Raw genomic sequence first — 49871 nt, forward strand, 5'->3', positions numbered from 1 at the left:
TTTGGCGACATGCCCGGGGTCCCGGGTGTTGGTTTTAGGTGGCTACACTCTCAATCCTGAAGAGCCCCCAAAGCTCTCCAGTCGGAGATAGTAGGCGCCTTACTCATTGAGGAGGTGGAGTGAGTGCTGTCGGGAAAATTCAACTATGATGTAATGGTTAGGTGGATTCCTAATGCTGTTAGACCGGATTTATCTAATACCTCACGGGAAAAGATCCGATATTTGAACCAACTATCGAGTCACGGGCGAACGGCCCGTACGCCATTCTTGTGACACAGACATCCTGGAGCAGATTTGCCATACATTCGACATAAGACGAACCTCGTATATGTCCTCAACTCTTCCGTAACACTTGAGTGTCATGCTTTGGAAGGGTACGAGATTTCGCAACTTGATAACGCATCCGTACGATTTTTCTTTGCCCGCGAAGATATTGACCAGTGGCGTCTAAAGAGCTATCTTCGGTCGCTCGACAAAGGTTGCTACGGATTTGTAGCGCACCAGGACTCAGCATGGGCTGCTACGCACTGGATAGCTCCACCGGGTTCCGGTTTTCCCACGCATCTGCCGGCAAACATATCTCGAGATAAGTTTTGGTGCTTCAATGAACACACCCGTGTGGAGCACCGCAGAAGAGGGCTCTGGTCAGCATTGAAGAACGTTGGGATAAGTTACGTCCGCGACCAATTCAGTGATGAAGTGTCAGTTTTTAGCGACACAGATTTATCGAACGTTGCTTCAAGACGCGCACATGAAACATTCGGGTTCAAACCCATGGGCTTAGTACACACGCAATCTTTTCGTATTCCGAAGGTTTCAACAATCACGCACGGAAAATGGGATCGTGCTGCCAAGCACCCGGTAACCAATAAAGGTACGAACGGGAATGCTTCATGAACTCCCAGATAGCGCAAACATACTCTATCTTCGAGCAGCCGTGGTGGCTGGACGCAACGGCGCCAGGTCAATGGGATGCAATTGAAGTCGACGAAGGCGGGAAGACAATTGCACGCCTACCGTTCATACTGAAGAAAAAATATGGTTTGCGCATCATTGGTCAGCCCCAACTGACCCAAACGCTCGGGCCGTGGATTGAACAGGCTTCCTCTGACCATTCACGAAGTTTGAAACGACGGCGAGACCTCACCCAGAAACTCATCTCTAAACTCCCCAAATATGACATTTTTAGCCAAAGTTTTCACCCATCGATAACAGATTGGTTGCCATTTCACTGGGAGAACTTTTCCCAAACTACTAAATATACTTATGTACTGAAGGATCTTCGAAATCCGACTGAGCTACTAGAAAGGATGAGTCAATCATCTAGATACAGTATTAAACGTGCAGCGAAACTCATTTCGGTCGTAGAAAGTGATGGAATTGAGGAGGTGGCTCGGCTTGCGGAGAAAACGTTTAGACGACAAGGATTAGACATGCCCTATTCTTTCGATCTTCTGAATAGAATTGATGAAGCGGCAAAGGCCTATGGGCAACGACGGGCCCTGCTAGGGATCGATTCGGATGGTCGGATACACTCGGCGGCTTATTTAGTAGGGGATCACAGACGAGCATATTTACTTGTTTCCGGGGCAGATCCCGAACTACGACAAAGCGGAAGCGGTAATTTAGTTCATTGGGCAGCGATTGAGGCTGCAGCGGAATTTACTAAAGTCTTTGACTTCGAGGGTTCCATGATTAGACCCGTTGAATCCTTCTACCGCGGATTCGGAGCAATGCAGACCCCATACCATGCAATCTCGAAGCAGGGCAAATTTGTCACGCTCGCTGCCAGTTTGAGTCAGCTACTTCATAAGTGAAACGCTGTCTCCACGTCCGTCGTTTAATTAGAAATCGACAATTTCGCGGATTTCTAACGCTATCAGGCGCGTCAATTTTTTCGCAGATAATAACGCTTCTCGCGTTACCGGTGTTGTCAAGATTGTACTCGCCAGCCGACTTTGGCGTATTGTCCTTAGTGCTTGCTGTCTCGGCAGTGATCTCTCCAGCAGTCGCACTGCGTTTTGATAGTGCCATCCTATTGCCGGTTTCGCGTCGTCAAACTCGAGCGATGGTTAGCTTGTCAATTTTCTCGGCATTCACCGTATCGATCCTATGGGCAGGTTTTTCCGAATTAATAAGTGACCTGGTTTTCCAAGCCGACAATACTCCTCATCTGGCCTTTTGGGTTTTCATGACGAGTTTCCCCACAGGATTATTCGCTATATTCTCACAACTTGCCATTCGAGAACATCGCTATCGCGATATTTCCGTGCGCTCAATTTATCAGTCGACTGCTACAGGTGCTTCGCAAGCGGCTTTCGGCACGCTTTCTTGGGGAAGTTCTGGTCTGCTCTTCGGCTCATTACTTGGTCGTCTCGCTGGCCTAATCACCCTAATTATCGGTGGACGACGGATGATAGCTAGACATCGATGGAGGGACGTGTGCCATGTATGGTGCGAATATTGGCGATTCCCAATCATTTTCGCTCCGTCTTCTCTTTTGAACTCACTGGGTTTGCAACTCCCCCTAATCGTACTTACCGCCGTTTACGGATTTGAATTTGCGGGTCAATTAGGAATGGCAGAGCGGATCGTCGCTATACCTGTTACCGTGATCGGTACAGCAGTAGGTCAAATTTTCATGGCTGAACTAGCCGAGCTCCGGCGTTCTAATAGTCGCGCCTACCTTATGTTGTTCTTACGTCTGACGACAGGCCTTTCAGTCGTGGCTGTGCTTGGGCTCGGGGCTCTGACTCTCGTTGCAGACCAGCTGATAACAACCATACTCGGCGCTGCGTGGGTTGAGTCCGTACCCTTGGTGCAAATCCTCGCTCTTACCGGTGCCGTTCGACTTATTGCTACTCCTCTATCGGGAGCGATTATACTTTTTCAGCGCGCACGAGCGAATATAGTTATCGATGCGGTCCGCATAGTGCTAATGTCGATTGCAATCACCTCGACAGTGTTATACGCACCGCGGCCGGAAATCGCGTTATGGCTTATCTATGGATCGCTCGGCTGTATCTATCTCATCACGTGGATCTATGTATTTTCACTATTGAAAAGTGAATCACAGTCCTAAAGATTATGACGGAATTCGATAACTGAGCCGGTCAAGTTCCTGAGACACTATGTTTGGATTTTTCTAAATATCCTCAAGCTGCGAAAGCCTGAGAAATGCTCTACTCATACACGCCCGGGACAGCCTGAGGGATCAAGCCTCCATTGGCCGCATGAGGCCATTCCCTGTTGCAACGAGCTTCGATGTATTCCATCACCGCGGTCCGGGCCGCCAAGCGGCTGGTGAAGGCCCGATGGTGGAACATTTCGTTCTATAACGTTGAGAATTCCGATTCGGATACGGCATTATCCCAACGTCCCAGTGCGGCCCATGGACTGCCGCACCTCGTGTGCACCTCACCAGGAGCGAAAGACGTCCGAGTTGTACCGCGTCCTGCGATTCAAGTTTGTCGATATCTTGTTAACCCAGATTTTTCTCACGGCTCCGACGACTACCGAAATCCAGTACCAAAGGATTCCTGGTGGCCGTCCCCGGTTCTGCCCAGGCGACAGAGCGAGTGAACCACCGACGCGTAATACCAGGCTCCACGTACCTGGGCTTAAAAGGGCTCTTCGATTTTTGGCGTGGTGACGCCAAAATAAGTAAGGCTCGTAGTCCTCTGCGAAGATGGATGTCGACTAAAACAAATTCATCTGCAAGGAACTACGAGCCGTGATCAAGGATACCGTTGGAATCGATGCTGCGTCGATTCTGTTGAACCTCACCGACTAGCGTGTCATCACCGTGACCCAGGAATCTGCCCGATGGCAGGTACTTGTTGAGCCCATCACGACTGAAGCTGCCTGTCCTTCGTGCGGGGTGCTGACCACCCGAATCCAAGCTAGGCCGGTGCACCGGGTCAAGGATCTGCCCGCCGGTGGGGACGACCTGCAGGTGTTGGTACGTGCAGAATAGCGCTTGTAGGTACTCCTGTTCTTTCAACTGGGTGTGAAATCTCGTCACTTCGTAGACACTGACGCTCAGCACTTCGTGGACAGTGGATCTCAATACTTTGTACACAGTTACCAACTGCCAACCGACCTGAGCGGTTGGTAACCGTATATCACCTAGTGATGCTCGAAGAACGTCGGCGACTGCTCCTCACGAGCCTGGATGACGGCACGGTACTGCTCAGCTTTCTTCTCCCATTGACGAGTCGCCAGAGTCATCTGAATACCCCTGATTGAATACGAGGAAACGAACTTGCCCTCAACTTTCAAGGCCACCATCGGCAGCGGGAACGACATGACAACTTCACTCGTCTCAGGGTCCGACAACAAGAATTCTGTGTCCGTAATCGTCCTGACGAACTGGCAGCGAGCGAACGAAGTGGGCAACGAAATGTGGAACCCTTGATAGAACGTTCTGCGGTTTTCCCTAGTGACTTCCACAAGCATCTGATTAGATTCCAACAGGGGCACTGGAGCCAATGCATCATGAGTTCTCTTCATGATTTCCCCCGACTTCGACACGACCACGTCCAACCTGCTGGCCGTAGGCCGGGCCAAGCGACGTTTACTGAGATATTCGGCGGCTTTCGCTTCCAACACTGATCAGTGAATCGGTTCGGTGGGCGGCGTGTGCTTCAGCAGTTCCCAGGCAGCCTGTGGGGTCGCTTGGTTCAAGGATTGATGCGGACGCTGTTTGTTGTAATGTTCCCTATAGCGTTTCAGTAGCCTCTGCATATCGGCCAGATCCTGTGGCTTATTCGCCGTCAAGAAACGTTGCAACGTCCGGTGTGACCGTTCGTTCTTCCCCTGTGTCGTAGGCCGTCCCGGAAGCCCAGTGATCGGCATGCTTCCCTTGGATGCGAGAAAGATTTCTACTGAGCCGAATCTCCCGCTACGCAGCTGGTTGAACGCTTTGGAATTATCACTGAGCACCTCTTGCGGTGTACCGTACTCAGCGATGACGTGCACGAGGACTTCTTGAGCGTCCTGGCTGTTTTCGTGGCGTTGGAACGCTGGGGAGCCAACATCGAATCTGCTGGCATCATCGATGAGCTGGTACACGGTGATGAGCTGGTTCTTGGCGGTTCGGTATTCAAAAGCATCAAGTTGCCACTGGGCCATGGCCGTTGACCGTGCGAAGGGGACATAGGAAGATTGGGGTCGTTTGCGAGGGTTGCGGTCCACGTGACCGACGCTGGCCAGTAAGCGGCCTATCGTAGCAATAGACGGAATCTTGCCGCCTGGGAAAGTGTCTTCGTTAATCGTTGCTTCATAATGAATGGTTTTGGGACCGTAGTCCCACCCATCCTTTTTGAGTTTCTGGCGGATCTTCACCAGCTCGTTGATCACTTCTGGGCCGTATTTCCTGGCTGGTTCTCTTGGTGCTCTGGATTGCGGGTGGAGAGCCGCAGCCGATTCGTTGGTTGCTCTGTGCCGAAGTCGATAGAAAATACTTTGGGAGATTTTCTGAGTCTTGCAGAATTCGGTGATGCTCAGGGCATCTGGTTGCGTGGGGTCGAAGTTGATGATCATTGATCGCACGCGTGGCGGAAGGGCACTTGTCATGTTTCGACAGTGCCAGAAAGCGGGCTTGATTTGTCCACGAACTGTTGAGACATGGTGTCCACGAAGTCATGAGTTGGGTCTGCTGAAGGTTTGGTTGACACCAAGGTTTATGCTGCCAGAGCGACAGACTCGATCATTCTAGCCTCAAACTGAACCGGGGTCAGTTTCCCCAAACGTCGTTGCTTGCGCTTGCGGTGATACTTCCCCTCCAGCCAGGTCATGATCGCCAATCTCAGCTCCTGACGGGTCGTCCACCAGCGCCGGTCCAGCACAGAGCCTGTCAGAGTGTTTGTGTAAGCCCGTAGTCACGTCCGTTATTCAGGGCTTCGTAACACTCACTTCAAATACGGCTCGATGCGCTCCGGATAGGCCATGGCCAGCTGCTGCAACGCCTGCTTCCAGCCATTCGTCCCGGCCCCTTCCACCAGATGCGACCCGGCGCCGGCCCGTGGGGTGCGGCCCTTCTTCTGCGCATCCTTGAACCGCTCCCTGGCCCGCTTGTCCTCGATATTGCAGATCGCCAGCCACAGCATCTTCACCGCCGCCGCATCGGACGGGAAGTGCCCCCGGGATTTGGTGACCTTGCGCAGCTGGTAGTTCATCGACTCAATCGCATTCGTCGTGTAAATGACCTTGCGCAGCTCGGGGCCGAACTCCAGGAACGGGGTGAAGCGTTCCCACACGTTGCGCCACGTGGCCACCGCCGACGGATACTTCTGCCCCAGCGCACTGGCCTCGAAATCATCCAACGCCTTCGCGGCTGATTCGATGCTCGGTGCCGTGTAAATGCTCTTCAACTGGGCGCTGACCGCTTTGCGGTCACCGTAGGAGACGAACCGGTTCGCCGCCCGGATCAGGTGCACCACACAGGTCTGCACGGTCGCCCGCGCCCACGTTGCCTCAATCGCCTCCGGGAAACCAGTCAGCCCGTCACAACAGGCAATCAGGACATCCTTGACTCCGCGGTTAGCCAACTGCGCGCAGACCTGGGCCCAGAATTTCGCACCCTCGTTCTCCGTGACCCACAGGCCCAGCACATGCTTGACGCCTTCCACCGTCACGCCGATCGCCATATGCGCGGCCTTGTTCCGCACCTGGTGCCCGTCACGGACCTTGACCACCAGCGCATCCAGATAGAGGATCGGATAGAACTCTTCCAACGGGCGTTCCTGCCAGGCGGCAACCTCGTCGAGCACTTCGTCGGTGATCTTGGAGATCGTGTCGTGGGACAGCTGGGTGCCGACCGTGGTTTCCAGATGATAGGCAATATCCCGCACCGTCATGCCGCCGGCGTAGAGGGAGATGATCATTTCATCCAGGCCGCCGGTGCGGCGCGAGCCCTTGGGCACCAGCGTCGGGGCGAAGGTACCGGCCCGGTCCCTGGGGATCTGCAGGTCAATATCCCCGGCCACCGTGGACACGGTCTTCGGATAGGAACCGTTGCGGGAGTTCGGCAGGAACCGGCCGTGGGCCTCGCCTTGCTCGTAGCCCAGATGGCTGCTCAGCTCGGATTTCAGGCCGCGTTCCAGCCCGGCACGGATGATCTGCTGAATGAATCCGTCTTTGCCGTCGAGCTGGATTTCTCCGCGGTCGATGAAGCCCATGAGCTCGTCGAACGCGCCGGAGTCCTTCACGGCGTCCATGGAGCCGAGGGCAGCGATCTTCTCGGCGATGTCGGAGGCATTTTCCATGCTCTGTTCGGCCTGGTCTTTCTGGATGGTCATATCGTGTTTTTCCTAGTCTCTTTCTATCAATTGACTAGGGGTCTTACACAATCCATCTGACAGGCTCAGGCTCGTTTTAGAGTCAATCCGACAGGCTTTTGCCGTAATTAGGAGCTATCGAGCTTAGTACGGCATAAAACCCTTGCTTTGCTGCCTCTTCAATTCCTAACGACAAATTGCCGAGCCCAAACGCACCACAGAATTCTCCGCCTTCGTAGCCGCCTTCTTTAACCATTGTCAATGTGGGGAGATATCCGTAGACATCGTCCATGCATCCCACACACATGGTGAGTCTTCCCGAAGTAAGTTCACGCACATACGAAGAATACTCTGACACCGCTTCAGCACTTACCCCAACAATTGTCAAAGCGGTACCGAAGCGCCAGGCTTGAAAAATGACAGGCGTTAGTTGCCCTTCGGAAAATTTTTCTCCGGATATAGACTTACGAGATACGACAATATCCGCTACGTCAACCTGATCCAGAGTTTGCTGAAGTTGCAGTACAAGATGGACCAATGATTCCGTCCATTCGTCATAAGCACTGAAGCTCATGGTCGCGAACCCGTACCGAACGCCCGCGTTTCTCAATCTGCTTATTAGTCCTAGCTTAGTAACCGAGCCATTCGGTCTAGTGTCACCTGAAAATCCCTGCAGAAAAAGAACTGCTGTTGCACCCTCCTTCCTAAGTCCTCTTCGAACCGCTCCGATAAAGTGCGCCGAGTTTTTTCGGGGCGTCGGATGTGACACAGGATGGCATGAGTAGTTCCAAATATAAGAAACCACGCGATCATCCGGGTCAACTAAAGATCCGAGGATCAGAGATTCATCGCGGGAACCCATGGGGTTAGGGCTCAACGAAATGTGACGTCCCCGCACCTTGCGGCCCAAGTGGAATAGCTGCGTTCGACGTCGGTTGACTGAATGATCGGCCTCTCCGCTAGCTAATTTAAAACGCACGTCAACCGCTTTAATTGGATCAAGTACATCGGTTACTGCGCGTGCCAGAACGCTTGAAAGTGCATTCATGTAGTCTGGATTCGGTTCACCAAGATCTGGTTTAGAGGCATCCGTCATAGGTGCTGCGTGGGTATGCGAAGCTGCGACTAAAATACGATCCGAAGGTAGCTCAGATACTTTTTCAATAATGGAGCGCACATATTTGCCTGGATAAAGTAAATCAAGAGTGACAATCAATAACGGTTCCTCTTCGGCCCCTACCCAGAGGGCTAATAGGTTCGCTTCGAGCGTCTCCTGAGCCCCGTCAAGGTCTATTTCTTCAGCCGCAATCCCGCATCCTTGGTCGACTCTGCCTAACGGCGTAATGTCAACCGTAATGGAATTCGCTCGGATTTTTGAATTATTTACAAATAATTTCTCAGTAATTTCCATGTACGGAAGATATCCTATTCTAAAGGTATGCGATCTCGTTCAAGAATTTGAGGCGTCGAGATTCGATAGAAACACCCGAAATATGGTCACATGTCGCGGGCGATAGATTCTTTCCGTGCGCTGCCCTGATGAATTGACGTATAAGATTGGGATCGATGTTACTCGCAGGAAGCTCTCCTTCTCCAGCAAGCTGGAGAACCAAGGGATCAGCTAACGGGCTTACCCCTTCGTCCCAGAAAGGCAGTATAGTGGGCAACCCGATGCCGACGTAATCGCGAACCTTTAGCGGAGTTGCCGTTCTCAGACCCTTTCGTTCAAGACCGAGTGAGGCCATGCCGACGGTCCAGCTCGCGAGCTCGGCGTAATATTCTTGTTCGCTCGCGGCAGCGACCACCTTGACAGTCCCGCCAACTTGTGACTGTACTTCATGGACCAGATCAGGCGGACAGACCGCAACCCATATGGCTGCATCTTGGAGCACTTGGGCGAGCGTAGCGTATCTATCAAGTGCCGTCCATGCATTAGGGGCGCCTACTGCAATCCCAACTTTCGGTTTGCCGTCTGGAATAGATGCGCGCCTCTCGACCCAACTGCCATTGCCAAAAACTGCCCTCCGTCCAGCGAGGATATCGTACTCTGGTGCTTCAGCCAGTTCGTTTACGACAAACGTGGCTCCATTAGGCACGCGCAGTTCCGCATTGCGATACATTTTCATGTAAGTCTGTCGCATCTTCGATTCGCGGGCAGTCTCGCGTATGTCGTTTGCATGAATGTCCAAAACCACGGGAGCTATAGAGTTAAGTTTCATAAGTAGCCCAGGAACAGGGCTCAACCAACGAACATAAATTACTGACGGGCCAAAATTTTCGACAGCTGAAGTAAGCCGGCTACGATCTCTGAAGTCAACTATTGCATTACTGATTGCTCCTCGTCTGGAACGTCCACCGTCACCAATAACAAATTGCTCTACCGAAGCGCCAAGCCGGTTCCATTCGGCGACTCTACGAGCGGTATGAATGTTTACAGAATGGTACTGTTCGTCATAAGGCGTGACGTACGCGATCCGGAGCATTCGAGAGTCGTCCTGCATTCCTAATACCTACCTCTTCCATGGGGATCCTTGTGCTTCTTGACCCGTTTAAGACTTCCGTCCGAATATTCGTCTAAAATTCGCCGAACGTTTTCTTTGTCGTTCTTCAGCGACTGCGTACTTGTTGCGAGTGCAAGTGCCATCCAAAAGACCAACGAGGTTGCCAGCGCTCCGGATACACTTGCAACAGCGACCGCCAATAGGACGAAAGCCTGGCCTCGCTCAGCCGAAGTGCGCCAGGCCAGCACCATCACAACAATAAGAACAATAGCGAGGACTAAACCGAACTCCGACCAAATCTCGAGCAAGATATTGTGCGGATCATCTGGCAACCCAACTGTTGCTCCATACGTTCCTTCGAAGTAGCGGCCCGGTCCCGCGCCCAATAATCCGTCGCTCGTGATCGTCGTCCATGCACCACCCCATGCATCGATTCGACTGCCTGCGTTGCGATCTGCATCTTCCACTCGGAACCAGCCAGCGAAATCTATTTTAAGTTTCATCATGATTAACGTTCCGACCGCAAGCATTAATAAAAGTGCCACGATTCTCGGAATTCGTGACCGGTGATCCGTTTGCGTCCGCGTTATTAGTAGGTAGAGAAACGCAACGGTAAGTCCCAGCAACGGCCCCCGTGACCCCGTAGCGACTACCCCTCCAGCTAGTACTATGAAAATGAGCCACATCGAGCGACTCCATGCGGTGCGGAATATTTGGAACGCGGTAACTACCGCCGCTATGGCTGCATATTGGCCTAAAACTATAGGATTTATACCGAAAGCGACTTCACTTGCATGTATTGTGCCACCAGAAAGTACACGCATTATCTCAGCGATGGCAAGTACTATACCACCGGGTAAAAGACCCCAAGCAAATCCTTGCTTCCATTGGATAGTGTGACCTATAAAACCGACAAATGCGGCGGAAAGAACTGAAGCAAGTAAACGAATACCTTCGCCGCGAAGTTCAGAAGGATCCAAAAGTTCGCGGGCATTCACCATAACAGCCAAGATAACGCCGGCTATTAGCGGTGCCGGGACACTAAATCTTTGCCGCGACCGGACGGCAACCATCATTGCTATAAGCATCAATCCAGCGGTAAGAGCGGGTAAACCAATACCTTCCGGAAGAAGCACACCGTATACTGGAAACATAGTCCAGAAAGCTGTTGCCAGAAAACCCAAGTTTCTGCGTAGCGTAAAAGCGAGGACAGCGAATAAAAGTGCACTTATGGTGAGCGTAAACGTCATTTCACGGACACCTTTTCAATTTAGGGTCCGACAAAAGTCCTTCACGCTCAATAGCGCATGTACGCAATGCTCTCAGCCTCCATTTTTTACACCAATCATGGCATAGAATTCGTTGGTGTACCGTTGAAGCGACCAGAAGGATTCCCCTTCCGCACGACTCGAAAATGCATGGCAAATTGGTGGGATGGAATCGAGCACATCTACTAATCCGTCGGCTACCAGAGCGGTTTCCGGGATAGTAATCAACTTACCTCTTGCCCCTTTATCAAATACTTCCTGAACGCCGCCGACATTTGTTGCGACTATCGGCGTTCCCAGAGCGGCAGCTTCCATGAGAGTCACCGGTAAACCCTCAAAATAGCTGGGATGAACAAGTGCATCGGCAACAGCAGTCCATCTCCAAGCATCCACGACGCGCCCCACAAATCGGACTCGCTCAGACAAGCCCAACCTTTCGACAAGACGCATCAATTCTCCCGCCTCGGGGCCTTCCCCTATAAGTGCCAAGGTAACGTCGTAAAGTCTAGGATCCAACAGGGCTTGGATGGCGTATTTTTGCCCCTTTAGCGGTATTAGACTTCCCACTGTAACGATCAGTTTATGTCCTGCTGGAATATCTTTGCTCAAGCGAAACTCCTGCGGGGCATTGGGGTTTTGTTGTACCCATGCGCGCATACGACCAACGTCGGCACCTGCGAGGAGCGTTCGTACGTGAGAAAAATGGGAGACCGTAGGTGCCATGGCTACATCGTTGCTAACCGCGATTGCTAAATCAGCATTTCGGTCTAGCCAACGTCCCATCTGAAGATAAATTTTACGATAGCGAGTACTGTGAACGACCTCAATCAGGGGACCATTATGATTCCTTGACATCGAACGCCGTGCCTTTTCTAAGTACGTCGTAACAGGAGAATGGTAAATCGTTGTGCAGCCTCTTCCTAATGCTTCGAGCACGCGGTTAAGATGGATCATTCCGCGAAGCGGGTCCCGAGGGCGAATTTCTATAACCGGAATTCCTAGCGCTCTCAATTTCTCCGAGTAGAATGAAGCTTCAGCAAGTGTGTTCACGACAAGAGTATTCTCAAAACCAGCAGGATTGGTTTCGGTGGCATGCCGTAACCGGTTATACAAGAGTGTTTCGGCACCTCCGAGGCCCAGGCCCCGTATTACTTCAATAATCATCAGCTTCATCAATCCGCTTCACACCATGCGAAAGCAAGGTCGAACTAGAATATTGTTGGTCAAATAAATTAACGAACGTGCCGGCGGGTACTTCTCTGCGAGGAGGCGTATTGACCGGCGAGGTAGGCCGTTAGTCCGAGCCTAAGATGGATCCAGAAAACGCTGCACTATGCAGACCCCACACGGTCTCCTGCGCGAAATCCCGCACTACCCGTTTTCGTGCGGCCGACCCAAAATTCTTCCATTCAGGGTTCCTTAGCGCCAAAGCAATTGCCGCGGCGAGTGCTTCTGGATCGCTTACGGGTACAATGGCACCCGTAATGTCATGTTCTACAGCATCAACGCAGCCTGTCGCGTCGGAGACGATTGCCGGGACTTCTAGCGCGGCCGCCTCCAACACGACGTTGGGAAAGCCTTCGCGTCTACTGACAAGTACCAACATGGACATTGCTCTAAGGTATGGCCTAGGGTCATCCACATGACCAGTGAGTATAACAGGGATACGCTCGCGTAGCTGGTTAATCGCCTTGGCCGTCCCCGCTCCTTCTTCCTCGCCCACGACCAAGGCTTGGAAAACTACACCCTGCTCGTTACAGATTTGGAGAGCCTCCAAAAATGTATCTAACCCCTTGTCAGGATGCAGACGTCCAACGAACCCAACGACTGGGGCTGCGCCTTCCTCTATCGCTGTCGACGTTTCCGGGTCGAGAAGTGGCATGGTTGCCTCTCGACTAAAGTATTCAGAATCAACGCCATGGGATGAGCCATGACCAAGTGTGACCACTCTATGTCCACCATTCACCCCTAAATCCATGCAACGTGTCGCAAGGCTCGCACTATTAGCGATGACTATTGAAGACAGTCTTGCGGTCAGCCACTCAAGCAAGCCAAAAACTTTGCACGGCAACCCATTGACAGTCTCCATGCGCAGTCCCCATAATTCGTAGACGCGGCGCGGAACTCGGGCGAGTCGGCCAGCAATTGAAGCTAGAAGACTGGCCTTCGGAGTCGCGTAAACAATGACGTCCGGACGCAATCTCCTGAAAAAACTATACATTCTAACTAATGAAATAAAATCTCTGACGGGTGCAGGTTCACGCTTCATAGGGAGTATGTGAACCGATATTCCATCAACTCCGGAGAGGTTATCCAAACCTGGTCCATCGCTACAAAGCAAAACTACGTCCCAACCATCTTCATATAGAAAACGAAGGTAACCAGGCAGAAACGTGGTAGCCGTAATTGCATTCGTAACGATAAAACATAAACGCGGACGATTCGTCATCGAGCAGGCACCCCTTTTATTACCAACCCATCCGGAACGTCGCGAGTTACACATGCGGAAGCTCCAACAAGAACTTTTTCACCTATAACTAGTTGTTGCAATATGACCGCGCCAGCACCTACAAGTGTTCGCTCGCGTATGGTTACCTCGCCAGAAACTATTGCTCCGGGATTCACTGACACAAATTCATAAAGCTCGGCGTCATGCCCAATGATTACGCCTGGATTGACGTGAACATATCGTCCCAATTTCGTATTCGTAGATAGTTGCACACCACTGCAGACAATAGATCCGTCCCCGACCCTAACGACCGATCCGATTATTGCAGCCGGATGGATAAGGGTCGTCGGCGTCCACCCAGCATCTTCAAAAATTCCTGCAAGCTTCGCACGCGTTGCAGGCGAACCGATTCCTATCGCAAACCGGGTCGCCTTTAGGCATTTTCGCACGGTAGCGGACGTGCCTAAATATTCGTACCCTCGTGCTTCGATCCGCTCTAATTGAACATCAGCGGGCGAGTCGTCAACGACACCGGCAACATGCCAGATAGGCACGTCGGACGTGGCATTTATTGCTTCTATGACGTCGAGTGTCTCGCGTCCAAAACCACCTGCACCTATGACTACAATGTCCTCAGTCATCCAACGCTCCAAACTTTGTCGTGGATACGTGGCCTTGCTGATTGATACCCTCACGCGCGAAAACCGCCTTGAGGGTTCTATATATGATGTCTGCGTCTAATCTGAGACTGCGGTTCTCGACATAATTGATGTCATGAGCGAATTTCTGCTCCCAAGTTATCGCATTGCGGCCGCTGACCTGAGCTGCACCTGTTATTCCGGGTCGCACTTCATGTCGGCGCGCCTGCGCTGGGGTGTAGCGTTCCAAGTACTCTACGAGAAGCGGTCGCGGTCCGACAAGGCTCATCTCGCCTTTCAACACATTTATTAGGGAAGGTAGCTCATCGAGACTTGTCGAACGCAAAATCTTGCCGAACTTCGTGAGCCGGTCTTCATCGCTGAGCAGGCCCTTTGCCTCATCAACGTGCAGCATGCTACGAAATTTGTACAAAGTGAAAATCTTTCCGTTTAGCCCCGGACGTTCTTGGGTGAATAGTACTGGGGAACCAAGCTTTGCACGGACTAGCATTGCAGTTGCCCCCATCACTGGAGAGAGTAAAACCAGTCCCGCGCCCGCCCCGATTATATCGATACCGCGTTTCACCACATCGTAGCGTTGTAGTCTCGTGCTCATGCCTTACACTCAACGAATTCCGAAATCCTCTGAAGCACGAATTCGCGTTGTACCTGTTTCAGGGAAGAGCCGCTTGGCAATGTTAAGTGAGTTTCGAAAAGTCGTTCTGCAGATCCGTTGATCTCCCCCCGGTAATGAGAGAACACCGGCTGCAGATGCATGGGCTTCCACATCGGCCGACTCTCGATATTGTGTCGCGCTAGCGCAGACGCAAAATCCTTAGGATCAAATCCCGTCACATCCTTATCGATCGAAATGGCGGTTAACCACACATTATCTTCTTGATCCCCCTGAGAGCCAAAGACTTGGATTCCGTCAATCCCGGCGAATAGCTCCTTGTACTGCTCACGTATTTCACGACGTTTAGCGATCATTGCATCCAACCGCTGAAGCTGAGCCCGACCCAATGCGGCGAGAATGTTGCTCATTCGGTAGTTATATCCGATGTCAACGTGCTCGTAGTGAACCACCGGTTGTCGGGCTTGGGTCGCCAAATAACGCACGTGCTGCGCAAATCCCCCGTCATTGGTCAACAGCATGCCGCCACCGGAGGTCGTCATGATCTTGTTCCCGTTGAAAGAAAATACGGAGGCAACACCGAAGCTGCCGGCAGCTTGGCCGCGATGAGTCGCCCCCAAGGATTCGGCTGCATCAGAGAAAACCGGAATCCCGAACTCATCTGCGATCGCTAAAATACTCGTGTAATCCACGGTCTTACCGAGCAAGTCCACCGGCAGGATCGCTGCTACGCGCTCTCCCTTTTCACGCAAATGTACCAACGCTTGCCGAAGCAACGCCGGATCCATATTGCCCGTCTCGGGCAAACAATCAATGAAATATGGCTCGGCACCGGTATACATGATGGCATTGGTTGTCGCCGCAAAAGTCATAGTCGAAGTGACCACAATATCGCCAGGTTGCACACCTATGGTCAGTAACCCCAAATGTAGGGCAGCAGTACCAGAACTCAGCGCTACCGCGTGGGAGACCCCCACTCTTCGAGCCATTTCTGCCTCGAAAGCGTCAACCTCTGGACCCAATGGTGCAATCCATCCCCCCCTCATGGCTGCTAGTACCGCTTGTTCCTCCAACTCACCCACGTCGGGTAAAGACAAGCCAATTTGCTCATTCATTCGTATCGTCCTTTATCCGTTGTGCGCCAGCATCAGAAAGTTGTTCCATATTTGGCTGATTGATCATACGCTTCAGCCATTCCTCTTTATTGAGTCGATCGGGCTGAATTACATCGGCGCGTGTATGAGCAATCTTTGGGTGGAACGGTCGTTCAAGATTCTCTTTGTGTCCGACAAGTACCTCATGGAGCTTTTCCCCTTCGCGTAAACCCGTGAAGACGATCTCGATCTTTTTCCCAGACATAGCAATCATTCGTTTGGCAACATCAAGGATCTTCACGGGTTCCCCCATGTCAAGGATTAGGACTTCACCGGGTCTTCCGATCCCCCCTGCCTGGATAACTAGCTGGCAGGCCTCGGGAATAGTCATGAAGTAGCGCGTCGCTTCGGGGTGTGTGACAGTTACCGGTCCACCAGCTTCGATGAGCGTTCTAAATGTCGGAAGCATGGAGCCGCGGCTACCAATAACATTCCCAAACCGAACAGAGAGGTAGTTCAAGCCGGTGTCTTCCGCCGCCCACGAAGTAATCTTCTCAGCGACTCGCTTCGAATGCCCCAAAGCGCTTGTTGGATTGGCGGCCTTATCTGTGGAGATGTTGACGAACGTCTGGACCCCGACGGAACGTGCGGCATTAACGACATTGAGTGTCCCTAAGACATTGGTCTTCCAAGCTTCATCTGGATACTGCTCAAGCATTGGCAGATGTTTAAGCGCCGCCGCATGAAACACAACTTCAGGCAGTCTGTCCTGGAAGATCTTCTCCAGCGTATCGGATTCACGAATATTAGCTAGGACCACATCCCTGGAATCCAACAAACCATGCCCAACTGTCCCCAGTTGGGCGTGTTGCAATCCAGTTTCGTCCCGATCAAGCATGATGAGTTCTTTAGGCCCAAAGCGGTATAGCTGCCGGCAGAGCTCGGAACCAATGGAACCCCCTGCGCCGGTCACCAGCACTCGTTTACCTGTCACGAAACCAGCGATATTTTCGATATGCGTATCCACTGGATGACGGCCAAGCAAGTCCTCGATATTGATAGATCGAAGATCTGAAACCGACATATTGTTGGAGGCTAACTGTTGGATCATAGGCAAAACCAGGATCCTTAATCCAGCACTCACTCCCGCGTCAGTTAGTTTACGCAGCAAGGGAGCTTCGGCCTTGGCAATGGCAAGCACGAGCACTTCGGCTCCGGTCTCCATAGCCACCTTGGCTATATCCTGCGTTCCACCCAATACGCGTACGCCATGAAGCTGAAGACGTTTTTTAGTCGGGTCATCATCGAGCAGCCCAACTGGACGTAGTGCCGAGTCAGGATCAGTCATCATACTTCGTACTATGAGCTCCCCCGCGTTACCTGCACCGACAACTAATGTTGGTGAGGCTTGACCGTTTGGCTGGCGTGATCGCTCCAATTGAAGACGCCACACATAACGTAGTCCGAACATCACCAACAAAGCCAAAGGAAACGCAATCAGCACGGAACTTCGTGGAATTTTGACGGATTCAGGCAACAAAGCGACCACGAGAATGAGGGCCAGGCTTAGAATCAACGTTTCAATGACGACCGCGACCGTTAACGAACGAACTTCAACAAAGGAACCGTATTGATATCGCCCCGAATATAGTCCCAGACAGAAACCAAATACGACGTGAAGTAACCCGGCAGCAATACCAAGTAAAATAATGGGTAACCAGTTGACTTCTTCGAAGCGGAACTCGTATCTCAAGAGCACCGCGGTAATGGTGGCGCCAAGCCAAATCGCACAATCAACATTGAGTCTCATGAAGGAACGTAAACGAGCACGGCGTAGTTGTATTGTTTTTTGTGGCATTACAAGAAATTCTTCCTACCCTGAGGCACAGATGGCGTTCGTTGCTGTAATACCACGGTGCGAGTGAGGTCTACATCAACAGGAAAATATGCGATTTCGCGACGGTTATTGATTCAAACTTTATGCTTACGGTCGGTTCGACGTGCTGAAGCTTTGTCTGAGGATTGGCTCGGCGAACTACCACGTCATTGTGAGGGATACCGTTACAAATAGAAGGGTGGCAACACCCAAGATACTGAGTCCCATAATAACTGCGGTCTTGGACAGTGGCTTGTGGTTTGGTCTTGGCGTTTGTCTCACGATCTATTTCAGCTCCATCGCCGATTTGCGTAAAAGCTCTGCGATAATCCTTATCGGAGGGATAAGTTGTTCGGCAGATTGCTCGTACACAACATCGTTCTTGCGATACGGATCAATAACGTCATCGTCGCCTGGATCGTCCAATAGTGGGAGGGTTCCACGAAGCTTTGTGGCTCCCGCTATCGCATTCCTCATTCCTTCCACCGCGTTAACTTTTTCAGGCACCGTAGCCGTCGATTGATTTGCGAATGCCAAGGCTAGGCGGCCAAATTCTCGCAAGGTAAAGGCGTAACGGCTCGCTTTTGGAACCAAGTTCACAATGTGGCGCCGATGCTCTCGGCTCAGAGTAAGAACAAGATCAGAATCCTTGACCATGTCGCTATTCACTTGGCGTGCCAGATGCATGTGGGCATCCATCACACCGTTGCGCTCTGCAATCCGTCGGTTCTGCTCTGTCATCTCGTGGCCTTCTAATGATTGGGTACCCGCACTCGACACAACAACTGGCAAATCACCAATTTCATGACGAAGAATCATCTCTGCGAGGGGGGACCTACAGATATTACCTGTGCACACAAAAAGGACGTGGACTGGGCCACTGCGATACGCCATGCGAGGGAACGAGAAACGCATGACTAACGCTCACTGCGTCGGCCGATGGGACCCGGTGGAATGGAACTAGCGAGTTCCTCAGCCATGGCATTGGCTTGCTTCTCCCCGGTACGACCGTAGCCGCCATAAGCGCCGTAGGCTCCATAAGCGTACGAATCCGGCCCCTTCAGGGGCAGCATCGTGACAATGATGCCGAGGGCTTTCCCACCCGCGATTTCCAAAGTATCCAACGCTCCGATCAACGACTGTTTGCGAGTCGCACCCGAAGCAGCAACAATAAGAACGCCGCTGGCATGCTGACTGAGTACGGAAGCATCAGTCACCAGCAATAGCGGGGGCGCGTCGATGATGATGTAATCAAATAATTCGCCCAAAAGATTCAGAAGCTCATCCATCGCCTTTGATCCGAGCAGTTCGCTGGGATTCGGAGGAACTTTCCCAGAGGGAAGCACGTAAAGCTCGTCCTTTCCCCATTGTTGCAGAACATCGGAAACTTCCACACTGCCAATCAGTAAATCGGTGAGTCCGGTCCCTCCCTCGATGCCCATGTAGCGGGCCACTGCTGGCATGCGAAGGTCGCCGTCGATCAACACAACTCTCGTGCCCGTCTCTGCCAATGCCAGGGCAAGATTTGTTGCCGTAGTCGATTTGCCTTCTCCAGGGCCGGGAGATGAGACCACAAAGGTACGGGCTCGCGAGTGCTCCTGATTGCTTACCGCAAGAAACTCGAGGTTGGTGCGTAGTGTCCGGAATGCCTCGGCCCGTGGACTGTGGGGATCGGATTGGACGATCAACGGCCGTTTCGGAGAGTCCGCATCATAGGTAATTCCTCCAAGTACAGGTACGTCGGTAGCGTGCTCTATCTCCTGCAGCGAGCGAATGCGAGTATCTAATACAGCACGCAGCACGGCAATGCCGAGTCCAAGGGCCATACCGAGCAATGTCCCAAGCGCAAGATTCAGTGGGACACGAGGACTTACGGGAGCGACCGGCTCCGTGGCGGGCTGAACCGTATTCATCGATACTAAGCTGGGTTCGTTACGAGTCGTTGAGGCTTCGAGTTCATCTTCCACCACTGCTTTCAAGCTTTTACCGACCTCGTTAGCAATCTGTGCAGTCAATTTGGGATCTTCACCGGTCACTATCACCGAAATCAATGACTGATTGGCCGGGGCAGTAGCTTGAATTTGCGCTGACAGGACTTCAGGGCTTTGCGGGAGATCGAGTTTCTCGATCACTGGCCCAAGGACGCTTTCGGTCGTGGCAATGGAGGCGTAGGTTGAGACGCTCTGGCGAGCCACTGTGGATCCCTGAGCCAGTTCTCCCACAGCTTGTCCGTCACCACGGACCGAAACATAGATTTGGGTACTCGCTTCATACTTCGGTGTTGCGGTGATTGAGACTACAGCCCCGACAATGATGCCAAGCAGCGTCGTGGCTACGATCTGGACCCAGTATCTACGCAAGATTCGTAGATAATCACGTAACTCCACTGTAGATGTTCTCCTAAAGTTCTAACGGGACAATTGACTGCAGAACGTGTTAGAGATTTAGATCCCCCGAAGAGACTCTTCCATTTTTGGGTTCTCGAACATCGACGCATTCCTGTCCACGCCGGCGACCTCCCCAGATCGGCCCAGCCATGGAAATATGAAGATTCCTACGCGGGTTACGGTTTCTCCACGAATCGATGTTATCACCATGAATCACGGCTTTTGTTCCAAACGGGAACAATATGACCTCGGGCCCAGGAGAGTCACGCAAAGCTGCAACGAGAGGAATCTGCTAGTCGAACCAAATCGATCACTGCGAATTCTTCATTGTCGGCAATCTGTTCGGAAGACAACGGCGCGTGCTTCGCCGTCGAACAGGACGATTCCGGAGGCAGTTTTTTCGCGGATTTGCAGCAATATGGTTTTTCACAGCGGATGACATCAAATGTCTAAATCTGAGCAAAAGCACGCTGACCGAGTAACTTGCAGCCCAAACCCGTTGATTGCAGATGGATCGTACCCGAGAAGCACACCGTGAGACTTCTAAAAAGACTCACAAAGTTAACCTAAGTCACTTTGGGAGCGAAGATAAGTATACTGGCAGGGTGGGTGCATCTTGCGTTCCGCGCATTTCCAAGTGGATCAAAACTGCAGCACGCGCCGAAAAACGGCATGTTCCTTGGGGGAACGCTTAATTCTGTTGGGGAGATACATTCATGAGCAACTCTGCACGTGGTCGTCGACGTGATCCAAACTACCGTATAGGTCCCGGGGTTCCATTCGCGTGGAAGGTCTCCGGACTAGCTATTCTTGCTATCGCAGCTGTTGTCGCGGTCTTCATTGCCGTAACTGCATAACGCCGGGATGAATCTTTTCCAGAGGATGATGCGGCAAATGCTTCCGCGCCCATAGATAGATCAAAGAGGGTAGTTACGCCTGCGCGCGAAACGGCGCGGCCCGCGTCCAGAGTTTCAGGCTCGTCCGTGCACCATTGCAGGGAGCACCTACATAAGATATTGAGTCCATGGTGCTGGACTTTTTCCGCTCTCCACCAGAAAGTCTGCCAATTCGTAGCGCGCCCTGCCCACGCGCATGGCCGACGCCGCGTGCTTCGCCTTGTGGTTTTGTTTCCAGCGACCAAAACAGGGACAGATATCTGCTTTGATGGAGCATCGGATCTCCGGGTAATCCAGCTCGCACCGAAGAAGCTTTTGCAGTACCGCACCGAGCCATAGGAACAACGACCTCAACGCGGAAAGTAGTATCTGGCACACCGCGACGCCGTTCTGGGCTGGCGTGAACGGCTAGCTCAAACTGTTACGTCCAGCGACCAATGCGGCGGTCTCCTACCTACCCCTATGACTGGCCGTGCAGGCTGCCTGGAGGGCTGTTCTATGGCAACTTCCAGCCGGCGGGGCCTGTCGAACGGTCTTCAATCGTTGAAAATTGGATGGCCAAGAAAAATCTGGCCCCTGCTTGATGCCGCAAGGAGCCATAGGGTCAGCCCCGAGGAACGAAGGATCCGCCAGCGCCACACCCTACGGCCTCAGCGCGGAGTCAACCCCACACATACTGTATGTGGCGATGCCTCTCCATGCCTCGGCCAAGACCTATCGAAGCCGATATTCGCCATCGATACACCCTGGGAATAATTGACGCCTCAACTTGTTATTAGATGCATACGCATATAAATTGGAGACGCGCACACGACGCGGCGTCTCACCAGCTAGTAGGAGTAGGCATGCAGTTCGGAGTATTCTCAGTCAGCGACATCACCCGCGACCCCACCACCGGCCACGTGCCGACCGAGAAGGAGCGCATCGACGCCGAGGTAGTGATCGCCAAAAAGGCCGAGGAAATCGGCATGGACGTCTTCGCCATCGGCGAGCACCACAACCGCCCTTTCTTCTCCTCCTCGCCGACCACCACCCTGGCCTACATCGCCGCGCAGACCGAACGCATCATCCTGTCCACCGCGACCACGCTGATCACCACGAACGACCCGGTCAAGATCGCCGAGGACTTCGCCATGCTGCAGCACCTGTCCAATGGTCGCACCGACCTGGTGCTGGGCCGTGGCAACACCGGCCCGGTCTACCCGTGGTTTGGCAAGAACATGCAGGACTCGGTGAACCTGACGGTGGAGAACTACAACCTGCTGCGCCGCCTGTGGGATGAGGACGTGGTGAACTGGGAGGGCCGCTTCCGCACCCCGCTGCAGAACTTCACCTCCACCCCGCGTCCGCTCGATGACGTGGCCCCGTTCGTCTGGCACGGCTCGATCCGCACCCCGCAGGTCGCGGAGATCGCCGCCTACTACGGTGACGGCTTCTTCGCGAACAACATCTTCTGGCCCAAGGAGCACTACCAGCAGTTGATCGGCCTGTACCGCGAGCGCTACGAACACTACGGCCACGGCCGCGCCGACCAGGCGATCGTGGGCCTGGGCGGGCAGTTCTACATGGCCAAGGATTCCCAGCAGGCGGTCAAGGAATTCCGCCCGTACTTCGACAACGCCCCGGTCTACGGGCATGGCCCGTCGCTGGAGGACTTCACCGCGCAGACCCCGCTGACCGTCGGCTCCCCGCAGCAGGTGCTGGAGAAGACCCTGAGCTTCCAGGAATACTTCGGCAGCTACCAGCGCCAGCTGTTCCTGGTGGACCATGCAGGCCTGCCGCTGAAGACCGTGCTGAACCAGCTGGACATGTTCGGCGAGTACGTGCTGCCCGAGCTGCGCAAGGAAATGGATGCCCGCGCGCCGAAGGACCTGACTCCTGCGCCGACACATGCGGGGCTTGTGGCCGCCCGGGACGCTAAACTTAAAGCTGAGCAAGCCAACGCCCCAAAAGGAGCCTGAAGTCAGTGACCGGGACCAGTAACACCCCTGCCTCTGTGAAGGTGACCATCGACGCCTGGGAGTCGCTCTTCCGGGCGCAGGTGGCCGTCATGAGGAAGGTCAGCGCCAAGCCGGAGTTCCACAAGCTCTCGATGCGCGAATACGATGTGCTGTTCAACCTGCGCATCTGCCCGGGCGGCCGCAGCCGGCTGGTCGATCTGAACCGCTATCTGCTGATCTCGCAGCCGAGCCTGAGCCGTATGGTCACCCGGCTGGAGGACAAGGGTCTGATCACCCGCGAGGCCGATCCCACCGACCAGCGCGCGATGCAGCTCTCGCTGACACCCAGGGGGCTGGCGGTCCAGCAGGAGATCGGCCGCGAGCACGTCAAGCACATCTACGAGCAGATCGGCACCGCGCTGAGCGAGGAAGAATTCCTCCAGCTGCAGCAGCTGACCTCCAAGCTGCGCAGCGCCATCAAATAGCACGCACGACGAACGCCGGCGGATTCAGCCCCAGGGGGCGGTTCCGCCGGCGTTGCCGTGCCACGCGGCGGCCGCCGCTAGGTGTAGAAGCCCTCGCGCAGCACGATGCCGTATTCCAGCCAGCACTTCATGGCCGCGAGCATGCCGGCCCAGCCCTCGCAGTTGCCGAAGGCCGCCGTGGCGCCCTCGGCGGTGTCCTGCCACGCGGATTCGGTGATCACGACCTTGGTGCGCGAATTGTCGTCCTGGGGCTGGAAGTCGAAGGTGACGGTGTTCTGCGCGTCGGGCGCCGCGGAATGGTTCGCTTCCCACTGCAGCAGGATGCGCTGCGGAGCCTCGGCTTCCAGCACCTTCACCGGGAAGGCGCCCGGGAAGTCGTGGAAGTCCCAGCTCACGGTCGCGCCGGTTTCCAGGCGCCCCTTGGCGCCGCCGGTCGTGAAATAGTGCGAGAGCTGTTCGGGATCCGCGACGGCCTCGTACACTTGCACGCAGGTCTTGGCGATGTGTCCCGAAACGCTGAAGGACAGCTGGCTGGGGGCTGGGTCGTGGCTCACGACACTTTTCTACACCGCCCGCTCACCCTGGGCAAGAGCCCGGCGCGCATTCCCAGCCGCAGTGTCCATGCCTCCTGCTATCCTGTCGCCATCAGATCCTTCGACCTGCTGATGGAGCGCATCATGGCACGGGTAACCTGCGACGTCACGATCTCACTGGACGGCTTCGTGGCCGGGCCGGAGCAGAGCCTGGAACAGCCGCTGGGCCGCGGCGGCGAACAGCTGCACCGCTGGCAGTTCGAAGCCCGGGAGGAGGACGTCGCGGAGCGCGCCGGAATCCTGGAGGCCGGCGCCTACATCATGGGCCGGAACATGTTCGGCCCCGAACGCGGGGCGCCCTCGGGCAGCTGGCGCGGCTGGTGGGGCGAGGATCCCCCGTACCACCGGTGTTCGTGCTCACCCACTACGCGAGCGAACCGCTGGTGATGGAGGGCGGCACGGAGTTCAGGTTCGTGACCGGCGGGATCCGCCGGGCGCTTCAGCTGGCCCGCGAGGCGGCCGGCGGTAAGAACGTCGCGATCGCCGGCGGGGCATCGACCATCAACCAGTTCCTGGAGGCGGGACTGCTCGACGAGCTGCGCCTGCACATCTCCCCGAGGCTGCTGGGCTCCGGCGAGCGCCTCTTCGAGGGGGTCTCGGGGCGGGAGTTCATCCCGCGCTCCTCGCGCAGCACCGGGCTGGTCACCCATGTGGTCTACGAGGTCGTTCCGCCGGACAAGGCCTGACGCCGCGGGTGCAGCCGGGCCGGGACTCCTAGCAGCCGAAGGGGCTGGCGTAGCGGAAGTCTCCGCGCGGCAGGGCGTCCCGGTCGAACACCCGCACCATGAAGTGCTCGCCCCAGGTGGGGTCGCTGGGAATGATGCCATGCCGGGAGGCCGGCTCGTAGCCGAAACGGTGGTAGTAGCCCGGCGAGCCGAGCAGCACGATGCCGCTGAGCTGCGCGCTCTCCGCGGCGTCGTGGATCTGCTGCATCAGGATCGAGCCGACTCCGCGGTGCTGGTATTCCGGCGCCACGGCCAGCGGGCCGAGGCCCAGCATCGGCTGCCTGCCGATCTTCCCCCAGGTGGCGATGACGTGGCCGATCACCACCGCGTCGTCCAGCGCGACAATGGAGAAGCGCGCATCGTAGCCCGCGCAGTCGAAGAGCTGCTGCAGCAAGCCGACTTCGTCGGGCTCGACCATCGGATCGATTCCGGTAAACGCCGCATGCGTCACCGCATAGACTGCGGCCCGGTCATCGAAGCTCTCTGGACGAATCTGCATGATCGCAAACCTACCAAATCGGCATCGTATCGGTAAATCGCAGCGGCCCGCGCCCGGAGTGCTCCCCCGGCGCCCCCGGCGCCTGCCGCACCCGGATTTCGGCAGGCCACGCCGCGGATCAGCGGGCGGCCGGCCCCGGTGCGCAGCGGCCGGCGGCGGCCGGGATGCGTTCACCATCAGCGCATCATCCGGGGGCTGCCCGGTCCTGCATAGTGCACTGCGCCCGGGACGGGGTGCGGATCATCCAGGCCACGGGGCCAGAAGCCCGGCCGGGACCAGGTGGTTGCTCGTATTCAACCGTTTGGTGGATGACCGTCGCCGCGGCCGCGTATTAGCATCGTGGTGACAGGGCACGCGGCACGGCAGCACGCCGGCGCACCTGCAAGAAGCAGAGGCTTGAAAAGTGACGACTGACAAGACGCGCAGCAGCGCATTAGGCACCGTTTCCCGCTCCGCCGCGCACCCGTGGGCGGCGCTGGGCATCCTGGCCGCGGGACTGGGGCTGGTGGTGCTCGACGGCACCATCGTCGGCGTCTCGCTGCCGACCATCATCGCCGACATCCATCTGGACCTGGGCGACGCGCAATGGGTCAACAGCCTCTACGCGGTGGTGCTCGCGGCGCTGCTGCTGTCCACCGGCAGCCTGGCGGACCGCTGGGGCCGCAAGAAGATGTTCATCGCCGGCCTGCTGGTGTTCATGGGCGGTTCGCTGCTGGCCGCCAACGCCGACGCGGCCGGCTCGCTGATCTCCGCCCGCGCCCTGCAGGCGCTAGGCGCGGCGAGCATCATGCCCGCCACGCTGTCCACGGTGAATTCGCTGTTCCAGGGCAAGCAGCGCGCCGCGGCCTTCGGCGTGTGGGGCGCGGTGATCTCCGGCGCCGCGGCCATAGGCCCGCTGGCCGGCGGCCTGCTCACCGAATACGCCTCTTGGCACTGGATCTTCCTGGTGAACCTGCCGCTGGGCGCCGTGCTGCTGGTGCTGGGCCTGCTCTTCGTGCCCGAAACCAAGGGCGGGGCCACCGGCCGCGGCGTGGACGTGGACGGAGCGCTGCTCAGCGCGCTGGGCATGGGCGCACTGGTGTTCGCGATCATCGAAGGACCGGACGCCGGCTGGATCACCCCGAGAAAGGAGCTGAAGATCGGCTCCTTCGTGTGGCCGGCCGATGCGGCGGTGTCGCTGCCGGGCATTGCGCTGCTGGTCTCGGCCGCGGCGATCACCATGTTCATCTTCTGGGAGCGGCACCGCGCCCGCAACGGTCGCGCCGCGCTGCTGGAGCTGCGCCTGTTCGAGCACACGACCTTCTCCTGGGGCAACCTGACGGCCGTGAGCGTGGCCATCGGCGAATTCGCCCTGCTGTTCGTGCTGCCGCTGTTCCTGGTCAACGCCCTGGGCCTGAGCGTGCTGCACGCGGGCTTCATCCTGGCCGCCATGGCGCTGGGCGCCTTCTTCTCCGGGGCTTCGGCCCGGCACCTGGCCGCGGTGCTCTCCCCGGCCGGTACCGTGCTGCTGGGCCTGGGGCTGGAAACCGTCGGCGTGCTGGTGCTGGCCCTGGTGCTCAGCGCCGGGGTGTCGGCCTGGGCGGTCGCGGTGACCCTGGTGGTCTACGGGCTCGGCCTGGGGCTGGCGTCAGCCCAGCTGACCGGCACGGTGCTCGCCGAGGTTCCGGTGCGGATTTCCGGCCAGGGCTCGGCCACGCAGAGCACCGTGCGCCAGATCGGCTCCGCCCTGGGCACCGCGATCTCCGGCGCCGTGCTCTCCGCGGCGCTGGCCATCACCCTGCCTTCGCGGCTGGATGAGGCCTCGGTCCCCGCCGCGCAGGCTTCCCAGCTGGCCGAGGCCACCCGGCAGAGCGCCGGCACCACCATCACCCAGCTGCGCGTCCAGCCTCCGGGCGGGCACGATGCGGCCTCGACCATCGACGCCTTGTCCGCCGGGTTCTCCGACGCCACCCGCCTGTCGATGCTGGCCGCGGCGTTCTTCCTGCTGCTCGGCGCCGTGGGCGCCTGGCGGCTGCTCTCCGCGCAGCGGACGGCGAACCGGCTGGCCGCTGGAAGCGGCAACTAGGCGGCGCCCGGCGATGCCGGCAGCAGCCCGCCCACCGCGGCGATGACCGCGTTGGCCACCTGGCTCAGCTCGTTCTCCTTGATGCCGCGCCCGAAGGACAGCCGCACCGCGGTGTGCGCCAGCTGCTCCTGGTACCCCATGGCGGTGAGCACCGGCGAGGGATCGGTGGATCCCGCCGCGCAGGCGGATCCGGAGGAGCACAGCACCCCCTTGCGCTCCAGTTCGATCAGCACGGTCTCCCCGGCGGTCTTCGGGAACACGAAGGACACGATGCCGCCGATGCGCTGGCTCCCGCTGCCGGTCAGCCGCACGCTGCCGGGGTGCTTGGCTTCCAGCCCGCGGGTGATCTTCTCGATGAGGTAGGGTCCGTAGCCCTCGCCCAGCCCCTGCGCGCGCTGGGAAGCGCAGACCTGCAGGGCCACCGCGATGCCGGCCGCGGCCGCCGGGTTCTCGGTGCCCGAACGCAGGCCCGACTGCTGCCCGCCGCCATGCAGCAGCGGCACGAAGCGGTGCTTCCCCGACAGGTACAGCGCCCCGCTGCCCTTCAGCCCGCCGATCTTGTGCCCGGAGATGCTCAGTGCATCCACCGCGGCGGCCAGCGGCGCCAGATCCAGCCATCCGGCGGCCTGCACCGCGTCGGTGTGCATCAGCGCGCCGGCCGCGTGGGCCAGCGCGGCGAACTGCGCCACCGGCTGGATCGTGCCGACCTCGTTGTTCACCGCCATCACCGAGACCACGGCGACGTCGTCGTCGATCAGCTGCGCCGCATGCTCCAGGTCCACCAGCCCGTCGGCGGTGACATCGATGAGCCGCAGCGTGAAACCGTGGAACTCCACCAGGTAGCGGCAGGCTTCCAGCACCGCTGGGTGCTCGATGGCGCTGGCCACGACCACCCGGCCGCGCGGGTTGCCCAGCGCGCCGCCGATCACCGCGGTGTTCGCGCCCTCGGTGCCGCCGGAGGTGAAGTAGATTTCCTCTTCGCGCACCGCCAGCTGCGCGGCAACCTGGGCGCGCGCCCAGTTAGCGGCCCGGCGGGCCTGGTGCCCCGCCTCATGGTGCGAGGCGGGGTTGCCGAAGTCGCGGGTCAGCAGCGGTGAGACGGTGTCCAGCACCTCCTGGCGCGGCGGGGCGGTGGCGGCGGCGTCCATGTAGATCATTCGACCACCATATCCAGTCCCAGGTCGATCGCCGCCACCGAGTGGGTGATGGCGCCCGAGGAGATGATGTCCACCCCGGATTCGGCCACCGCGGCGACCGTGCCGGCGTTGATGTTGCCGCTGGCCTCCACGACCGCGCGGCCGGCGATCAACTCGATGGCCGCCGGGATGTCGGCGGGGTCGAAGTTGTCCAGCATGACCACGTCCACCCCGGCGGCCAGCACCGCCGGCAGCTGGTCGATGGAGTCCACTTCCACCTCCATGGTCGTGGTGTGCCCCAGCCGGGAGCGCACCGAGGCCAGCGCCTCGGTCAGCGCCTGCGGGGTGCTGAACAGGGCCAGGTGGTTGTCCTTGGCCATGAACGCGTCGGAGAGGTTGTCGCGGTGGTTCACCCCGCCGCCGCAGCGCACCGCGTAGCGTTCCAGCGCGCGCAGCCCAGGGGTGGTCTTGCGGGTGTCAGCGATGCGCGCTGTGGTGTGCGCGACCAGGTCCACCAGCTGCCCGGTGGCGGTGGCGATGGCGCTCAGGCGCTGCAGCAGGTTCAGCCCCACGCGTTCGGCGGTGAGGATGGAGGCCGCCGGGCCGCTGACCTCGATCAGCGTGTCCCCCGCGGCGAACTTCTCCCCCTCGGCGACCAGCTGGGTGGTGGCGATGCCCGGGTCCACCGCGTGCATGGCGCGGGCGAAGACCGTGCCGCCGGCCAGCACGCCGGGCTGCCGGGCGCGCACCCGGCAGGTGGCGACCGCCCCGGCCGGAACGATGGTGTCCGCGGTCACATCCCCGCGGGGGTTGTCCTCCTCCAGCGCGAGGTGGATGATGCGGTCGATCACGCGCAACGGGACGGGGTGGATGGGTGCGTTCACGCGGAGTGTTCCTTGCTGCTTGGGCTTGAAGAGGTTGTGGTGGAGGAAAGCTGTTCGGCGGTTCGCTCGGCGGCACTCAGCCGCCAGCCGTAGCGGATTGCAGGCTGCGATTGTCCTGGCGCCGCGTCCAGACGGTGGTGGGCGCCGAGCGACCCGGTGCGGGCCAGCGCGCCGGCGGCGGTGAACCGGGCGGTGAGCCACAGGTTCTCCAGCTCCAGCTGCTCGCGCGGGGACTCGGCCACCGGGGCGCAGGCCGCAAGCAGCCCGGCGAAGCGCTCCAGCTGCTTGCCGGTGCGGTACACGCCGATCGCCTCGCTGGCCTCGCGCTGCAGGGTTTCCAGGTCCAGCGGGGCCTCGGCCGCTCCGAGGGCCGACAGCGCCGTCGGCAGCTGGGCGACGGTCATCCCGTCGAGCCCGTCGAGGTCCGCGCAGACCCCGGGATCGTCGGAAAGCATGGCCTGCACCGCGGTGCGCGCGAACACCATCGCCTCCAGCAGCGAGTTGCTGGCCAGCCGGTTGGCGCCGTGCACCGTGGTGTTGGCGCATTCGCCGGCCGCATAGAGCCCCGGCACGGTGGTGCGGGCGCTGGCGTCGGCGGCGATCCCGCCCATGGCGTAGTGCTGCGCCGGGACCACGGGAACCAGGTCCGCGGCCAGGTCCAGCCCGCAGGAGGCCAGCCGCGCGGTGATCGAGGGGAAGCGGCGGGCCAGGAACCCGGCCCCGCGCTCGGCCTCGATGCCGCGGGCGTCCAGGTACACGGTGCGCCCGGCCAGCAGCTGGCGGTGGATGCCGCGGGCGACCACGTCGCGCGGTGCCAGCTCGGCCTCCGGATGCTCGGCGGGCATGAAGCGCTCCCCGGCGTCGGTGACCAGCACCGCGCCCTCCCCGCGCACCGCCTCGGAGACCATGCCGGCCGCCGGGTAGCGCGCCGGGTCCACCAGCGTGGGGTGGAACTGCACGAACTCGGCGTCGGCGATCACCGCGCCGGCCCGGGCGGCCAGCCCGATCCCGTCCGCGGTGGCGCCGGCCGGGTTGGTGGTCGCGGCGTACAGCCGGCCCAGTCCCCCGGTGGCCAGCAGCACCGCGTCGGCGGCCAGCCGCTGCGCTCTCCCGTCCTGCAGGACCTGGACCCCGGCCACGGCGCCGCGCTCGTCGAGCACCAGCGACGCGGCCAGCGCATGCTCGCGCACCGTCAGCTTCCCGGCGTCGCGGGCGCGGCGCACCGCGGCGGACAGGGCCGCCACCAGCCCCGCCCCGGTGGCGTCCCCGTGGATGTGCAGGATGCGGTGGGCGCTGTGCGCGGCCTCCAGGCCCAGCTGGTAGCCGCCGCCCTCGGTGCGGTCGAACCCGACCGCGTGGGCTTCGAGCTGCTCCACCAGGTCCGCGGCGGATGCGCACATGTACCGCACTGCCTGCGGCCCGCAGTGTCCGGCGCCGGCGGCCAGGGTGTCAGCCACGTGCGCGGCCACCGAGTCCCCGGCGGCGATGGACTGCGCGGTGACGGCGCTCAGCCCGCCCTGGGCCAGCTCGCTGTTCGAGTCCCCCAGCCGGTCCTTGGTCAGCAGCACCGGGTGCGCCCCGGCGGCCGCCGCCTGCAGCGCAGCGGTCAGCCCGGCAACCCCGGACCCGATGATGATCAGGCGTTTCATCGCATCAGTCCTTACGGCCGGGCGGCCAGCATGCGTTCCAGGGCGATTTTCGCGTCGCCCTGCTGCTCGGCGGGCACGGTGATCCGGTTGACCACGCGCCCGGCGACCAGCTCCTCCAGCACCCAGGCCAGGTAGCCGGGGTGGATGCGGTACATCGTCGAGCACGGGCAGATCACCGGGTCCAGGCAGAAGATGGTGTGCTGCGGGTATTCGGCGGCCAGCCGGTTGACCATGTTGATCTCGGTGCCGATCGCGAACACCGTCGGCTCGGTCGCGTCGGCGATCGCGCGGCGGATGTAGTCGGTGCTGCCTGCCTCGTCGGCCGCGTCCACGACCTCCATCGGGCATTCGGGGTGCACGATCACGCGCACGCCCGGGTACTCCTGCCGCGCCTTGCCGATCTGGGCCGGGGTGAAGCGCTTGTGCACCGAGCAGAAGCCGTGCCACAGGATCACCCGGGCCTCGCGCAGGGTCGCCTCGTCGTTCCCGCCCAGCGCCTTGCGCGGGGTCCACATCGGCATCTGCGCCAGCGGCACGCCCATGGCCTTGGCGGTGTTGCGGCCCAGGTGCTGGTCCGGGAAGAACAGCACGCGCCGGCCGCGCTCGAACGCCCATTCAAGCACCGTGGCGGCGTTGGAGCTGGTGCACACCAGCCCGCCGTTGCGCCCCACGAAGGCCTTCAGCTCGGCCGAGCAGTTCATGTAGGTGACCGGGATGACCGGCAGGCGGCCGTCGTCCTCCTCGTCCCGGTAGAGCTCGGTCAGCTCGTCCCAGCACTGCTGGACGCTCGGCCCGTCGGCCATGTCCGCCATCGAGCAGCCGGCGGCCAGGTTCGGCAGGATGACCGCCTGGTCGTCGCGCGAGAGTATGTCAGCGGTCTCCGCCATGAAGTGCACGCCGCAGAAGACGATTGCCTCCGCCTTGTCGCGGGTCAGCGCCGCGTTGGCCAGCTGGAAGGAGTCGCCGACGAAGTCCGCGTACTTCACCACCTCGTCGCGCTGGTAGAAGTGGCCCAGGATCACCGCGCGCTCGCCCAGCGCCTCCTTGGCCGCCAGGATGCGCGCATCCAGCTCCTGATCGCTGGCCGCCAGGTACTCCTGCGGGATGGTCCCCTGCTCCGGGTAGCCGGCCGGGACCTGGTCCTGTTCCGAGGCGCCCGGGCCGTAGCCGCCGGGGGTGTCCCACGGGTTGGATTTCAGGTCCTCCGAGCAGGTGGAGCCCGGGGCCAGCAGGTTCAGCCGCGCAATGTTCTGCGCGACCGAAGCGTTGTGCTGCGCGTTGGCCGCGTCGGTGAAGATGGTGTTGGTGCTCATGGTGCTCCCCCTTCAGGGATTCAACGGTCTAGTTGAAAAAGTGTGGTGAAGTTCGTTCTCAGCCCTGCGGCGGCTCGACCTGCAGGGGGTCGACCTGCAGCGGATCGGGCCCGTGCCCGACATAGCGGTAGAGCCGCGGCGGGCGGTGCTTGCCGCCGGCCTGGTATTCGTCGGTCGCCTCGATGCTGGCGGTCGAGTTCAGCGTGCGCCGGAAGTTCGCCGGGTCCAGCCGGCGCCCGAGGATCGCCTCGTACACCCCGCGCAGCGCCGCCAGGGTGAAGCGCTCGCCCAGCAGCCGGTGCGCGATCTGCCCGTATTCGGTTTTGTTGCGCAGCCGCCACAGCGCGTAGTCCACGATCTGGCGGTGGTCGAAGGCCATCCGCGCGATCTGCGGATCGTCGATGTCGAACCAGGCGACGTTCTCGTCGCGCACGGTCGCACCCACCTGGTCCACGTGCATCAGCGCGAAGTAGGCGATGGTCACCAGCCGGTGCGTGGGCGAGCGGTCGATGTCCCCGAAGGTGTACAGCTGCTCCAGGTAGTTCGGCCGCAGCCCGGTGGTCTCGGCCAGCGTGCGCCCCGCCGCCTGGCCCAGCGACTCGCGCGCCCCCACCGGACCGCCGGGCAGCGCCCACAATCCGGCATGAGGCTGGCGGATGCGGCGCACCAGCGGCAGGCACAGCTTGTCCGGCCCGCCCTCGACGCCCTCGCGGATGCCGAGGATCACCGTGGACACCGCCAGCGTCGGCGGCATGTTCCGCCGCTCGTCGACGTTTGCCCAGCTTGGTACCGATGTCATCAGTTGCGATGCCCCGTTTCAGGTTTCCAGCAGTTTCCGCAGCCTTGACCGCGTTAGAGTCATTCTGACATTAACTACTTCGAGGCGCTAGCGCAAGACGATGTTTACCTGCTTTGTGGCCTATGATCGGATGCATGACCCTTGATCTGAATCTCCGCGTCATCCGCACAAACACCGAGGTGAGCGGACCATCCGTACTGCTCATCCACGGCTTCGCCTCATCCGGCGAATTGAATTGGGAGCGCGCTAGGTGGACGAATTATTTCACCGACCACGGCCGCAACGTCCTGCTGGTCGACCTTCCGGGCCACGGCGCCGAGCCGCACCGCAACGAAGGCAGCTGGGCCCCGAGCCAAATCCGCCAGGCGCTGGCCGCCATCGTGATCGACCTGGACGAAGGCCCTGTCGACGTGCTGGGCTACTCGCTGGGCTCGCGCCTCGCGTGGGAATTCGCCGCATGGAACCCGGACTTGGTAGAGCACCTGGTCATGGGCGGCCCGGGCGCCAACGACATGCTCGCCGGCTTCGAGATTGAGCAGGCGCGTAAATTCCTGGCCAGCGGCGAGGAGATCAACGACGACCTCACCGCATCCATCATGCAGATCGTCACCTCCGAGCCGTCCAACGATGCCGAAGCGCTGTTCAAGCTGATCGAGGGCATCAAGACCGAGCCCTTCGAACCCGAAACCAAGGTTCCTTCAACCCCCACGCTTCTGGTGGCTGGCGACCACGACGACCTGGCCACCACGATGCCCCAGCTGCGCCGCCTGCTCAAGGACGCAGGTACCCGCAACGAAGTGCTGTGGCTGGCCGGGCGCAACCACGCGAACGCCGTCACGAGCCGCGAATTCAAGGAAAAGACCTTGGAGTTCTTGGGCGCATAGCCAGAAGCGACATCTTGATTTCTGCCCGGGGACCGCGTAATTCATCCAACACGGTCCCCGGAGTCTGTCGTTCTCCACATCGCGCAGTACAAAGCAGCCTCGAATCGCACAACCCACCTATCGTCAGCAGATGAATTTCTTCAGCAGCGTGCTTGAATTCTTGAATTCCATCTGGACGTGGATGACGCCCGGCGTGCAGGCGCTGGCTTCGTGGGGAGCGCTCCTGCCGGCTTCAGTCGGGTTCATCGCCGCCTTGGCCGCGTTGCGAACTTTCCGGCTTCGCACCAGAGTTGATCATGCTGACCAGTGGTGGAAGCGCGTCCAATACGGACTTGAATTGGCCAAAAGCGACTCCATAGCGGATCAGGCAATGGGATCGCTGATATTGGGAACGCTCAATAGCCCGATGAAGCCGCAGCTTTCCGAGAACCCATGGTCGTCGAAACACCAGCAAGGCTCCTCGACTCCCACCCTGAAAGAAACCGTGGGCAAAGCCTTCGACCGGTTCAAAGCCTATGGGAAATTCAGGAAATCAATTCGCGATGGCTGGCTCGTATCACGACGCGAAGCCGCCATGTTGGCCTCCTTGTCCCGACTCATCTCTGATGATATTTCGGGCGAAAGCGTTCGAACCGACGAGCTGGGACCTTCGGGCATTCAGCTTAGTACCGGCACCCGCCAGGCGATTCGGGACGGCATCGTCGACGGCTTACGCGCCGCCCGGTTGGAGTCTAGAATTGGCACCAAGACATCACGAAAATGGTGGAAATAATGGTCACGCAACGTTCCAGGCAACCTGAAGGCGTCATTCCCGGCGATGGCCAGCCACCGAACTGCACGTCGAAAACGCGGCAATGACGAATACGTCATCGTCGATCCAGACGGCAACGTGCACTCAAAGGTGCTCAGCTACCTGTCAATGTTCGCCGCCAGGCAGCACGCGAAGAATGCGGTGGCTTTCTTGCCAACGATCACTCTGAGCCCGAACATGAAGGCACTGCTCAAGTACCAGATCCCGGGCGAATAGCGCGCTCTGCGCCGAAGCCGCCGTCTACAGCGGCGCGTAGAACAGCAGCGTCAAATCCGGGGCCTCGGCCGGGATCAGGTTGTGCTGCTCGTAGCGGGTCAGCCCCTTGGCCGGGTGGTTGAACAGCCGCTCGCGCGTGCCGAAGCCAGCGACGTCGCGCTCCTTCCAGATCGCCGCGAACTCCGGCGATGCGGCCGACACGCGGGCGACGATGCCGCTCTCCCCCGCAGGGTTCAGCCAGCCGCGCGTCTCGGCGCGGAAGCTTCCCACGAACCCGCGGCTCTGCTCCGCCCAGTCGGGCAGCATCTGCCGCAGCGACGCATCGGTGAACACCAGCCAGAGCAGGTTCCGGTCGTCTTCCTCCAGCACCTCGATCCGAGGGTACAGCTGCGCATAGTGCACGTTCCATCCGATGATGGTCCAGTCCGCGGAGAGCAGGAACGCAGGGAAGTCCAGCGCGTCCAGCAGCCGCTGCAGCGCGGGGGTCATGCCCTCGGAGGCCGCCGGAATCGTGTCGCGGTGCCCGCCGAGCGATAGCAGGTAGGTGGTCTCCACCGGAGTCAGGCGGTAGAGCCTGGCCAGCGAGTCCAGCACCTGGCGCGAGGGGTTGATGTCGCGAGCCTGCTCCAGCCAGGTGTACCAGGTGACGCTGATGCCGGCCAGCGTGGCCACTTCCTCCCGCCGCAGCCCGCGCAGCCGGCTGCGTCCCACCGCAGGCAGGCCGTGCGCGGCGCGGTCCGCCCGGGCCCGTCGGTCCTTGAGGAAACCGGCGAGTTCCTCCCTGCGGCGCTGACTAGCAGTCATCGGAGTCCCATCGTCATCTGGTAGTAGTACTACTAGTATTGTCACCGTCTGGGTCTGCGGCAAAACCTGTGATGTGATTATGCAATGACCACACTTCGTTCCCACACCGTCACCCATGGCCGCAATATGGCAGGCGCCCGCGCCCTGTTCCGCGCGGCCGGCGTCAACGGCGCAGATCTGGGCCGCAAGCCGATCATCGCCGTGGCCAACAGCTTCACCGAATTCGTGCCGGGCCACACCCACCTGCAGCCAGTGGGCCGCATCGTCTCCGATGCGATCACCGCCGCCGGCGGCATCCCGCGCGAGTTCAACACCATCGCGGTGGACGACGGCATCGCCATGGGCCACGGCGGCATGCTGTACTCGCTCCCATCGCGCGATTTGATCGCCGACTCGGTCGAATACATGGTCAACGCCCACTGCGCCGACGCGCTGATCTGCATCTCCAATTGCGACAAGATCACCCCCGGCATGCTGATGGCCGCGCTGCGCCTGAACATCCCGACCGTGTTCGTCTCCGGCGGCCCGATGGAATCCGGCCGCGCCACCCTGGTGGACGGCACCGTGCGCACCCTGGACCTGGTCGACGCCATCTCCGAGGCAGTGAACGAAAACGTTTCCGACGCGGACCTGCTGCGCATCGAGGAGTCGGCCTGCCCGACCTGCGGTTCCTGCTCCGGCATGTTCACCGCGAACTCGATGAACTGCCTGACCGAGGCCATGGGCCTGTCGCTGCCGGGCAACGGCTCCACCCTGGCCACGCACACCGCGCGCAAGGACCTCTACGAGAACGCCGGCAAGCTGGTTGTGGAGATTTCCAACCGCTACTACGGCGAAGACGACGACTCCGTCCTGCCGCGCAACATCGCCACCCCGGCCGCCTTCGGCAACGCCATGGCGCTGGATATCGCCATGGGCGGCTCCACCAACACCATCCTGCACCTGCTGGCCGCCGCGATCGAGGCCGGCGTCGAATTCGGCCTGGATGAGATCGACGAGGTCTCCCGCCGCGTGCCGTGCCTGGCCAAGGTGGCACCGAACTCGGCAGGTGCCGGCAAGATCTACTACATGGAGGACGTGCACCGCGCCGGCGGCATTCCCGCGATCCTCGGCGAGCTGCGCCGCGGCGGCCTGCTGGACGAAACCGTCCACACCGTGCACTCCAAGACCATGGGTGAATGGCTGGATGCCTGGGACATCCGCGGCGGCCATGCCGCTGAGGAATCGCTGGCCCTGTGGCACGCGGCCCCGGGCGGCGTCCGCTCCTCCACCGCATTCTCCCAGTCCGCCCAGTGGGAGGACCTGGACACCGACTCCGCCGGCGGCTGCATCCGTTCGGTCGAGCACGCCTACTCCAAGGACGGCGGCCTGGCCGTGCTGCGCGGCAACATCGCCGTGGACGGCGCCGTGGTCAAGACCGCCGGCGTGGATCCCTCCATCTGGACCTTCACCGGCCCGGCAGTGGTCTGCGAGTCCCAGGACGAGGCCGTCGAAAAGATCCTCAACAAGCAGGTCAAGGCCGGCGACGTGGTCGTCATCCGCTATGAGGGCCCCAAGGGCGGCCCAGGCATGCAGGAAATGCTCTACCCGACCTCGTTCCTCAAGGGCCGCGGCCTGGGTAAGGAATGCGCACTCATCACCGACGGCCGCTTCTCCGGCGGCACCTCGGGCCTGTCCATCGGCCACGTCTCCCCCGAGGCGGCCTCCGGCGGACTCATCGCCCTGGTCGAGGACGGCGACTCGATCTCCATCGACATCCCGACCCGCGACCTGACCCTGAACGTCGCCGACGAGGTCCTGGCCGAGCGCCGCGAACGCCTGCTGGCCACCACCGGCTACCGCCCGGCCAACCGCGAACGCGTCGTCTCCCCTGCGCTGCGCGCCTACGCCGCCATGGCCCTGTCTGCGGACAAGGGTGCAGTGCGCGACGTCGACCGCGTCGAGCGTGCCCTGCGCGAGGCCGATGAACGCGCCGCCGCGGCAGAACGCACGGCAGCAACCGCCAAGGCATAACCGCACTGACAGCCGAGAAGGGCCCGGAGCATCCGATCTGGATGCTCCGGGCCCTTTGCGCCTCTGCGACCTGCGGCGATCAACGCCCGTCAGAGCACGCTGCCCCAGAAACGACAAAGGGCCTGAGACCCATTAATTCATGAGTCCCAGGCCCGCCGAGATACTTTCCCACCCCCAAATGAGCATGCATCCAACAAGACGAAATCTCTCTCCGCGCACCCCCAAGTGCAATTCCTGAACTACGCCATCCCCATGGTATGAGTTCGTTGTGCGGCTGATTTCGTCTTTCAGCAGTTAAGAGTGATTCACCTCCGCTTCGTGACGCGGTTTTCTAAAAATAATTTGTCGCCGGGAAAGATTCCGGGCCGATTTCCGATAAAAATGCATGTCAGAGTGGTATTGCGGATCGAAGATCCTTTCGTGATTCGATCAAAAATAACTCTGACGAGGGTCCAGAACTTGACGAATTCTTGAGCTTCATCATTCGGACAGCTCTCCTGAAAGTCGTTGAGCGAAGCCACCTGAACGCTTTCCACCAAGGCCTATGGTTCCATGGTCTTCCCATGGCAGTGGTTCACGGATTCATACAACTTCGCCCGACAAGAATTTAAGAACGGATGCCGCCAAGTTCATGACGGTGATGTCGAGACACAGTCGGGCCCCTCTCTGGGAGGCATCTATTCACACTTAGGTCATTGAGCGTTCCAGAGCGAACAACCCTTTCAACGCCTCGATTTTGAATCGAACTTGATCCCTATCGAACACCACTAAGATATCCAGAACTCGTAGATACTTACCCATACTGTCGGAAAGCGGAGGACAATTAAGTTATGGGTATCAGAGATATTTTCGAGAATGACGACGACTCCCACCGCCTACCGATTGAAGCACCGGGGCTGAGGGACACTGTCCAAACGACAGGTACGTGGGGCGCGGCTATTCAGCGTCAGAAGTACTTTACCGGTCCCTTGGAAGTGCTAACCGAACTCAATAAGCAGATGCCTGCCCAGGACCTGGCCGTCGGCCTCGACCAACTGGCCATGCTCAGCCGGCTCCGCAGCATGCTTGATGCCAGCGAGGCAGTCCTCATGGCGGACACCTACGAACTCTTCGCGCGAGGCGTCGCTCTCCAATCCAGCGGCGACAACCGCATTCAAGCGGATGGCGAACCTACCCCTGAACAACTTGAGCAAATGGGCGTCTCCGCCGATGACATTCTGGCGAACTTGTCTGCAGGCTACTATCGCGTTACCCCACACGACCAAGACGTTGCGCGCTCCTCGTTCATTGCCGAAGCATCCATCGCGATGAGAGACACTGACAATCACATTTCCAATAAACTCACCATGGCTGAAGGTTTGCGGCACCTATGCCATGAAACCTTGAATGCTCTGAGCGCCGGTGAAATTACGACTCAGACTGCACGCGAGATCATCAAGAATGCTCAAGACCTCGAAACTGAAGACGTGCACCGCATGGAGGAACTCCTGCTGCCATTTGCCAAACACGCCACCGACTCGGCTGTCCGGCAACGGGCACGTCGGCTTCACGAAAAGATGCACCCCAAGCCAATCGACGAACGCCACAAAGATGCTAAAGAAACCCGGGATATGCGTTGGTGGATCGAGAAAGACGGCATAGCGGTCGCACAGCTTCGCGGCCCCGTGGAAGATATCATTTCAGTGGTAAACACCGTCGAGCATCATGTTGTTTCGAATGCTGATCCCGAAGACCCCCGAACACGCGGTCAATTACGATACGACACACTGAGGGACGCTTTGCTGGACGGTTGGCCTGAGGGCGGCGGTAGCACTCTGAAAACCAAGGTGGCCGTAACGATTCCGGCGGTCGAGATGCTGGCAGACCCTCGAAAGGCATTGGCAGACCTCGAAGGATACGGTCCAATCCCGATTGGAACGGCTTTGAAACTGGCGGCGCACGCCCCATCGATGCTTCGATTGCTGACTGACCCGTGGACTGGGGCCGTTATCGACGTCGACCGCAAGAAGTACAGCCCACCGCAAGCTCTTCGAGACCTGCTGAGATTCCGGGACACGCAGTGCCAGTTCCCGGGATGCAACCGCTTGCCTGAGCGATCCGAAGTTGAACACATCGATGACTGGGCCAAAGGCGGCGGAACCAACCGCACCAACACCAAGCTTTGCTGCAAACGACACCAGATGTTCAAGCATGCTTTGGGCTGGAACTACACTTACCTCCCCGATGGCTCGGTCATGTGGCGCACTCCTCATGGGCAGACATGCATCGAGATTCCAGGATCAGTGACGAGCGTTCAGAACTTCGATTTCAACGCAGATCGCGCCCCGCAACGTCTGGACGTCGAGCTCACAGACCGTGTAAGGAAAGTTCTGGGGTACGAATTCGAAGAACCGCCCGAATTAGATGCGAACTAGCTCTTGCGAGTTTCCAAAACGGGAGTGTTGCCCCATTCCACAGCCTCATCGCGTTGAGCTTAGATATGGATTCAAGGTATAAAGCACCAGGTCAATCGACCTGTTCCAGTGGTTCGAATGCAGTTGTGCACCGCGAATAGTTCCTTGCCTCGCATGAACGGATTATTGGTTCAATGAACCGTGGCAGTTCGCCTACGGTTCCTGCATTTGCTCCGATCGAGTAAAAGCAACCTACCAAATGAACAAAAATTCTGTTCGTTTTCACCGCGTAGTCAGCTGTAGCCGACTCTAGTCATTTGCCTCAACCCGCAGGTGTTCACCAATATCAGCACGTACAGCTCGTTGCTTTGAACGCGCCGTACGCAGCCTACCCTGATACCCCGGAAGGCACCGATGTGAACAATTATTCTGTTCACTTTCCGCCATCATGCCCTCTGAATCTGAATTATCCTCGTGTTCGGGTTGCATGGATTCATGAAAGATACGTCCGGAATGATGAGTTCCAGAAGTAAGTAGATGTACCGTGTCAATACAACTGCCTAACACCAGCGGATTGCAGCATGAGCATTATTTTTGTTCATGGGCAGGACGGGGCTTCCGGATCGACAAGTGCCGGACGTTTACCTGAGCGTCTCGAATGAACGACGAATCATCAAGTTTGGTACGGGTTTCCGCGCCCACCCTGCGCCTCGCCTGCTACAGGTGCAACGAGGAACATCTGATATTCGAGAGTCACACCGGCCTGCGAAACGCGCCATCAGGAACTGAACACATTTTCTGTTCAATTTTCACCAACAGTTCGCCTGTGGCCCATGACGACTTCTCCCTGCATTCGAACCACCACGCCAAGATAGAAGCTTCTTGGCAGGTACGGGCAGACCGAGATGAACACCGTGAAAGTCGCACGCAAACCGAGATCAAATATTCACTGGCGCTCAATCGACGATGAGTTTCATATGCCTCTGGCTCCTCGCGTTACGGCACCATGAAAAGTTTGACTCCCTGTCGAAACCCGCGGAATCGCAGGGATTCGGGGCTATTGATCCAGTCCGAGAAAGCAATTGTGGATTGCCATCTTGACAGTCCATGAGATTGAGCGCACACTGATCGTATACGATTTGATGTACGAGATCATGTACGACGAAAGTGGGCAATTCACCGATGAGCACTCCGATTCCGGTCACCGAGGAAACCTTCAGCCAGGCAGGTAAGGTCCTGGCCGTACACCTGAGCTACTCTTCGCGTGCAGCGCAGCGCGGTCGCACCCCGAAGTTCCCAAGCTACTTCATGAAGGCTTCGAGCTCCCTGGCAGCCACCAACGGCACCGTCGAGCGCCCGGCCGGCACTGAGCTGCTGGCTTTCGAAGGCGAGATCGCACTGATCATCGGCAAGGCAGCCCGCCGCGTTTCCGTCGAGGATGCCTGGGGCTACGTCGGCTCCATCACCGCATCGAACGACCTGGGCGTGCACGACATGAAGTACGCCGACAAGGGCTCGAACATCCGCTCGAAGTCCGGCGACGGCTACACCCCACTGGGCCCAGTCGCACTGGATGCCGCCACCGTCGACCCGGCCAAGCTGCGTGTGCAGACCTGGGTCAACGGCGAGATCGCCCAGGACGCAGACACCTCCGAGCTGCTGTTCTCCTTCGCGCAGATTGTCGCCGACCTGTCCCAGCAGATGACGCTGCTGCCGGGCGACATCATCCTGACCGGCACCCCTGCCGGCTCCACCGTTTTCTTCCCGGGCGACGTCGTCGAGGTCGAGGTCACCGATCTGGTCTCCGGCGCCACCACCGGCAAGCTGAAGACCACCGCCGTTGAGGGCACCGCGACCTTCGGCGACTTCGGCAACCAGCCAAAGGTCACCGAGAAGGACAAGGAAGACGCCTACGGCGACCGCGAGTCCGCCGGCCTGGCCCCGAAGCTGACCGGCAAGGACGTGCTGACCGACGCCATCCGCGAGCAGCTGGCCTCCGTCGCGACCGCCACCCTGTCCGGCACCATGCGCAAGCACGGCATGAACAACGTGAACATCGAAGTTTCCGGCGCCACCAAGGGCATGCAGCGCGTGATCGGCACCGCCGCCACCCTGCGCTACATCCCGAACCGCGAGGACCTCTTCAAGGCCCACGGCGGCGGCTACAACATGCAGAAGCAGGCCATCGACGCGGTCAAGGACGGCGAAATCCTGGTCATGGAGGCCCGCGGCGAGACCGGTTCGGCCACCCTGGGCGACATCCTGGCCCTGCGTTCGCAGCAGCTGGGCGCGGCGGCCATCATCTCCGACGGCGGCGTGCGCGACCTGGATGCCGTGAGCAACCTGGAGATCCCGGTCTTCCACAACGGACCGCACCCGGCAGTGCTCGGCCGCAAGCATGTGGCCTGGGACCGCGACATCACCGTGGCCTGCGGCGGCGTTTCGGTGCAGCCCGGCGACGTGATCGTGGCCGACTCCGATGGCATCGTGGTGATCCCGCCGGCAATGGTCGAGCAGATCGCCGCCGAGGCCGCAGCCACCGAGGAGAACGACGAGTTCATCTTCGCCATGGTCAAGCGCGGCCACGGCATCGAGGGCCTGTTCCCGATGAACGCCGAATGGAAAACCAAGTTCAACGCCTGGAAGGACGCAGGCAGCCCGGACCTGGACTCATGGGCGCTGTAATGACCGCCTCCAAGTCCGAGGCTGCCTACCAGCTGGTCTCCGAGCGCATCGTCAACGGCGCCTACTCCCCGGGCTACCGCCTGGTGCTGGGCACCATTGCCGACGAACTGGGCTGCTCCGTGGTCCCGGTGCGCGAGGCGATCCGCCGGCTGGAGGCCGAAGGACTGGTGCATTTCACCCGCAATGTCGGGGCGACCGTCGCCCACGTGGATTCCACGCTGTACCTGCACACCATGCAGACGCTGATGATCATCGAGCCGGCCGCCACCGCACTGGCCGCCGACGCGATGGACGCGGCATGGCTGGCCGAGGCGCGGAAGCTGAACGATGCGATGCGCCAGTGCCTGGAGGACTTCGACCCGGTCGCGTTCACCCGGATGAACACCGAGTTCCACAAGCTGCTCTACGGCCAGTGCCCGAATCCGCACATCCTGGACCTGGTCCAGCGCGGCTGGCGCCGGCTGGCGGCGATGCGGGCCAGCTCCTTCACCCACATCCCTTCGAGGGCCAAGGCCAGCGTCGAGGAACACGAGGCGCTGCTGGAACTGATCGCGAACCACGCCACCCCGGCGCAGATCGAGACGGCGGCCCGCAAGCACCGCGCCAACACGCTGAACGCGTATCTGGCTTCGGCCGGGATGCCGCCCAGCGCCATCTAGAAAACTTACTCCCCACTATTTTCCACACCGCACGAAAGGAAATGCCCGCCGATGAGCAAGCACTTCGTTCCAGAAAACCTGCCGGCCAAGATCCAGCACTACATCAACGGTGAATTCGTCGATTCCATCGGCGGCGAAACCTTCGAGGTCCTGGACCCGGTGACCAACACCGCCTACACCACCGCCGCCGCCGGCCAGAAGGCCGACATCGACGCCGCGGTGGCCGCCGCCACCGAGGCCTTCAAGAACGGCCCATGGCCGAAGATGAAGCCGCGCGAGCGCGCCAACGTGTTGTACAAGATCGCCGACGCCGTCGTCGCCCAGCAGGACCGCCTGGCCGAGATGGAGACCTTCGACACCGGCCTGCCGATCACCCAGGCCAAGGGCCAGGCCCAGCGCGCCGCGGAGAACTTCCGCTTCTTCGCCGACCTGATCGTCGCCCAGCACGACACCGCCCTGAAGGTTCCGGGCACCCAGCTGAACTACGTGAACCGCAAGCCGATCGGCGTCGCTGGACTGATCACCCCGTGGAACACCCCGTTCATGCTCGAGTCCTGGAAGCTCGCTCCGTCGATCGCCTCGGGCTGCACCGTCGTGCTGAAGCCGGCCGAGTTCACCCCGCTGTCCGCCTCGCTGTGGGCCACCATCTTCGAGGAAGCCGGCCTGCCGAAGGGCGTCTTCAACCTGGTCAACGGCATGGGCGAAGAGGCCGGCGACGCGCTGGTCAAGCACCCGGACGTCCCGCTGATCTCCTTCACCGGCGAGTCCTCGACCGGCCAGCTGATCTTCCGCAACTGCGCCGAGAACCTCAAGGGCATGAGCATGGAGCTGGGCGGCAAGTCCCCGGCCATCGTGTTCGACGACGCCGACTTCGACGCGGCCATCGATTCCACCCTGTTCGGCGTGTTCTCGCTGAACGGTGAACGCTGCACCGCCGGCAGCCGCATCCTGGTCCAGCGCGGCATCTACGAGAAGTTCGTCGAGGCCTACGCGGCCCGCGCCAAGAACATCAAGGTCGGCGATCCGCACGATCCAACCACCCAGGTCGGCGCGCTGGTGCACCCTGAGCACTACGACAAGGTCATGAGCTACGTGGAAATCGGCAAGTCCGAGGGCCGCGTCGTCGCCGGCGGCGGACGCCCGGAGAACCTGCCCGAGGGCCAGGAGAACGGCTCCTACGTCGCACCGACCGTGTTCGCCGACGTCGCCCCGGATGCCCGCATCTTCCAGGAAGAGATCTTCGGCCCGGTCGTCGCCATCACCCCGTTCGACACCGACGAGGAAGCCCTGGCGCTGGCGAACAACACCCGCTACGGCCTGGCCGCCTACGTGTGGACCAACGACCTGAAGCGCGCGCACAACTTCGCGCAGGACATCGAGGCCGGCATGGTCTGGCTGAACTCGCACAACGTGCGCGACCTGCGCAGCCCGTTCGGCGGCGTGAAGGCCTCGGGCCTGGGCCACGAAGGCGGCTACCGCTCGATCGACTTCTACACCGACCAGCAGGCAGTGCACATCACCCTGGGCGATGTCCACACCCCGAAGTTCGGCGCCTAACCATTACTTTTCACGCTTGCAAAGGAGCAACCCAATGAGCAACGAAATCCCCAAGCCAGTCGCACCAGCACCGGATATCCTGCGCTGCGCCTACGCCGAACTGGTCGTCACCGACCTGGCCAAGTCCCGCAACTTCTACGTGGACGTCCTGGGCCTGCACGTATCCTACGAGGACGAGAACCAGATCTACCTGCGCTCCTTCGAGGAGTTCATCCACCACAACCTGGTCCTGACCAAGGGTCCGGTCGCCGCGCTGAAGGCCATGGCATTCCGCGTGCGCACCCCTGAGGACGTCGACAAGGCCGAGGCCTACTACCAGGAGCTGGGCTGCCGCACCGAGCGCCGCAAGAACGGCTTCGTCAAGGGCATCGGCGACGCCCTGCGCGTGGAGGATCCACTGGGCTTCCCATACGAGTTCTTCTTCGAGACCACCCATGTCGAACGCCTGCACATGCGCTACGACCTGTACTCGGCCGGCGAACTGGTCCGCCTGGACCACTTCAACCAGGTGACCCCGGACGTGCCGCGCGGCCGCAAGTACCTCGAGGACCTGGGCTTCCGCGTCACCGAGGACATCCAGGATGACGAGGGCACCACCTACGCAGCCTGGATGCACCGCAAGGGCACCGTGCACGACACCGCCCTGACCGGCGGCAACGGCCCGCGCCTGCACCACGTGGCCTTCTCCACCCACGAGAAGCACAACATCATCCAGATCTGCGACAAGATGGGCGCCCTGCGCATCTCGGACCGGATCGAGCGCGGCCCGGGCCGCCACGGCGTCTCCAACGCGTTCTACCTGTACATCCTGGATCCGGACAACCACCGCATCGAGATCTACACCCAGGACTACTACACCGGCGACCCGGACAACCCGACCATCACCTGGAACGTCCACGACAACCAGCGCCGCGACTGGTGGGGCAACCCGGTTGTGCCTTCGTGGTACACCGAGGCCTCCAAGGTCCTGGACCTGGACGGCAACGTGCAGGAGATCATCGAGCGCACCGACGACTCCGAACTGGAAGTCACCATCGGCGCCGACGGCTTCTCCTTCACCCGCGCGGGCGACGAGGACGGCTCGTACCACGGCCAGGCTTCGAAGGGCTTCAAGCTGGGCAACCAGCTCTAGACCCTTCGCTATCGCGTAGCCCTTCCCTGGCTACTACGTGGAGAACTGCGGTTCGCACTTCGGTGCGGGCCGCAGTTCTTTTTTGCGTCTTGAGGCTCGCGGCCCCGGGCGGCTCAGGATCCGTGCGCGGCCAGCCGCCCGATCTCCAGGCCCCCGGCATCGCAGACGATGAGCTGCCCGTCGGCCTCGCGCGCGCTGGCGAGCCTGGAGAGCCAGGTGTCCACGCCCTGGCAATACATCATGGTGCTGGCCATCTGCGAAAAGAGGTAGCCATCGCCCTCGGCGCGCCACGAGCCCATGAGCCGGTTGCAGCCATCCGAGCCGCTCACCCGGCCACCCGCCCAGAGCACCAGCGACGGTTGCCCGGGTTCTTCGCCGCCCCACTGCCCGATCATTTTTTCATCCATGCTTCCGAGGGTAGCGCCTCGTCCCGGAATGACGGCGGCCGGGGATTGTGTCGCCCCTGCTTGCTAGCGTGGGAACCAGCAGAACACCGGGCATATCACGAGGAGCGCAATGGAGCACAGGAATACCGCCGCAGGCGGGGAAGATCTCGTGGAGCTGGCCCGCACCATCGCCACGAAGGCTCACCAGGGCCAGACGGACAAGCTCGGCGCGGCCTACATCGGCCATCCGGCCCGGGTCGCGGGACATGCCCGGCGCCTGGGCGGGGATGACTACGCCGTGGCGGCGGCGTGGCTGCATGACGTGGTCGAGGACTGCGGCGTCACCGCCGGGGACCTGCGCGCGGCCGGAATCCCCCAGGAGGTCTGCGACGCCGTGGTGCGGCTAAGCAAGGTTCCGGGGCAGGCCCTGGAGGAGTACTGCGCGGCGGTGAAGGCCGACCCGCTGGCGCTGCTGGTCAAGCGCGCCGATCTGGCCGACAACACCGACCCGGAACGCACCGGCCTGCTGCCGGCGGATACCCGCTCACGGCTGGCGGCGAAGTATGCGCGCACCCGCGCGCTGCTGGGGATCGCCGGCTGACCCGGACGGCGCCCCATTGACATTGGGGTGCATTGGGCAAGACTGGGAGCATGGCTCACCAGTCGCACCAAGGATACCGGGACCGCAGCCACGCTGGCGCGGCGCTGGGCATGGCGCTGGCCGCCGAGCTGCCTGCGGGCGAGTACACCGTGCTGGGGCTGCTGCGCGGAGGGGTCCCGATCGCCGCCGAGGTGGCGCGCAGCCTGGACGCGACGCTCGGAGCGCTGGCGGTGCGCAAGCTCGGTGTGCCCAGCAACCCGGAGATCGCCTTCGGGGCGATCGCCAGCTACGGCGCGTCCTCGGGTCGCTACCTCAATCCGGAAATCCACCGAAGGGCGTTGCGCTACTTCGGCGAGTCCGCGCTTGAAACCCTGGAAACCGCCGCCACCCGGGAACTGATGTCCCTGGCCGAGCAGTTCAAGCCTTTCGCCCCTCCGCTCCAGGGCCGGCACGTCATCCTGTGCGACGACGGCATCGCCACCGGGGCAACCATGATGGCGGCGCTGGACCTGGTCTGGCGGCTGAAGCCGGGGATGGTGGTCGTCGCCGCCCCGGTGGCGCCCTCGGAGCTGGTGCAGAACCTGGCTTATCCGGCCGACCGGGTGGTCATCGACATGGTCCCAGGGGACTTCCGGGCGGTTGGCGCCTACTACCAGGATTTCGGACCGGTGGAACGCGAGGAGGTGCTGCGGCTGCTGCGAGCGGCCGGGAATTAGGCGGGGCCGGCAAGCCACCTAGACTTAAGGGCATGACTGCAACGCTCGTCGCCAAGGACCTCACCGGCGGCCACGCCCACCGGACCCTCTTCTCGCACCTGGATTTCACCGCCGCCCCGGGCGACGTGTACGGGGTGGTCGGGGTGAACGGCGCCGGCAAGAGCACGCTGCTGCGGCTGCTGGCCGGGGTGGACGAACCGCAGGGCGGCTCGGTGTCCACCGCGCCGGACGGTGCGTTCATCGGCTGGCTGCCCCAGGAGCACGAGCGCTTCGCCGGCGAGGACATCGCCGGCTACCTGGCCCGGCGCACCGGCTGCGCCCAGGCCACCGAGGCCATGGAGTCCGCCGCGCAGGACATGGCCGATGCCATCCCCGGGGCGGACGACGCCTACGCTGCCGCGTTCGAGACCTGGATGGCCTCCGGCGCCATGGACCTGGAGGACCGGATCCCCGAAACGCTGGCCGAGCTGGGCTTCACCCTGCCGCTGGACACCGGGACCGCGGCGCTGTCCGGAGGCCAGATGGCCCGCGTCGCGCTGGCCGCCCTGCTGCTCTCCCGCTTCGACGTGGTGCTGCTCGACGAGCCGACCAACGATCTGGACCTGGAGGGGCTCGAACGGCTGGAGCAGTTCATCATGGCGCTGCGCGCCCCGGTGATGCTAGTTTCGCACGACCGCGAGTTCCTGGCCCGCTGCACCACCGGGATCATCGAGCTCGACCTGGCGCAGCAGCAGGTCGCCGTCTACGAGGGCGGCTACGACGCCTACCTGGAGGAGCGCGCGGTGAGCCGCCGCCATGCGCGCGAGGCCTACGACGAGTTCGCCGGGAAGAAGGCGGACTTGGTCTCCCGCGCCCGCACCCAGCGCGAATGGTCCTCGCAGGGCGTGCGCAACGCCATGCGCAAGGCGCCGGACAACGACAAGATCCGCCGCCGCGCCAACAGCGAATCCTCGGAAAAGCAGGCGGCCAAGGTGCGCCAGATGGAATCGCGTATCAAGCGGCTGGACGAGGTGGCCGAGCCGCGCAAGGAATGGGTGCTGCAGTTCTCCATCGCCGACGCCCCGCGCGGCTCCTCGGTGCTGTGCACGCTGAACCAGGCGCAGCTCGCGCTGGGCGGCTTTGCGTTCGGGCCCGTCAGCGTGCAGGTCAACGCCGGGGACCGGATCGGCATCACCGGGCCGAATGGCGCCGGCAAGTCCACGCTGCTGAACCTGCTGCTGGGCCGGCTGACCCCGGATGCCGGAACGTCGGCCCTGGGCGCCTCGGTGATGATCGGCGAAATCGACCAGGCGCGCAGCCAGCTGCCCGCGGCCCTCCCGCTGGGCGAGGCCTTCGAGGCGGCGGTGCCGGAGTACTCCGCGGCCGAGGCGCGCACGCTGCTGGCCAAGTTCGGGCTCAAGGCGGAGCAGACCGCGTCCCCGGTGGGCAAGCTCTCCCCCGGCGAACGCACCCGCGCCTCGATGGCGCTGCTGCAGGCGCGCGGGGTGAACCTGCTGGTGCTCGACGAACCCACCAACCACCTGGACCTGCCGGCCATCGAGCAGCTCGAGGAGGCGCTGGAGGCCTACCAGGGGGCGTTGCTGCTGGTCACCCACGACCGGCGCATGCTCCAGAACGTGCGGCTCGACGCCCGCTGGCAGGTGCAGGACGGGAAGCTGGCCGCGGGGATCTAGTTCGGCCGAGTCATAGACCAGTCGGCTCCCAGCAATCTGCCGTAGAGTGAATCGTAGAGGAGCCGAGACTTTCAGTTCTTTACGACTGAAACGTCGCCATCTGCCAAAGCCAAGGACCCATCTTGAGTAGCACTCCAGTTTTGCCATCGACTGCACCCACGGTGAAACCCGGTGATCCCAAAAGCTTCTTCCACGTCAAACAACTCGTCAGCCAAGCAGGACTGATCCGC

Annotated in this window: 38 protein-coding genes and 5 pseudogenes; 19 read left to right on the forward strand and 24 right to left on the reverse strand. The window is 60.3% G+C overall.

Annotated elements, in window-relative coordinates; translation table 11 throughout:
- Positions 1 to 893 precede the first annotated feature (893 nt).
- Both IEY43_RS16790 and IEY43_RS16795 read left to right on the forward strand, forming a co-directional pair.
- On the forward strand, positions 894 to 1817 hold the full coding sequence (locus IEY43_RS16790) for a GNAT family N-acetyltransferase (protein WP_188949985.1): 924 nt from the start codon (positions 894 to 896) through the stop codon (positions 1815 to 1817).
- The gene (locus IEY43_RS16795) at positions 1814 to 3082 is read left to right on the forward strand and encodes an oligosaccharide flippase family protein (RefSeq protein ID WP_229777467.1); all 1269 of its coding nucleotides are present in this window, start codon (positions 1814 to 1816) and stop codon (positions 3080 to 3082) included. The genes IEY43_RS16790 and IEY43_RS16795 overlap by 4 nt, the downstream gene beginning before the upstream one ends.
- Before the next feature lie 100 nt (positions 3083 to 3182).
- Here IEY43_RS16795 and IEY43_RS18255 read toward each other — a convergent pair.
- A pseudogene (locus IEY43_RS18255) lies at positions 3183 to 3462 on the reverse strand (integrase core domain-containing protein); the annotation flags it as partial.
- Positions 3463 to 3733: 271 nt separating this feature from the next.
- Here IEY43_RS18255 and IEY43_RS16800 point away from each other — a divergent pair.
- A pseudogene (locus IEY43_RS16800) lies at positions 3734 to 3967 on the forward strand (ISL3 family transposase); the annotation flags it as partial.
- 161 nt (positions 3968 to 4128) lie between these two features.
- Here IEY43_RS16800 and IEY43_RS16805 read toward each other — a convergent pair.
- The 14 genes and pseudogenes from IEY43_RS16805 to IEY43_RS16870 all read right to left on the reverse strand — a co-directional run bounded on the left by IEY43_RS16805 (position 4129) and on the right by IEY43_RS16870 (position 20127).
- A pseudogene (locus IEY43_RS16805) lies at positions 4129 to 5577 on the reverse strand (integrase core domain-containing protein).
- 107 nt (positions 5578 to 5684) lie between these two features.
- Positions 5685 to 5855 (reverse strand): annotated as a pseudogene (locus IEY43_RS16810) (IS3-like element ISAar45 family transposase); the annotation flags it as partial.
- Between the two features lie 57 nt (positions 5856 to 5912).
- Positions 5913 to 7301, reverse strand: a complete 1389-nt coding sequence (locus IEY43_RS16815) for an IS256 family transposase (protein ID WP_188949989.1) — start codon at positions 7299 to 7301, stop codon at positions 5913 to 5915.
- A gap of 82 nt (positions 7302 to 7383) precedes the next feature.
- On the reverse strand, positions 7384 to 8691 hold the full coding sequence (locus IEY43_RS16820; RefSeq protein ID WP_188949991.1) for a hypothetical protein: 1308 nt from the start codon (positions 8689 to 8691) through the stop codon (positions 7384 to 7386).
- A 19-nt stretch (positions 8692 to 8710) separates the two neighbouring features.
- Positions 8711 to 9781: a glycosyltransferase gene (locus tag IEY43_RS16825; RefSeq protein WP_188949993.1), complete on the reverse strand. Its 1071-nt coding sequence runs from the start codon at positions 9779 to 9781 to the stop codon at positions 8711 to 8713.
- Between the two features lie 2 nt (positions 9782 to 9783).
- Positions 9784 to 11031 carry an O-antigen ligase family protein gene (locus tag IEY43_RS16830; protein WP_188949995.1) on the reverse strand — a complete coding sequence of 416 codons (1248 nt, stop codon included), beginning with the start codon at positions 11029 to 11031 and terminating at the stop codon, positions 9784 to 9786.
- Positions 11032 to 11103: 72 nt separating this feature from the next.
- On the reverse strand, positions 11104 to 12222 hold the full coding sequence (locus IEY43_RS16835) for a glycosyltransferase (RefSeq protein ID WP_188949997.1): 1119 nt from the start codon (positions 12220 to 12222) through the stop codon (positions 11104 to 11106).
- 121 nt (positions 12223 to 12343) lie between these two features.
- A complete protein-coding gene (locus IEY43_RS16840; RefSeq protein WP_188949999.1) occupies positions 12344 to 13498 on the reverse strand; it encodes a glycosyltransferase family 4 protein in 1155 nt (384 codons plus the stop codon).
- Entirely contained in the window at positions 13495 to 14139 is a 645-nt protein-coding gene (locus IEY43_RS16845) for a NeuD/PglB/VioB family sugar acetyltransferase (protein ID WP_188950001.1), read from the reverse strand. Before IEY43_RS16845 ends, IEY43_RS16840 begins: the two co-directional genes overlap by 4 nt.
- Positions 14132 to 14752: a sugar transferase gene (locus tag IEY43_RS16850; RefSeq protein WP_188950003.1), complete on the reverse strand. Its 621-nt coding sequence runs from the start codon at positions 14750 to 14752 to the stop codon at positions 14132 to 14134. Before IEY43_RS16850 ends, IEY43_RS16845 begins: the two co-directional genes overlap by 8 nt.
- Entirely contained in the window at positions 14749 to 15885 is a 1137-nt protein-coding gene (locus tag IEY43_RS16855; RefSeq protein WP_188950005.1) for a DegT/DnrJ/EryC1/StrS family aminotransferase, read from the reverse strand. The genes IEY43_RS16850 and IEY43_RS16855 overlap by 4 nt, the downstream gene beginning before the upstream one ends.
- The gene (locus tag IEY43_RS16860) at positions 15878 to 17722 is read right to left on the reverse strand and encodes a polysaccharide biosynthesis protein (protein ID WP_188950007.1); all 1845 of its coding nucleotides are present in this window, start codon (positions 17720 to 17722) and stop codon (positions 15878 to 15880) included. Before IEY43_RS16860 ends, IEY43_RS16855 begins: the two co-directional genes overlap by 8 nt.
- 303 nt (positions 17723 to 18025) lie before the next feature.
- Positions 18026 to 18655, reverse strand: a complete 630-nt coding sequence (locus IEY43_RS16865) for an arsenate reductase/protein-tyrosine-phosphatase family protein (protein ID WP_188950009.1) — start codon at positions 18653 to 18655, stop codon at positions 18026 to 18028.
- A gap of 2 nt (positions 18656 to 18657) precedes the next feature.
- Positions 18658 to 20127: a tyrosine-protein kinase domain-containing protein gene (locus IEY43_RS16870; RefSeq protein ID WP_188950011.1), complete on the reverse strand. Its 1470-nt coding sequence runs from the start codon at positions 20125 to 20127 to the stop codon at positions 18658 to 18660.
- 1741 nt (positions 20128 to 21868) lie between these two features.
- Between IEY43_RS16870 and IEY43_RS16875 the strand changes: the two genes are divergently transcribed.
- The gene (locus tag IEY43_RS16875; RefSeq protein ID WP_188950013.1) at positions 21869 to 22984 is read left to right on the forward strand and encodes an LLM class flavin-dependent oxidoreductase; all 1116 of its coding nucleotides are present in this window, start codon (positions 21869 to 21871) and stop codon (positions 22982 to 22984) included.
- A 5-nt stretch (positions 22985 to 22989) separates the two neighbouring features.
- The gene (locus IEY43_RS16880) at positions 22990 to 23448 is read left to right on the forward strand and encodes a MarR family winged helix-turn-helix transcriptional regulator (RefSeq protein ID WP_229777469.1); all 459 of its coding nucleotides are present in this window, start codon (positions 22990 to 22992) and stop codon (positions 23446 to 23448) included.
- A 77-nt stretch (positions 23449 to 23525) separates the two neighbouring features.
- Here the strand turns inward: IEY43_RS16880 and IEY43_RS16885 are convergent, their stop codons facing one another.
- Positions 23526 to 24002, reverse strand: a complete 477-nt coding sequence (locus IEY43_RS16885) for an SRPBCC domain-containing protein (RefSeq protein ID WP_188950015.1) — start codon at positions 24000 to 24002, stop codon at positions 23526 to 23528.
- 123 nt (positions 24003 to 24125) lie between these two features.
- On the opposite strand from IEY43_RS16885, the pseudogene IEY43_RS18520 reads away from it, so the two are divergent.
- Positions 24126 to 24727, forward strand: a pseudogene (locus tag IEY43_RS18520) (dihydrofolate reductase family protein).
- Positions 24728 to 24755: 28 nt separating this feature from the next.
- On the opposite strand, the gene IEY43_RS16895 reads toward IEY43_RS18520, so the two are convergent.
- Positions 24756 to 25265, reverse strand: coding sequence for a GNAT family N-acetyltransferase (locus tag IEY43_RS16895; protein ID WP_188950016.1), 510 nt, complete (start codon positions 25263 to 25265; stop codon positions 24756 to 24758).
- A 403-nt stretch (positions 25266 to 25668) separates the two neighbouring features.
- On the opposite strand from IEY43_RS16895, the gene IEY43_RS16900 reads away from it, so the two are divergent.
- The gene (locus IEY43_RS16900; protein ID WP_188950019.1) at positions 25669 to 27330 is read left to right on the forward strand and encodes an MFS transporter; all 1662 of its coding nucleotides are present in this window, start codon (positions 25669 to 25671) and stop codon (positions 27328 to 27330) included.
- Here IEY43_RS16900 and IEY43_RS16905 read toward each other — a convergent pair.
- The 5 genes from IEY43_RS16905 to IEY43_RS16925 are packed head-to-tail and all read right to left on the reverse strand — an operon-like array spanning position 27327 to position 33111.
- Positions 27327 to 28487, reverse strand: a complete 1161-nt coding sequence (locus IEY43_RS16905) for a cysteine desulfurase family protein (RefSeq protein WP_188950021.1) — start codon at positions 28485 to 28487, stop codon at positions 27327 to 27329. The two genes, IEY43_RS16900 and IEY43_RS16905, sit on opposite strands and share 4 nt — an antisense overlap.
- On the reverse strand, positions 28484 to 29350 hold the full coding sequence (gene nadC, locus IEY43_RS16910; RefSeq protein WP_188950023.1) for a carboxylating nicotinate-nucleotide diphosphorylase: 867 nt from the start codon (positions 29348 to 29350) through the stop codon (positions 28484 to 28486). The genes IEY43_RS16905 and nadC overlap by 4 nt, the downstream gene beginning before the upstream one ends.
- Entirely contained in the window at positions 29347 to 30999 is a 1653-nt protein-coding gene (locus IEY43_RS16915) for an L-aspartate oxidase (protein ID WP_188950025.1), read from the reverse strand. The genes nadC and IEY43_RS16915 overlap by 4 nt, the downstream gene beginning before the upstream one ends.
- Positions 31000 to 31010: 11 nt before the next feature.
- On the reverse strand, positions 31011 to 32312 hold the full coding sequence (gene nadA, locus IEY43_RS16920; RefSeq protein ID WP_188950027.1) for a quinolinate synthase NadA: 1302 nt from the start codon (positions 32310 to 32312) through the stop codon (positions 31011 to 31013).
- Between the two features lie 58 nt (positions 32313 to 32370).
- On the reverse strand, positions 32371 to 33111 hold the full coding sequence (locus IEY43_RS16925; RefSeq protein WP_113607870.1) for an NUDIX hydrolase: 741 nt from the start codon (positions 33109 to 33111) through the stop codon (positions 32371 to 32373).
- 134 nt (positions 33112 to 33245) lie between these two features.
- Here IEY43_RS16925 and IEY43_RS16930 point away from each other — a divergent pair, with 134 nt between their 5' ends.
- The 3 genes from IEY43_RS16930 (at position 33246) to IEY43_RS16940 (ending at position 35022) form a co-directional block, all read left to right on the forward strand.
- A complete protein-coding gene (locus tag IEY43_RS16930; protein ID WP_188950030.1) occupies positions 33246 to 33995 on the forward strand; it encodes an alpha/beta fold hydrolase in 750 nt (249 codons plus the stop codon).
- A gap of 130 nt (positions 33996 to 34125) precedes the next feature.
- Positions 34126 to 34767: a hypothetical protein gene (locus IEY43_RS16935; RefSeq protein ID WP_188950032.1), complete on the forward strand. Its 642-nt coding sequence runs from the start codon at positions 34126 to 34128 to the stop codon at positions 34765 to 34767.
- A gap of 45 nt (positions 34768 to 34812) precedes the next feature.
- Positions 34813 to 35022 carry a hypothetical protein gene (locus tag IEY43_RS16940; protein WP_188950033.1) on the forward strand — a complete coding sequence of 70 codons (210 nt, stop codon included), beginning with the start codon at positions 34813 to 34815 and terminating at the stop codon, positions 35020 to 35022.
- Positions 35023 to 35046: 24 nt separating this feature from the next.
- Here IEY43_RS16940 and IEY43_RS16945 read toward each other — a convergent pair whose 3' ends face one another.
- Positions 35047 to 35826 (reverse strand): helix-turn-helix transcriptional regulator, encoded by a 780-nt coding sequence (locus IEY43_RS16945; RefSeq protein ID WP_188950035.1) that lies wholly within the window; start codon positions 35824 to 35826, stop codon positions 35047 to 35049.
- 84 nt (positions 35827 to 35910) lie between these two features.
- Here IEY43_RS16945 and ilvD point away from each other — a divergent pair, with 84 nt between their 5' ends.
- From ilvD to hpaD, 6 genes are all read left to right on the forward strand, one after another.
- Entirely contained in the window at positions 35911 to 37839 is a 1929-nt protein-coding gene (ilvD, locus tag IEY43_RS16950) for a dihydroxy-acid dehydratase (RefSeq protein WP_188950037.1), read from the forward strand.
- Between the two features lie 830 nt (positions 37840 to 38669).
- Positions 38670 to 40253 (forward strand): HNH endonuclease signature motif containing protein, encoded by a 1584-nt coding sequence (locus tag IEY43_RS16955; protein WP_188950039.1) that lies wholly within the window; start codon positions 38670 to 38672, stop codon positions 40251 to 40253.
- Positions 40254 to 41414: 1161 nt separating this feature from the next.
- Entirely contained in the window at positions 41415 to 42917 is a 1503-nt protein-coding gene (locus IEY43_RS16960) for a fumarylacetoacetate hydrolase family protein (RefSeq protein ID WP_188950041.1), read from the forward strand.
- Positions 42917 to 43576 carry a GntR family transcriptional regulator gene (locus IEY43_RS16965; RefSeq protein ID WP_188950043.1) on the forward strand — a complete coding sequence of 220 codons (660 nt, stop codon included), beginning with the start codon at positions 42917 to 42919 and terminating at the stop codon, positions 43574 to 43576. Before IEY43_RS16960 ends, IEY43_RS16965 begins: the two co-directional genes overlap by 1 nt.
- 51 nt (positions 43577 to 43627) lie before the next feature.
- A complete protein-coding gene (gene hpaE / locus IEY43_RS16970; protein WP_188950045.1) occupies positions 43628 to 45133 on the forward strand; it encodes a 5-carboxymethyl-2-hydroxymuconate semialdehyde dehydrogenase in 1506 nt (501 codons plus the stop codon).
- Between the two features lie 34 nt (positions 45134 to 45167).
- Positions 45168 to 46265 (forward strand): 3,4-dihydroxyphenylacetate 2,3-dioxygenase, encoded by a 1098-nt coding sequence (gene hpaD / locus IEY43_RS16975; protein ID WP_188950047.1) that lies wholly within the window; start codon positions 45168 to 45170, stop codon positions 46263 to 46265.
- Between the two features lie 113 nt (positions 46266 to 46378).
- Here hpaD and IEY43_RS16980 read toward each other — a convergent pair whose 3' ends face one another.
- On the reverse strand, positions 46379 to 46672 hold the full coding sequence (locus IEY43_RS16980; RefSeq protein ID WP_188950049.1) for an META domain-containing protein: 294 nt from the start codon (positions 46670 to 46672) through the stop codon (positions 46379 to 46381).
- Positions 46673 to 46781: 109 nt separating this feature from the next.
- On the opposite strand from IEY43_RS16980, the gene IEY43_RS16985 reads away from it, so the two are divergent.
- The 3 genes from IEY43_RS16985 to IEY43_RS16995 are packed head-to-tail and all read left to right on the forward strand — an operon-like array spanning position 46782 to position 49641.
- Positions 46782 to 47252 (forward strand): HD domain-containing protein, encoded by a 471-nt coding sequence (locus IEY43_RS16985; protein WP_188950051.1) that lies wholly within the window; start codon positions 46782 to 46784, stop codon positions 47250 to 47252.
- Positions 47253 to 47302: 50 nt separating this feature from the next.
- A complete protein-coding gene (locus tag IEY43_RS16990; RefSeq protein WP_188950053.1) occupies positions 47303 to 47968 on the forward strand; it encodes a phosphoribosyltransferase in 666 nt (221 codons plus the stop codon).
- Positions 47969 to 48000: 32 nt separating this feature from the next.
- The gene (locus IEY43_RS16995) at positions 48001 to 49641 is read left to right on the forward strand and encodes an ABC-F family ATP-binding cassette domain-containing protein (RefSeq protein WP_188950054.1); all 1641 of its coding nucleotides are present in this window, start codon (positions 48001 to 48003) and stop codon (positions 49639 to 49641) included.
- Positions 49642 to 49871: the final 230 nt, after the last annotated feature.

The sequence above is a fragment of the Glutamicibacter protophormiae genome, from assembly GCF_014647495.1.
GTDB lineage: Bacteria > Actinomycetota > Actinomycetes > Actinomycetales > Micrococcaceae > Glutamicibacter > Glutamicibacter protophormiae.

Coding starts and splice junctions, on each gene's coding strand:
- IEY43_RS16790 (WP_188949985.1), top strand. CDS start 894: ATGAACTCCCAGATAGCGCAAACATACTCTATCTTCGAGCAGCCGTGG.
- IEY43_RS16815 (WP_188949989.1), bottom strand. CDS start 7,301: ATGACCATCCAGAAAGACCAGGCCGAACAGAGCATGGAAAATGCCTCC.
- IEY43_RS16820 (WP_188949991.1), bottom strand. CDS start 8,691: ATGGAAATTACTGAGAAATTATTTGTAAATAATTCAAAAATCCGAGCG.
- IEY43_RS16825 (WP_188949993.1), bottom strand. CDS start 9,781: ATGCAGGACGACTCTCGAATGCTCCGGATCGCGTACGTCACGCCTTAT.
- IEY43_RS16830 (WP_188949995.1), bottom strand. CDS start 11,031: ATGACGTTTACGCTCACCATAAGTGCACTTTTATTCGCTGTCCTCGCT.
- IEY43_RS16835 (WP_188949997.1), bottom strand. CDS start 12,222: ATGAAGCTGATGATTATTGAAGTAATACGGGGCCTGGGCCTCGGAGGT.
- IEY43_RS16840 (WP_188949999.1), bottom strand. CDS start 13,498: ATGACGAATCGTCCGCGTTTATGTTTTATCGTTACGAATGCAATTACG.
- IEY43_RS16845 (WP_188950001.1), bottom strand. CDS start 14,139: ATGACTGAGGACATTGTAGTCATAGGTGCAGGTGGTTTTGGACGCGAG.
- IEY43_RS16850 (WP_188950003.1), bottom strand. CDS start 14,752: ATGAGCACGAGACTACAACGCTACGATGTGGTGAAACGCGGTATCGAT.
- IEY43_RS16855 (WP_188950005.1), bottom strand. CDS start 15,885: ATGAATGAGCAAATTGGCTTGTCTTTACCCGACGTGGGTGAGTTGGAG.
- IEY43_RS16860 (WP_188950007.1), bottom strand. CDS start 17,722: ATGCCACAAAAAACAATACAACTACGCCGTGCTCGTTTACGTTCCTTC.
- IEY43_RS16865 (WP_188950009.1), bottom strand. CDS start 18,655: ATGCGTTTCTCGTTCCCTCGCATGGCGTATCGCAGTGGCCCAGTCCAC.
- IEY43_RS16875 (WP_188950013.1), top strand. CDS start 21,869: ATGCAGTTCGGAGTATTCTCAGTCAGCGACATCACCCGCGACCCCACC.
- IEY43_RS16895 (WP_188950016.1), bottom strand. CDS start 25,265: ATGCAGATTCGTCCAGAGAGCTTCGATGACCGGGCCGCAGTCTATGCG.
- IEY43_RS16905 (WP_188950021.1), bottom strand. CDS start 28,487: ATGATCTACATGGACGCCGCCGCCACCGCCCCGCCGCGCCAGGAGGTG.
- IEY43_RS16915 (WP_188950025.1), bottom strand. CDS start 30,999: ATGAAACGCCTGATCATCATCGGGTCCGGGGTTGCCGGGCTGACCGCT.
- nadA (WP_188950027.1), bottom strand. CDS start 32,312: ATGAGCACCAACACCATCTTCACCGACGCGGCCAACGCGCAGCACAAC.
- IEY43_RS16925 (WP_113607870.1), bottom strand. CDS start 33,111: ATGACATCGGTACCAAGCTGGGCAAACGTCGACGAGCGGCGGAACATG.
- IEY43_RS16930 (WP_188950030.1), top strand. CDS start 33,246: ATGACCCTTGATCTGAATCTCCGCGTCATCCGCACAAACACCGAGGTG.
- IEY43_RS16935 (WP_188950032.1), top strand. CDS start 34,126: ATGAATTTCTTCAGCAGCGTGCTTGAATTCTTGAATTCCATCTGGACG.
- IEY43_RS16940 (WP_188950033.1), top strand. CDS start 34,813: ATGGCCAGCCACCGAACTGCACGTCGAAAACGCGGCAATGACGAATAC.
- IEY43_RS16945 (WP_188950035.1), bottom strand. CDS start 35,826: ATGACTGCTAGTCAGCGCCGCAGGGAGGAACTCGCCGGTTTCCTCAAG.
- ilvD (WP_188950037.1), top strand. CDS start 35,911: ATGACCACACTTCGTTCCCACACCGTCACCCATGGCCGCAATATGGCA.
- IEY43_RS16955 (WP_188950039.1), top strand. CDS start 38,670: ATGGGTATCAGAGATATTTTCGAGAATGACGACGACTCCCACCGCCTA.
- IEY43_RS16960 (WP_188950041.1), top strand. CDS start 41,415: ATGAGCACTCCGATTCCGGTCACCGAGGAAACCTTCAGCCAGGCAGGT.
- IEY43_RS16965 (WP_188950043.1), top strand. CDS start 42,917: ATGACCGCCTCCAAGTCCGAGGCTGCCTACCAGCTGGTCTCCGAGCGC.
- hpaE (WP_188950045.1), top strand. CDS start 43,628: ATGAGCAAGCACTTCGTTCCAGAAAACCTGCCGGCCAAGATCCAGCAC.
- hpaD (WP_188950047.1), top strand. CDS start 45,168: ATGAGCAACGAAATCCCCAAGCCAGTCGCACCAGCACCGGATATCCTG.
- IEY43_RS16980 (WP_188950049.1), bottom strand. CDS start 46,672: ATGGATGAAAAAATGATCGGGCAGTGGGGCGGCGAAGAACCCGGGCAA.
- IEY43_RS16985 (WP_188950051.1), top strand. CDS start 46,782: ATGGAGCACAGGAATACCGCCGCAGGCGGGGAAGATCTCGTGGAGCTG.
- IEY43_RS16990 (WP_188950053.1), top strand. CDS start 47,303: ATGGCTCACCAGTCGCACCAAGGATACCGGGACCGCAGCCACGCTGGC.
- IEY43_RS16995 (WP_188950054.1), top strand. CDS start 48,001: ATGACTGCAACGCTCGTCGCCAAGGACCTCACCGGCGGCCACGCCCAC.